We start from the raw sequence: 54,600 nt of genomic DNA, 5'->3' as shown, positions 1-54,600 counted from the left end.
ACCTCGCCCGGCGACGAGGTCGTGGCCCTGGAGCCCTTCTACGACTCCTACGCCGCCTGCGCCACCCTGGCCGGCGCCACCCTGGTGCCGGTCCGGCTGCGGGCACCCGACTTCACCCTGGACACCCGGGACCTGGCCGCCGCGATCACCGGGCGCACCCGGGTCCTGCTGCTCAACACGCCCCACAACCCGACCGGCGCGGTCCTCACCCCCGGGCAGCTCCACGAGGTGGCCGCGCTGGCCCGGGCCCACGACCTCCTGGTCATCTCCGACGAGGTCTACGAGCACCTGGTGTTCGACGGCGTCCACCAGCCCATCGCGGCCCTGCCCGGCATGTTCGAGCGCACCGTCACCCTCTCCTCCGCCGGCAAGTCCTTCTCCTTCACCGGCTGGAAGGTCGGCTGGGCGAGCGGCCCCGCCGATCTGGTCACCGCCGTCCGCGAGGTCAAGCAGCACCTCTCCTTCGCCGCCGGCACGCCCTTCCAGTACGCCGTGGCCGAGGCGCTGCGCCTCCCCGAGGAGTACTTCACCGCCGCCACGGACTCCCTGCGCCGACGCCGGGACCTGATGACCGACGGGCTGCGCGCGCTCGGCTTCGGCGTGCGGCCGCCGCAGGGCACGTACTTCATCACCGCCGACATCACCCCCCTCGGCGAGCGGGACGGGATGGAATTCTGCCGTGCGCTGCCCGGCCGCGCCGGCGTCGCCGCCATCCCCCAGCAGGTCTTCTACGCCGACCCGGACGCCGGGCGGCGCTACGTCCGCTTCGCGTTCTGCAAACGCGAGACCGTACTGCGCGAGGCGCTGGACCGGCTGAAGGAGGGCCTGGCATGACCCCCGCCCCCGTACCCCCCGTACCCGTACCCGCCCCCGATTCCGTCCCCGTTTCCGTCCCCCACAACGGGCCGCTCGTCACCGAGGACGACATCGCCGCCGTGACCGAGGCCCTGCGCTCCGGCTGGCTCGCCACCGGCCCCCGGACCGCGGCCCTCGAAGCGGCCTTCGCCGAGCGCTTCCACCCCCTGCACGCCTCCGCCGTCTCGTCGGGCACCGCGGGGCTGACGCTGGCGCTGCGCGGCGCCGGGCTCGGGGACAACGGCGCCACCGTCGCCGTCCCCACCTACGGCTGCTCCGCCCTGCTGGACGCCGTACTGGCCGCCGGCTGCACCCCGCTGGTCGTGGACGTCACCGAGCGGACCCTCGGCATCGATCCCGGACGGCTCGACCCGGCGCACCCCATCGACGCCGTCATCGCCGTACACACCCACGGCCACCCGGCGGATCTGGACGCCCTGCGCCCCAAGACCGCGCTGCTGGTGGAGGACTGCTGCCAGAGCCTCGGCGGCCGCGACGAGCGGGGCCGCCCCCTCGGCGCCATCGGGGACGCCTCGGTGTTCTCCTTCTACGCGACCAAGGTGATCGCCGCCGGTGAGGGCGGGATGCTGCTCCAGCGCGACCCCGCGGCCCGCGACCACGTCCGCGGCTACCAGGACCCGGGCGCCCGCGAGGTCTACGCGCCGAGGTTCAACCACCGCCTCTCCGATCCGGCGGCCGCCCTGGCGCTCAGCCAGTTCCGCCGCCTCGACGAGATCGCCGCGCACCGCCGCGCCGTCGCCGCCCGCTACACCGCGGCCCTGCCGCCGCACGTCGCGCCCCCGCCGGGGCTGGCCCCCGGCCAGGTGCCCTACCGCTACTGCCTGCGGGCCGCCGGCCGCGCCCAGCAGCAGCGGTGGATCGGCCACCTGCGCGCCGCGGGCATCGCGGCTGACCCCCTGATCCCCGCCCGGCACCTGCTGCACCGGCAGCTGGGCCTGGAGCCGCGGGAGTACCCGGTGGCCGAACGCGTCGTGGACAGCACCGTCTCGGTACCGCTGTTCGCCGCGCTGACCGAGGAACAGGCCGACCGGGTGGCCGAGGCCCTGACCGGCCTGCCCGACTAGCGAACGAGAAGGACCGACCGTGACGACACCCCTGCACCCCGCCCCCGGGCAATCCCGGGAGGACCGGGCGGACTTGGAGGCCCGGGGAGACCGGGAGGCCCGGGAGGCCCGGCGGGCGTTCCTGGCCGGGCGGCTGGCCGCCGTCCGCGAGCGGATAGCCGACGCCGCCCGGGCGGCCGGACGCGACCACACCGAAATCACCCTGATCACCGTCACCAAGACCTGGCCCGCCGAGGACGTCCGCCTGCTGGCCGGGCTCGGCGTGCGCGACGTGGGCGAGAACCAGGACCAGCAGGCGTCCGCCAAGGCAGCGGCCTGCGCCGGGCTCGCGCCGGCCCTGTCCTGGCACTTCATCGGGCAGCTCCAGAGCAACAAGGCTCTGTCGGTGGCCCGTTACGCCGACATGGTGCACTCCGTGGACCGTGCCTCCCTGGTGTCCGCCCTCGGCAAGGCCGCCGAGCGGGCCGGGCGGGCCGGGCGGGAGCTGCGCTGTCTGATCCAGGTGAGCCTGGACGGCACTGCGGGCCGCGGCGGCGCCCACCCCGACGAGGTGCTCCGGCTCGCCGCGCTCATCGCCGGCCGCCCCGGGCTCACGGTGGCCGGTGTGATGGCGGTGGCCCCGCCGCAGGAGCCGGCCGGCGAGGCGTTCGCCCGGCTGCGGCCGGTACGGGAGCGGCTGCTCGGCGAGCATCCGGGGGCCGTGGTGATGTCGGCCGGCATGAGCGGCGACCTGGAGGCCGCGATCGCCGCGGGCGCGACGCACGTCCGGGTGGGTTCGGCCATCCTCGGCCACCGCCCGCCCGCGCCCCTGCCACACTGAGGCCCCGCCGGGCCCCGGTCCGCCCGCCGATCACCCTGACGTCACGTCAGCACCCCTTGTTACACTGTCAGCTGTTTCGCGTCACCCCATAGGAGCCCCTCCGTGAGTCGTCTGCTGCCCACCGCTCCCTACCGAGGCACCAGGGATTTCCTCCCTGCCGAGATGTCCGTACGGCAGCAGGTGTTCGGCCATCTGTACGAGACGGTGGAGCGTTACGGCTACGGACGGTACGACGGCCCGATCCTGGAGTCCGCGGAGATCTACGAGGCCAAGTCCGGCCAGGAGATCGCGAACCAGCAGCTGTACTCCCTCACCGACCGGGGCGGCCGCCGGATCGCGCTGCGCCCGGAGATGACCCCCTCGGTCGCCCGTATGATCGCCGCCAACGCCGGCAGCCTCCAGTTCCCGGTGCGCTGGTACAGCCACGTCAACTGCCACCGCTACGAGCGTCCGCAGCGCGGCCGCACCCGTGAGCACTGGCAGCTCAACGTGGACATCTTCGGGTCCGACAGCCCGAACTGCGAGATCGAGATCTTCGACCTCATCCACGACGTGATGGGCTCGCTCGGCGCGACCCGCGACATGTGGGTGCTGCGGGTGGGCGACCGGGCCATCCTCAACAGCATCCTGCGCGATGTGGTGAAGGTGCCGGAGAGCGCGCACCAGCAGACCATGGCCCTCATCGACCGGTGGGAGAAGGTGCCGGCCGAGAAGCTGCGCGAGGACGCCGCGGAGTTCGGCGTCGACGGCCGGATGTTCGACCTCCTGGAGTCCACCCTGCGCTCCGGCGCAGAGGTGCTGCCCGACCTCCCCGACGAGGTCCGGGAAGCCTCCCCGCTGGCCCAGGTGATGAAGAGCGAGGCCAAGGACCTCTTCGTCTTCGACCCGTTCATCGTGCGCGGCCTCCAGTACTACACCTCCACCGTCTTCGAGGTGTTCGACCTCTCCCCGGAGAACAACCGCTCGCTCTTCGGCGGCGGCCGCTACGGCGACCTGGCCGGCCTCTTCACCAACCAGCGCATCCCCGGCATCGGCTTCGGCATGGGCGATGTCACCCTGCACGACTTCCTCGACACCCACGGCCTGCTGCCCGAGGCCAAGAACGAGGTCGACGTCGCCGTCATCCCCGTCGACGACGAGCTGATCCCGGCCTCCCGCGAGGTCGCCCGCACGCTCCGGCAGGCGGGGATCCGCACCTCGACCACCCTGGAGCCGCGCAAGCTGGGCAAGGAGCTCTCCCGCGCCGACCGCAGCGGCGCCGGGTTCGCGGTCATCGTCGGCCGCGACGAGTGGCAGCGCCAGGCCGTGGTCCTGCGGGACCTCAAGGGCGCCGCGCAGCACGAGATCGCCCTGGCCGATGTGGTCGCCCACCTCACGGAGCGCCTGGCGCCCGCGGGAGCCTGACCCCCGGCGTACGCGCGGGCCCCGCCCGGGGGGCGGGGCCCGCGTCTCCCGTGGGAGGAGAGGGCAGACTGCGGACATGGACAGCGAAACGCTCTATTCCATCGGTGAGTTGTCCCGGCGGTCGGGACTACCGGTGAAGACAATCCGGTTCACCGACCGCAGCCCGGCGGGATTCGCGGCCCTGATGCGGTCCGTCCTGCCCGAGCTGCCGGACGATCCGGCGCCCGAGCAGGTCGAGGCGTGGGTGGAGCTCGCGGAACTCTGCCGGAGCGCGGACTTCCGTACGGCGGTCCGGCGGACGGCCGACGCCCAGGCGGAGGAACTCGCACGGTGCGACGCCGGTACGCTCCAGGACGCCATCGACCGAGCGGTGCGCGAGCGCCTCGACGAGGCCGTGGCCGCCGGCGACGACCCGCTCGTGGAGCGCTACTGGCTGCTCCTGGCAACGGTCAACGGCTGGCCCGCGTCGTCCACGCTCGCCCCCGTCCACCCCTGGTTCACGGAGCTGGCGGCATGAGGCGGCGCAAGCTGACGTTCGGCCTGTACGCGGACGCCGAGGGCCTGGCCCGGGTCAGGTCCCTCGTCGAGGACGCCGTGGCCTCCCGCGGCGCCCGCATCACCACGATGAGCGAGCGGCCGGCCGCCGACGCGTACGACTTCCTGGCGGCGCAGTGGGCGGTGGAACACCCGGGGCAGAGCAGCGGCGCGCGACAGCCGATCGAGCTGCGGGTCCGCCTGCTGTGTTCCCTGCGCACACGGCGGTCCCTGCGCAAGGCGGTGATCGAGGCCCTGTGCCCGGAGGGGACGGCCCCCCACACCTGCCACGTCCCGTGGTCGGCGGCCTGAGGCGCCTGCCCCTCTCGGCGACCTAGCGGCGGACGCGGCCGGAGAGCCAGGGCGTGAGCATGCTGCCCGCGATGAGCTCCTTGTACGTCTCGTCGCCGGGCAGGGGGACGACGAGCCAGTACCCCGGCGGGAAGAACCGTCCCTTCACGAAGGCGAGTCCGCTGTAGAGGGCGGTCAGGAACGCAGGGACGGCATCCCGCGGGACGTCGTGGAACTCCACCCCGTCCACGGTGATCTTCGCGTCGTCCTCGGGGAAGACCCGCACACTGACCGCCGGGCTGCCCCCCAGCTCCACGAACGCCTCGTGCGGCAGCGACCCGCCGGGATCGACGGCGGTGAACAGCGCCGCGGAAGTCCTCCGCGACGTCTGGTCGGCGCCGATGTCGTCGGTGACCTCCACGGCCCGCCGGTACTCCGCCGCGACGGCCCGTATCGCGACGACGACCGACTCGGTGGTCGGCAGGGAAGGATGCGTCATGATCCACATCATGCCCCACCGAGTCCGTACGGACCGCAGGCCGGCGTCCGTTCAAGCCGTGAGCAGCCGCAGGCCCAGATCTGCCGCGTCGAGGTCGGCGAGGTCGCTGTTGCGCTCGGCCCACCGGCCGGAGTCGAGGTCGTCGCCGAGGCATCGCAGCGCCCGCTGCTCGGCCTCCGGCCCGACCCTCGTCCACACCGACACCGCACGGCGCACGTGATCCTCCAGATACGCCCCCGGTCGGCGCCAGTACGCCTCGAACAGGCCGTCAGCGCAGTCCCACGGGATGGGCACCGGCTCGGCGCGGCCGCCGATCGCACCGGCCATCCCCGCAAGCGAGGGAAATCCCGAGAGGACGGCGGCGAACTCGGGCAGGTAGTCGCGGGTGAGCCAGAACCGGTCCTGCCATCCCGGCTCGTCGGTGTCGAACGTGAGCACCACGACGCGGCGGGCCACACGCCGCATCTCGCGCAGCCCCGCCATCGGATCCCCCCAGTGGTGAACGGTGGAGACGGCCATCGCGACGTCGAAGGAGTGGTCCTCGAACGGCAGGCTCTCCGCGGCGGCGGCCACGCACGGCGCCGAACCGGCAGGCCGCTGCCCCCGCATGACCGCCGACGGCTCCACCGCGGTCACCTCGCGGTCCGCGGGCTCGTAGGAGCCGGTGCCGGCCCCGACGTTCAGCACCGTCCGCGCGTCCCCGAGCGCGTCCCAGATCTGGGCGGCGATCCGCGGTTCGGTGCGCCGTGTCGCGGTGTAGGCGCCGCCGATCGCGTCGTACAGCCGTGCACCGAGCATGTCCAGTTGCTCCTCCGGGGTCACCTTCAGTCCCTTCGCTCGCGCCACAAGTTCCCTGTCGATGGCGGCCACCATGGCGTCGGCGCGATCACGCCGCTCCACCAGCAGGCCGCGCAGCCGGCGCAGGTGCGCGACCGCGTCGGTGGACGGGTCGCCCACCAGTTCCGCGACCTCCCGCAGAGCGAAGCCCAGCCGCCGGTAGGCCAGCACCTCCCTGAGCCGCTCCACGTCGCCCGCCGAGTAGGCCCGGTACCCGGCCGCGGTCCGCGCCGACGGACGCACGAGCCCGATCTCGTCATAGTGATGCAGCGTGCGGACGCTCACGCCGGCGAGCTCGGCAACGCGTCCCACGGTCCAGTGATCTTCCACGGCACCGACTGTGCGGCCTGACGCCACGTGAGGGTCAAGGACCTCAACTCACGGCGGCAGCAATGCAACTCGGCGAGCTCGCCCCACCGCATCCCGTCCTGCGGCTCGTCAGCGACACGGCGCCGTCACTCTCACCGACACTGACTGTTCCGCTGGCCCCAAGGCCGCACCAAGACCGTGGAAGCGGCCCTGCTTCCCGCCCTCCTGGGCCCCTGAGGGATCGTTGCCCCGTGCTTACAGTGCAGATGAACGATGCGGCGGCGGCCCTCCTCGGCGCATGGGCAGGACTCACGCCCACACAGCCACCACAGGGACTGGCAGCCGGCCTCCGTGATCTCACGGCCAACGGCATCACCCTCCACGGGGACGCCGTGGTGCTGACCGATACCGTCCGTCACCTGCGCGACAGCGGACCCGGAGGCTTCATCGACCTCACCGCGTGGGAGTGCAGCGTCAACAGCTTCCACCTTGAGGACTTCGTGCCCGTGACCGTCGACCTCCTGGATGACGGTGAGCCCGTCATCGCCGAGGCCGATCAAAGGCTGCTGCTGGCCCAGGGCCTCGCTCTGGCCCTGCACATCTGCCGTCTCGGCCGTTCAGCCGAACCTCCACTTCAGATCCGATGCATCGTCAGCGCACATACCAGCAACGGCACTTTCCGTTTCCACCGCATCCGCGCAGGCCAGCAACAGCATCATCCGGACCTGGACAGGTACACGCTGGAGAAGGTGATCGTCATCGACACGGCCTCGCCGAGTGGATGACACAAGGGAGGCTGGCCGGCGTCAGTCGATTATCGGGCCGCCGGCCGACCAGCGCTGGCCGCGGGGCCTTTGATGTCCGGAATCCAGCCGAGTACCGCTCGCATCGACGACCACGTAGTCGCCAACGATCTTGTACGGGTCGCCGTCCTCATAGAGCCACACGGTGACGCAGCCCTTCGAGATGTAGGTGTCGAACCAGACATCGACGCCCTCCGCCTCAGAACGGACTGTGAGTGCCTCCCCTGGCTTCATCCAGTAGTCCTCGCAGTACGGCTCGATGAAGAGACAGAGCTCGGTGTCGCCCGAGTTCTCTATCGGCATGCTGCTGCGACCCACTGGTCCCCCAAGATCGGTACCCCTCGGCATGTTAGCCGCCGGCGCTGTCGCGCTACGGGACAAGCCTTGGCGAAGGGCCTGGCCTGAAGACGCCGAACGCAGACGGGCGCAGCGCGACCCGCCGGCCCGGGCACGTTGGTGCGGCCCCCGGCGGTGTGTGCGCCGGGGGCCGCTGGTGTGCCGGGGGTGGGGCGGCTACTTCGGGTCGCGGTTGAAGGTGGACTTCGACCAGGTGTAGCCGAGGGCGGAGAGGGCCAGGCACCAGGCGACGGCGAGCCAGCCGTTGTAGCCGATCTCGGTGCCGAGGAGCAGGCCGCGCAGGGTCTCGATGGCCGGGGTGAAGGGCTGGTACTCGGCGATCGGCTGGAACCAGCCCGGCATGGCCTCGACCGGGACGAAGGCGCTGGAGATGAGCGGCAGGACGACCAGGGGCAGCGCGTTGTTGCTGGCCGCCTCGGCGTTCGGGCTGATCATGCCCATGCCGACCGCGATCCAGGTGAGCGCCAGGGCGACCAGCGCCAGCAGCCCCAGCGCCGCCAGCCACTCCAGGGCGGTCGCGTCCGTGGAGCGGAAGCCGATGGCCACGGCGACGGCGCCCACGAGCACCACGCTGGCGATGCACTGCAGCACGCTGCCGACGACGTGCCCGATCAGTACGGACCCGCGGTGGATCGCCATCGTACGGAAGCGGGCGATGATGCCCTCTGTCATGTCGTTGGAGACGGAGACGGCGGTGCCGACCACGGTGCCGCCGATGGTCATCATCAGGATGCCCGGGACGACGTAGGCGATGTACGCGGAGCGGTCGGCGCCGCCCCCGCCGCCCATGCCGGCGCTCATCACGTCGCCGAAGACGTAGACGAAGAGCAGCAGCAGGACGATCGGCGTCAGCAGCAGGTTCAGGGTGAGGGACGGGTAGCGCCGTGCGTGGAGGAGGTTGCGGCGCAGCATCGTGTTCGAGTCGCGGACCGCGAGGGAGGGGCTCATCGGACGTTCTCCTTGGGCTGGTGGGGGACGGTGGCCGGGCCGCCGGTCAGGGCGAAGAAGACGTCGTCGAGGTCGGGGGTGTGGACGGTCAGTTCGTCCGCCTCGACGCCGGCGGAGTCGAGCCAGTCGAGGAGGGAGCGCAGCTCGCGCTGGCTGCCGGCGCTGGGGATCTGGAGGGCGAGGGCCTCGTCGTCGCGGGTGGCCTCGTTCAGGGCGGTGGCGGCGCGGTGGTAGGCGGCCGGGTCGGTGAAGCGGAGGCGGACGTGTCCGCCGGGGACGCGCCGTTTCAGTTCCTCGGGGGTGCCTTCGGCGGCGATCTTGCCGTCGTTGAGCACGGCGACGCGGTCGGCGAGTTCGTCGGCCTCTTCCAGGTACTGGGTGGTGAGGAAGACGGTGACGCCGTCGGTGACCAGCTCGCGGATGATCTGCCACATGGTGTGGCGGGAGCGCGGGTCGAGGCCGGTGGTGGGCTCGTCGAGGAAGATGATGCGCGGGTTCCCGACCAGGGTCATGGCGATGTCGAGGCGGCGCTTCATGCCGCCGGAGTAGGTGGACGCGGGCTTCTTCGCGGCCTCGGACAGGTCGAAGCGCTCCAGCAGGTCGGCTGCGATCCGGCGCCCCTCGGGCTTGGGGAGGTGGTGCAGGTCGGCCATCAGGAGCATGTTCTCCTCGCCGGTGATCAGTCCGTCGACGGCGGAGAACTGCCCGGTGACCCCGATCGCGGACCGCACGGCTTGCGGGTCGGCGGCGATGTCGTGGCCCGCGACGTGGGCCTGCCCGCCGCCGGCGGAGACGAGCGTGGAGAGGATCTTGACCACGGTGGTCTTGCCGGCGCCGTTCGGCCCGAGCAGCGCGAACACCGAACCCGCCGGGATACGCAGGTCGATGCCGTCCAGGACGGTCTTGTCGCCGTACGACTTGCGCAGACCGGTGGCGGACACGGCGATCTGATGTGACGTGGGCATGACAGAAGAAGGCATGGGTCCTCCCAGGTGAAGGGCGAGGCGGTGAAGTGGTGAGGTGGGTGACGTGTCGAGGAGGGGGCGCTCAGACCTTGGCGCGGAGGATGTCGATGTTGCCGTACCGGGTGCGGGCGCGGACCTTGACGGTGTCCTCGCTCTCCTGCGGGGTCTCGGACGCGGTGAGCGTGTTGCGCACCTGGCCCGAGCCCGAGCTGACGTCGAGCCAGGCCGCCGTACCCTCGCGGACGCCGACCTCGATGGAGCCGTACGAGGTCTCCAACTGGGCGGTTCCACGGGCCACTTCCCCCACGCGCAGGGCGCCGTGGGCGGTGGTGGCGGTGACCGAGCCCTCGGCTCGCGCGATGTCGATGTCGCCGTTGGCGCCGTTGACGCGCAGCTCGCCGGTGGCGGCGCCGACGGTCGTGGTGCCGTGCGAGTTCTTCAGGACGGCGGAGCCGTCGAGGAGGCCGACGCGCACGCTGCCGGAGCTGGTGGTGATCTCGGCCGCGCCCTCGACCCGGTCCACGGTGATCGAGCCGTGCGAGGCGGTCAGCTTCAGCGGACCGGTCGTGTCGAGGCGGATGTCGCCGGAGGAGGTCTTCACGCGGACCTCGCCGAGCCGGCCCTCGCCGAGCACCTGGGCCCAGGCGCCGGTGACGTCGATGCGCGAGCCCGTGGGCAGTTCGACGGTCACGTCGACGGTGCCGGTGCGGCCGAACATGTTGGGCTTGTGCGTCCTGACGGTCAGTGCGCCGCCCGCGTACGTGACCTGGGTCTGGTCGACGGCCCGTACGTCCTGGTCCTTCTTCGGGTCGCGGGGGCGCACCTCGACGACGGTGTCGGCGCGGTCGCCCGCGGTGAAGCGGATGGAGCCGGCCTCCACGTGCGCCGTGGCCGAGATCGGTTCGGGAGTGTCGAAAGAAGGCATGGCTGTCCCGTCCTCTTGGGTCTCTGGGGCGTCCCCGCTGGTGGGACGTGGTGTGTGGTGGGTGGTGAAGTGCTGTGTACGGGTGAACGAGCGGGTGCGGGCTAGCGCATCCAGCCGGTGATGCTCTGTCCGACGGTCTGGACCTTCTCGGCCGTACGGGGCCGGGTGCCGCCGCCGCCTTCGACCGCGGCCGACACGGCCCGCACCAGCCACGCGTTGACCGACAGGCCCTCGCGGCCCGCGGCCTCCTCGGCGCGCGCCTTGAGGTGGGCCGGCAGCCGCAGGTTGACGCGGGCGGTGGCACCGTCGTCGCCTTCGGCGGCGGGCGCCGGGGCGGAGGCGGGAGCGGGGGCGCCGAACGGCTCGACGGGCGCGGCCGGTTCCGCGGGGGCGCCGCGGTCGGTGGGCGGCAGCGTCACGACGAAATCGGGGTCCAGCCCGCGCAGCCGTACGTCGACCGAGCCGGGGGCGAGCTCGCGGGTGATCTCGTCCATCGCGGCGGAGAGGACGCCCAGCATGGTCAGGCGGGTCGCCGACTCCAGCGGAGCGGTGAGCCGATCGGCCAGCTTGCGGGCGTCTTCCCCGCCGGCTTCGGCGGCCACCGCGAGCTCGCGGCGGAGGGTGTCGACATAGGGCGTGAGGTCCATGACGCCATCATGGCACCACGGTGACACCATCCGCAAGCCCCTATGACGCCACACCGGCCCCGACCCGAGGCCGAGGCGGCCTGACCTGCGGAAACGCGGGTGCGCCAACCTGAGCCACCCTGGCGCGGCGCGCGCTCCCGCGCGAAGGCCGGACGGATTGGCGCCACGTGGCACCACATGGCACCACGTAGCACCACGGACACCGGCCCGGAGGCCGCCCCGACCTGGCTGCCGGGCGCCGTGGCCACGCCCGAGGCGGGGCGCCCGAAGCGAGGGCGCGTCCGGCCTTGGGCGCCGGGCGCAAGGGCCGCACCCAAGCCCGGGGCCACGCCCGGGGCCGGAGCCGCGCCCGGGACGGGGCGGCGCCCAAGGCGGGGCGGCGCCCAAGGCGGGGGTGCGGCCGGCCTGGCCGCCGGGCGCCAGAGCCGCGCCCAAGGCCGGGCCGCGCCCGGGGCGGAGCCGCGTGGCGCCCGGGACGGGGCCTGAGGCGGGGGCGCAGGCGGGGCGGCGCCCAAGGCCGGGGCCGCGCCTGAGGAGGGGCCCCGGCCTTGGGCGTGGCGCACACGAGGCGGAGCCGCGCCCGGGGCCGGGGTGCGGGCCGGGCGGGGCGCGCCGGCGGGGCGGGGCGCGCCGGCGGGTGGGGGAATGCTGGTGTACCCGGTGGCGGAGGGACACCCTGGGGCGCCGGGGCGGTGTGCGCCCGCGGTGGAAGGAGTCGGCGGTGGCACCAGCATCCGAGGGGCACCCGGAGCAGGCGCCCGGGACCCCGAGCACCCCGGGGCCGGGAGCCGGGCGGTACGGAGAGGCCCTCTTCCGGCCCGAGCATCCGGGAGAGGGCGACCGCATCGACCATGCCGCGCTCGTCTACGACCCGTTCACCCGGCAGCGGCTGCGTTCCCTCGGCGTCGGCCCCGGCTGGCGCTGCCTGGAGGTCGGCGCCGGTACGGGAACCATCGCGCGCTGGCTCGCCGAGGAGGCCGGCGCCGACGAGGTCGTCGCCCTGGACCGCGACACCAGCCGACTGGAGCCGCTCGCGGGGCCGAGGCTGCGGGTGCACACCGCCGACCTCACCCGGATCGCCGACGAGCCGGACCTCGGCACCTTCGACCTGGTCCACGCCCGGTTCGTCCTCATGCACCTTCCCGAACGCCGGGCCCTCGTCTCCCGGCTGGCGGAACGCCTCAACCCGGGCGGGTTCCTCGTCCTCAGCGACGCGGCGGACGTTCCCGACCCCGCCGACCCGCACTCGGCGTACCGCCAAACCCTGAACGCCATGTGGCGGACCCTCGCGCAGACCATCGGCACCGACATCGCGGCCGTCCGCGCGCACCCCCACGCGCTGCGCGCCGCCGGCCTGTCGGGTGTCGCCGCCGAGCTGGTCTGCCCGCCGCTGACCCCGGGCACCTCGCTCACCGCCTTCTGGAGCGAGACCTGGCGGCGGATGCGGCCCGACCTGCTCATCGCGGGCGGCCTCGAACCGGCGGCCCTCGACGAGGCGCTCGCCTACCTCGACTCCGCCGGCCTGGCCGAACTTGGCCCCGGCATGCTCACGGCCTGGGGCCACCGCCCGGGCAGGTCGGCGCGGCGGGGGGCGTAGGCAGCGGGGGGCGTGGGCAGCGGGGGCGCAGGCAGCGGCAGCCGCCTTACCGGCGTCGATCCGGTAACCGTCCAACGGCCGTTCGCCCAGGCTCCCCCGGTCGACACCTCCGGGCGGTCGGGGGAGGATGGGAGCAAGGGCTGCCCTGTCCCTCCGACGGGAGTTCCACGATGTCCCTCCCGACCCGACGCGCCCTGGTCACCTCGCTGCTCGTGTCCTCGTTCGCGCTGGTCGGCGCCGTCGTAACGGCGCCGACCGCCGGTGCGGCCACGACGGCGGTCCCCGCCGCCAGCTGTACGGTCACTCCGTCGCCGGACGGAACCACCGTCACCATCTCCGGTGAGGGCTTCACCCCGCCGCGCAAGCTCAACGACGGCGAATCCACCCAGGACCTGAACGTGGACGCGAGCGGGCACTTCCTGCTGAAGCGCTTCCAGAAGAACGCCGCCTACACCGTCCTCGCCGTGAGGGAGGACCAGCCCTTCGTCTTCGTGAACTGCAAGGTCGTCAAGTCCGGCACGGGTACGGGCACCACCACCCCGACCCCGCCGGGCAACGACCAAAGCGAACGCGGCGACCGAGGCGAACGCGACAAGGGCCGTACGGACGGACGCCAGGCCGGTCTCGCCGCGGCCGCCAAGAACTGCGACAACTCGCCCGTGGCGAAGAAGGACCAGAGCCACGGCAACGCCTACTGGCAGGCCTGGCAGCAGGCGGCTGACCACGCCTTCGACAACGCCTGCAACAAGGGCTGACTGGGGAGAGCGACGATGAAGCACGCACCGAACGGCGCCCGGGCCCGGGCAGGTTGGCTGGCCCTGGCAACACTCGTACTGGTCGGCACCGGGCCGGCGGCCGCGACGGCCGCGGCGGCGGCCGACCAGCAGGCTCCTCGGCACGCGCCCGCCGCGCAGTGCCAGGGCGGCCGCCTCTCGGCCAGTGCCGCGGGCGGGTACAACCAGGTCCGGGTCACCGTGGTCAACAAGGGCTCGAAGCCGTGCACGCTCTCGGGCTTCCCCACCGTGGCCCTCGCCGGCCAGGGCTCGCCCGACCGCAACAAGCCGCTGAGCGTGGCCCGGCAGGGCAGCGCGAAGCCGGTGCAACTCGCTCCCGGCGGGCGGGCGGTGACCACCATCACCTTCACCCCGGTGCTCGGCGAGGCGGACGGCTACTGTGCCTCCGGCGCGAAGCCGACCGTGGCCCCGACGATGGTGCTCGGCATCGCCGGCACCCGCACCCAGGTGGCGCCGAACGACGGCGGCGAGTTCGCCCTCTGCGGCGGTACGGTCACCGCCTCGGCGTTCCGCTCCGCCTGACGGCGCCGGCCGCGCGCAGACCGGCCGTCAGCCGAAGCGGACCGTCTTGAACGGCTTGTCGTGGCTCCCGCCGGGCGGGAGGGCGACCCCGTCGTCCTCGCAGTCGATGCTCATGTACAGCGTGGCGGGCCCGTCCGTGAGGTTCCTCGCGAAGGCGGCACGGCCCGAGGCGCCCACGCTGCCCGTGACGTCGAGGCACGCGCCGTCCGCCGGATCGCGCAGCGCCGCCGTCCGGGTGTGGCCCGCCACGTCGTACTGGAAGGTGAACTTCCCGTGGGCCGCGTGGGCGGTCTGGGGCACGGCCAGGACCAGCAGGGCCGCGAGGGGGAAGGCGCCACGGTGAAACAGCCGCATGGGAGGGAACCCGATCCGTATCCGTAGGGGTGCCCAGTTCAGCGCACGATCGCCCGCTGCGCCCACCGACTCGCCGCACGGGCACCTCCACCCCCACCGCGTTCGCTTCGCGATCGGGTGTACGGCTCAAGCGGCCAGGCTCCGAGCGATGGCCTCGGCCGCCAGCAGCGGCAGCGCGTGATGGGAGACCCCGGGGAGCATCTCGACCCTCGCCCCCGGCAGCGCGGCGCGCGCGGTCGCGGCCGCCCGGGCGGAGTCGTGGCAGCGCGCCTGCTCGGCGAAGAGGATGTGCAGGGGGAACCGGTCGAGCCCGGCCGGGCCGGGGCGCGGGCCGGTGACGGGGCGGACGGTGGGGAAGCGGGCCGTCTCGTCCCGCAGCCGCAGCCAGGCCGGGTCGAGGTCGGCCCCGCCGGTCTCCCATCTCAGGAAGCTCCGGATCCGAGCGGGCGTGGGCCGCGCCAGCATGGGCAGGGCGCGCAGCACGTAGCCGGGTAGGAGCCCGGCGAAGACCTGTGTCGGGTCGAGCAGCACGAGACGGGCGAGGCGCCGCGGGTGCCGGGTGGCGTAGTGGGCCGCGATCCAGGCGCCGTAGGAGTGGCCGGCGAGCGTGACGGGGCCGGGCGCGCCGAGGCCGTCGAGGCCGTCGAGGACCGCGTCGAGCCAGCCGGCCAGGTCCTCCGGGGTACGGATCGCCCTCCCCCCGGCCGGAACGCTGAGCCCGGGCTCCCCCACCAGGTCGACGGCATGCACCCGGTGGGTCCGCCCCGCTCCCGCGGCCACGACGGCCCCCCACACGGTGGAGGTGTCCCCGCCGCCGGGCAGGAGCACGAGGGGCGGAGCGCCGAGAGGGCCGCAGCTGTTGATGTGGGTGAGGCCGTGGGGAGTGGGAACCTCACGGCTCGTCACGGAGGCGGGCCACTCGGCGAGGACGGCGTCGTAGGCGGCGCAGAACTGTACGGACACGGCTGACGCGGCTGACGCGGCTGACATGCTGCACTCCAATACCTCGCCCGGCGATAATCTCGTTCAGCGAGAGATCCTAGGCGGAGGCGAAATGGACGACAACCTGAAAGACGACAACCTGCGACTGGTGCACCTGCTGCGGGCGGTGACGGTCGAGTTCGGCCTCCGGCAGGCGGAGTTCGCCGCGCGCAACGGCATGCACTCCACCGATGTACGGGCGCTGATCTGCCTCCTCGACGCCGCCCGCGCCGGGGAGGCGGCCACGGCGGGCCTGCTCGGCGCCCGGCTGGGCCTCAACTCGGCGGGGACGACTTCGGTGATCGACCGCCTGGAGCGGCTCGGCCATCTGACGCGGATCCGCGACGCGCACGACCGCCGCCGGGTGCTGCTGCGGGTCGAGCCGGAGGCGGTGCGGCTGGGCTGGGAGTTCTTCGGGCCGCTGATCGACGGCGTGGTGGGGGTGCTGGACGGGTTCGACGCCGGCGAACGGGAGACCGTCCGGCGGTTCCTGACGGGGGTACTGGCCGCGACGGACACGGCCACGGACACGGCGTGATCGGCACGCGTCGCCGGAGACGGCCGTCGCTGCCGTCGCGCCGCGCGCACCGCGCGGGCCGCCCCGCAGCTTTCGGCCACCTGCCCGAGCGTCTGACCGCGCGCCACGTCGAGCCGCCCGAACGAGGTCATTCCCGTCCTCCGCTTCCCTGACCCGGCGGCCGGCGAGCGGTCTCCTACCGAAGAGTAGGTGACACCTTCCCGGTGACGGACCATCAGCAACCTCCTGACCTGTTGTAACCCCATGAGAGACCACCTGAAAGGGGTGCCGTCCTGGGGTTTTGCCAGGGCTTTGCCGAACGCGCGCCAGGCCGGGCGGCCGGTACCACGCACCCCTCCGACGGCCGGGGTCTGCTTGCCCGCAGGCCCCGGAGCGTGCACACTGGCGCGAATTCCGGCCGGGCGCAACGTCGCACCCCCTGCACATCCGCCCGCACCCACGGTGCCGGGCACCAGCACGTCAACGGGAGCAAGGTTGAGCACATCGGGTACCGCCCGCCAGCAGGATCTCCACGACCTCAGCGACGCGCAGCTCTGCGCGCTGCTGCGCGAGCACGGCGCGGCGCCCGGCCCCGAAGTCAGCGACGTGATGGGCGAGGTGTTCGCCCGTCACCACTCGGCGGTGCTCGCCTACGCCCGTACCTGCTGCCGGGACGTCGCGACCGCGAAGGACCTCGCGTCGGAGGCCTTCGCCCGCACCTACCGGGCGGTCGCCTGGGGGGCGGGTCCCGAACACGCCTGGCGGCCCTATCTGCTGACCTGCGTGCGCCGGGTGGCGACCGACTGGATGCGCCGCAGCGCCCGGACCCAGCTGTCGGACGACTTCGAGAAGTGGGCCGGCGATCTTTGCGACGGCCAAGACGTGGAGGGCGCCGTCCTGTCGGCGGAGGAGGGGTCGCTGGTCCTGCGGGCGTACCGGTCGCTGCCGGAGCGCTGGCAGGCCGTGCTGTGGCACGCGGTCGTCGAGCACGAGCCCGCGACCGAGACCGCCCGCCGCCTCGGGATATCGGCGGGCGGCGTCGGCTCGCTGGCGGCGCGGGCCCGGGAAGGCCTGCGCGAGGCGTACTTGCGCGCCCACCTGGACCAGAGCGCGAGCGAGGAGTGCCGGCACTACGGCGGCCTGCTCGCCGCCGCTCTGCGCCGGCCCGCTACGCGCGTCACCCGGGACCTGCGCCACCACCTGCGGGCGTGCCCCGACTGCGCCCGGGCCGAGCGCGATCTGCGGCACGTCAACAGGAGCCTGGGCGCGCTGCTGCCGGCCGGGATCCTGCTGTGGAGCCCGGGCTCCTTCTTCGCGTCCGCCGGCGGACACGGCGCCGCGCAGCTGGCGGCGGCGGGGAAGCTGGGCGGTATCAAGGCGGGCGGGGCGAAGCTGGGCGGGATGAAGCTGGCGGCGGCGCGGTTCGGTTCCGCGAAGTGGACGGTGGCGGCGGCCGCGGTCGCGGGGACGATGACCGCCTTCGTCCTGCTGCCCGCGGAAGACGAACCCGGTGCGGCCGTGCCGCCCGCCCCGCTGGCGGCGAGCCCGAACCCGGATCCGGTGCCGATCCCCCGGCCGGAGGCCTCCGGGACTCCGTTCGTGTCCGTCGGCGTGGCCATGTCGGGGACGGCCTCGGCCGCGCCCTCGCCCGTCGCCGCCACCTCCGCCGCGGCCTCACCCGTACCCTCGGCCTCCGCCTCGGTCTCGCCCCCGCCCTCCACCGGTCCGGCCGGCTCCGCGCTGGTCAACACCGCCTCGGGGCTGTGCGTCGGGCTGGGCGGCAGCGGTTCGGGCGGGCCGCTGGAGCTCCAGCGGTGCACCAAGGCCCCCTCCCAGGGCTGGCAGCGCCTGCCGGCCGGGCAGGGCACGTACCAGCTCCGGAACACGGGCACCGGCACCTGCCTCGACGGAACCGGCGGCGGCGGGAACGTCGTCGGCGTCAGCCTCCGACCCTGCCGCTCCGACGCGGGCCGCGCGACACAGCTCTGGCGGTTCGACCCGGTCGCGCAACCGGGCGCGTACCGGATCTGGTTCGTGCCGAAGGTCCGGCAGACCGACTACGCCGACCACCTGCTGGGCCCGCGGAACTGGCCGAAGGCCGATCCCCCCTGCCCGGGTTCCTCCCTGGTGCACCTGCCCGACTACTACAACTCCGTCAACTTCCACTTCTCCCTGGGATGAGCGCGGCCCGCCGCCCCGCTCAGTCCCGGACGAGCAGGACGACGACGCCGGCCACGACTCCCAGCACCAGACCGAGTACGGAGTACCGGGGCCGCGACTCGCGCAGCACGGGCAGGAAGTGGTCGACGGAGAAGCGGCCCGGCCCGGTGAGGGTGAGGGCGACGATGCCGGCCAGCAGCGCCAGTTCGAGTTCCACGCCCTTGGGGGCGAAGAAGGGGCTCAGCCCGCGCACGTCGAGGATGTTGACGAAGACGCCGATCAGGGCCGCGCCGGCGAGCGGGGTGAGCAGGCCGAGGGCGAGGCCGAGGCCGCCGAGGGTCTCGGCGAGACCGGCGATGACGGCCATGGCGTCACCGGCGGGATAGCCGCTCATCGAGAAGCCCTTGCCGGTCGCGTCGAGACCGGGGCCGCCGAACCAGCCGAAGAGCTTCTGCGTGCCGTGGGCGGCCATGGTGAGGCCCAGGAAGAGCCGGAGCACGAGCAGGCCCACGTCGTGGGTGACGGTGGTAGCGGGGGCAGGGGTGGCGCGGTAGACCGCGCGGTCCCATCGTTCGTGCGCCATGGACGTCCGTTCTTCCGTCACGTGCGGGCGGCGGCCACCCTATGACGTCCGTCCGGTTCGTCCTGCCCGCAACGTCGTCGGCGCGGATCGTCGACCCTTTCGGCCGCAACCCGTCAGACCGTCGGACCGGCGCACCGGCGGGGCGGAGGGGCGTACGGGCCCTGGCCTGGGCGGGGTTGGCGGTGCGGACCGCCGCGACCGGCCGCCCGGCTCGTAGGATGCCCGTCATGCCCGACACCCCTCCCCGCCCCGAGCCGTTCCTCGCGCGGACCCCGCCCGCGCTGCTGGAGGACCTGCGGACGCGGCTGCGCGCGACGCGGTGGCCGGACGAGCCCGAGGACGCCGGCTGGTCGCTCGGCACCGACCTCGGCTACCTGCGCGAGCTCGTCGCCTACTGGGCCGACGGCTTCGACTGGCCCGCGCAGGAGGCGGCGCTCGCCCGGCTGCCCCGCTTCCGGGTCGCGGTCGGCGGCCTCGGGATCCACTTCGTCCACGCGCGGGCCGTCGCTCCCGCCGGGCCGGTGCTGCCGCTGGTGCTCAGCCACGGCTGGCCGGACTCCTTCTGGCGCTACACGAAGGTGATCCCGCTCCTCACCGACCCCGGCGCGCACGGCGCCGATCCCGCGGACGCGTTCGACGTGGTCGTGCCCGACATGCCGGGCTACGGGTACTCCGACCGGCCGGCCGGGCCGCCCCTCGACTCCATCGCCGTCGCCGGCCTGTGGGCCGAGCTCATGGACGTACTCGGTCACCGGCGGTTCGGGGCGGCGGGCGGGGACATCGGCAGCCACGTGAGCCGCTACCTCGGGCTCGACCACCCCGACCGGGTGGTGGCCGTCCACCGTACCGACGGGGGCGTGCCCGTGTACGGCGGCGATCCGGCGGACCTCGCCCCGGAGGAACGGGCCTGGTTCGACGGGGCCGCGGCCTGGGGCGCGGCCGAGGGCGCCTACGCCGCCCTGCACCGTACGAAGCCCCAGACCGCCGCGTTCGGGCTGAACGACTCGCCGGCGGGGCTCGCCGCGTGGATCGTGGAGAAGCTGCGGGCGTGGAGCGACTGCGACGGCGACGTCGAACGGAGCTTCACGAAGGACGAGATCCTCACGAACGTCACGCTGTACTGGCTCACCGGGACGATCGGCTCGTCGATGCGCATGTACCGCGCGAACGCAGCGATCCCGCCCGCCCAGCTCGCCCGCCGCGTCGAGGTGCCGTCCGGCTTCTCGCTGTTCCCCGGCGACATCGTCCGGCCGCCCCGTGCCTGGCTGGAGCGCACGGCGAACGTCGTACGGGTCACCGAACCCGCCCGCGGCGGCCACTTCGCCGCCTTCGAGGAACCCGAGCTCTACGCGAGGGAGCTCCGCGACTTCTTCCGCCCCTACCGCTCGGCGTTCGCCCGCTGAGGGCGGCGCCGGGCGCCAATCCGCGTGCCGGGGCCCGTACCCCGGTGGCAGGATGCCCCCGGGCCCGGCGGGGGTCCGTGGTGGGGGCGGGGGCGGGGCGTGCTGGACGGGCTGGACTCGGTGGACTGGCGGGGGCTGGAGGTGGCCGACCGGAACCGGTCGGGCGCCGAGGTGCCGAAGATGCTGCGCAGGATCGGGCGCGCGGACGCCACCACGCGGCAGCAGGCCGTGGACCAGGCGTACATCGGTCTGGGGGACCTGCTCCTTGCCGCCGAGGGGGTCGCCGAGGCGAGTACGGCCGCGCTGCCGTTCATGGTGGAACTGGCCCTGGACCCGGACACGGTGGCGCGGCCCGATCTGATCGACCTGTTGGCGCAGCTCGCCGGGGACGGCGCGGCCGGGGAAGGGGACCCCGGGTGGCCCGCGGCCTGGCAGCGGCAGTGGCCGCGCCTGCGGGGGCTGCTCGGTGACGGGGACCCGGCGACCCGGCGGGCCGCGCTGCGACTGGCCGCCGACCGGACCGCCGACCTGCTGGAGCGGTGGCACGCGGAGGAGGACCGCTCGGTCCGGCTGACGCTGCTGCCGGTGCTGGGCGAGGCCGCGGCGGCGGAGGACCCGGCGGGAGGGCTGGTCGCGGAGGTACGGGCGGTGCTGGAGGGCGTCCTCGGCGGCGAGGACCGGCCGCTGCGGGTGGCGACCGTGCTCGCGACCGCGCCCCTGGACCCGCAGGCGCCGCTCCGGGCCGTCCCGATGCTGCTGGAGCTGCTGACCGACCCCGCGTTCGCCCCGGAGCTCGACGCGCTCTCCTGGTGCGCCCTGGACCGCGAGTACCCGTACGACCGCGACGACGTCACGGACCGGATCGTCGGCGTGCTGGAGCACGACCCGGCGCTGGCGGCCTCGTTCGTGGCCGGGCTCGCCGCGGCCGGGGCCGGGGCCGGGGGCCGTACGCGGGACGCGGGGCTGCGGCGGTGCGCGCTGGACGAGGGGTGGCGGCTGCTGGTGGACCGGCCGGGGGCGGCCGCCCCGCTGCTGCCGGTCGCGGCCGGGATGCTGGCCGATCCCGATGACGACGTGCGCTACAAGGCGGTGCACCTGCTGGCGGTGCTCGGCCGGCGGGCGGCCCCGTACGCCGACAGGCTCGCCGCCCTCCTCGACGACCCGGGCGAGTCGGAGTTCTTCGACGGCACCGTCGGCGACCTCGCGTGCTGGGCACTGACCCGGATCGGGGACCCGCGCGCCCTGCCGGGCCTCGTGGAGCGGCTCGTCGCGCCCTACCGGGACATGCAGGGCCGGGGCTACTTCCCCAGTGACCCGCGGCGGCCGGACGTCGTGGACGTGCTCCGGCCGCTGCGCGCGCACGCCCCGCTGCTGCTGCCCGCGGTACGGGAGGCCCTGCGCGACGAGGTCGCCCGCAAGGGCTGGCTCGTCGGGGAACTGCGCGAGGTGCTCCGGGCCTGGGGCGAGGACCCGCTGCTCCCGGGGGAGGAGGCACCGTACCCGCCGGCGTGGCAGCCCCCGCCGCCGGACGCGGAGCAAGCGGAGGCCGCGGTACTGGCGTTCGCGGCGGGCGGCGATCGGTACGGGGAGTTCCGGTCGGCCCTCGCCTCGCTCACCGGCCACGGGCGGCGCCCCGCCCCGGCCGTGCGCGCGGCGCTGGCGGCCCTGCGGGACGCGGAGCGGCGGCTGTCGCCGTACCGCGACTACCGGGCGTTCCTCGACGACGAGGAGACCCGCCCGGCGATCGACGCGGTGCTGGCCCTGCCCTGACCGGCCTGTTCCGCGGGTGCCTCGCCGGGCCGGCGGGGGCAGACGTCATGGCGGCGGCGCGGGCGGGCGGGCGGGCGGGTCGGCGTCCGCCGGGAGATCAGTCGTGCGGCGAACCGGCGGCAGCCGGGCGACGGCCCCCGACGGAGGCGACCAACGCGTCCGCCACGATCGCCGCGTCCGCCTCCGCGATCTCCGCCGGGTACTCCGGCAGCAGGTCGTCCCAGACGGGCAGCCATGATCCGTACAGCTGGCTCTGTCCCTCGGGGCGGGCGAAGAACCAGATGTGCAGGTGCGCGCCGCCGTCGCCGATGCGGTAGACGTGGGCTCGCGAGATGTGCGGCAGGGCCTGCACGTGGCGGACGATGTGGGTGGACAGGACGCCCAGTTCGGCCGCCAGTTCGTCGGGCAGGTCGGCCATGTCGTGGTGCTCCAGCGGATGCAGCATCAGCACCAGCGGGACGCCCACTTCGGTGATCCGGGTGAGCCTCCAGCTGTCGTTGAACCAGATCCCGTCGGCCCGGTCCCGGCACGCCCCGCAGTCCGACGGGTCCTCGCCGTGCCGCGCGGGCTCGGGCAGGACCGGGGGGCGCAGGGGCGGCACGCGCAGTCCCTCCGGCTCGAACGGGCTGATGTCCCAGCCCGTCATGCGCGCGAGCGGGAGTCGGCCTTCACCGTCTGCGGCGGCGAGCGCGTGGTCGTAGAACTCGTCAGGTCTCAAAGCCATGATCCGAAGACTGGTTCGGCATCAACTCCCCGTGGAGTGGGGGGTGATGTGCCCCGGCGCCCCTTCCCCTCCGCTCCGGACGGGAGGGGGAGGGGACCCACCGGCAGGGCGGCGAGTACGGTCGGCACATGCATCAGCTCACGCCGGGGGACGGCGAGCCGGGACGGGCACGGGCGGCTGACCTCGGCGACGGGTCTGCCGGGACCGAAGCGGTGGTCTTCGTGTGCACGGCGTGCGCCACTCCTCTGACGACTCCGCTCACCCGGCTGCCCGCCGTTCCCGAGGCCCCTGACCACCCGTTCTGGGACGTCGAGGAGCCGGGCCCGTGGCCGCCGACCGTACCGTCGGGCCGCTTCGCGATCGAGACGGAACCGTACGGCGCGCCCCTGGTCGTCTCCGACGTGCCCGGGCCGGTCATGCCGCGCCAGGGAGTGTCCGTCAACGTGCACGGTCAGCACTTGGTGTCCGACGGCCCGCGGGGCAACATCGTCATCAACCCCGGGGACGCACGGCACCTTGAGCTGGAACACGCGTGCGCCGCGTGCTGCGGGGCCAGCCCGGAGGGCGGCATGAACCAGGTGTGCGTCTGCGGAACCCTGGTGGCGACCCTCTCCTCCGACTGCTGCCTGCCCCACGAACTCCACCTCTCCGCCGCCCACGTCCGCGCCGTTCGCACCGTCCGCCCCTGAACCTGCCCGGCAGCGGCGGGGATGCCACAACCGGGCGACCGCCGCCGCCGAGGGCGCATTTTCGCCCGATCACACCCCGTCATACTGATGGCCATGACGAACACCCCTGCCGCACCCGCCCCGTTCTCCAGGATCAAGATCCGGGCCGGGGCGCTGGTGTTCTGCGGCGACGAGGTCGCCCTCATCCGCCGCGACCGCGCCGGCTCCACGCACTACACCCCGCCCGGCGGCAACGTGGAAGACGGCGAAGACCTCTGCCGGGCCCTCGGCCGGGAACTTGCCGAAGAACTCGGCCTGGACACCGCGAAGGCCGAGGGCGGGGACCTGATGTGGGTGATCGACCAGCGCGTCAGCCGCCCCGGCCCCACCCCGCCCCCGCGCAAGCTCCACCTGGTCTACCGCTTCCACATCGGCGCCGACGTCCGCGCGACCCTCGCCGAGCAGGAGCTGGACGAGCTCCCCGACGGCAGCCACGAGGTCGGTGTGATCGAGTGGATCGACTACCGCGAGACCGCCGGCCTGCCGATCTTCCCGCCCATCGGCCCTGCCCTGGCCGCCCTCGCCGATCCGCGCGCGGGCATCACCGACGCGGCCCTGGACGCCGTGACCGACGCGAACTACACCTGGGTGTGACCTGCGGATCGCACCGGCCCGCCCTGGTCCCCCGGGGCCGCACGGGCACGCGCCCGCGCGCGCTGCCGGAGCGGGGCGGGCGGCGGGGCGTCAGCCGCCGTAGGTGGCCTCGGACTCGCCCAGGACCGCCGCGAAGTCGGCCGCGAGGCGCGGCGCGTCCGCCTCGTCCAGCGTGGCGCTGGTGATCCGGACCGCCGGGGGGCCCTCGATGCGGAAGCGGGTGCCCGCAGCGACCCACCAGCCGTGCGTGCGCAGCCCGTTGACCACCGCCGACTCGTCGCGCACCGGCACCCACACGTTCAGGCCGCTCTCGCCGTACGCGGTGATCCCGTGCCGCCCCAGCGCGCCGGTCAGCGCGAGGCGCCGGCGCGCGTAGGCCGCGCTGCCCTCGGCGACGAGGGCGTGGGTCGCGGGGTCGGCGAGCAGCCCGGCCGCGGTCTCCTGAAGGACGTGGCTGACCCAGCCGGAGGTCAGCAGCATCCGCCCGTCGTGCCGGGCCAGCGTGGTGGCGTCGCAGGCGAGCGCCGCCCAGCGCAGGTCGATGCCCAGGTGCTTGGAGGCCGTACGGACCTGGGCCCAGCGCGGCAGGGCTCCGGTGGTCAGCGAGTGCAGCGCGACGCCCGCGATGTCGGCGTTGTGGTCGTCCTCCACGACCAGCACCTCGGGGAATCCGGCCAGCACGGCGAGGAGTTCGGCCCGGCGCCCGGCGGTGAAGCGGGCGCCGCGCGGGCTCTGTGCGCGGGGGCTGCACAGCACGGCCCGCGCACCGGCGCGCAGTGCCCGGCCCAGTTCCCCGGGGCGCATCCCCTCGTCGTCCACGGCCACCGGCAGCATCCGCAGCCCGAGCGCGGGGACCAGGTCGAGGAGGTGGTGGAAGCCGGGGTCCTCGACGGCGACGGCGTCGCCCGGCCGCAGTTCGACCGACAGCAGCCGCGCGACGCAGTCCAGGGCGCCGTGGGCGAAGGACACGTGGGCGGACGGCACCCCGTCGCGGGCGAACCACGCGCGGGAGAGCTCCTCCAGGGCCGGCAGCCGCGGGTTCCCGCGGTGCGATCCGCGGGCCGGGAGGACCTCGGCGGGGGGCGTGAGCACCGGCAGGAACGCCGGGTCGGGATGGCCGCCCGCGAGGTCCCGGATGCCCGCGGGGACCTTCGGCGGGCGGCGCGAGCCGACGGCGGGGGTGGGCGCGACCACGGTGCCGCCGCGGCCGCGGGTGACCACGATGCCGCGCCCGCGCAGTTCCTTGTACGCGGTCGCGACGGTGCCCGGGCTCACGCCCAGGTCCTCGGCGAGCCGGCGCACGGGGGGCAGGGCGGCGCCCGGCCCGAGCCCGCCCTCGGCGACGGCCCGTTCGACGGACGCGGCGATCTCCCTGGCGGACGTCCCCTGAAACGCATATTGTGTTGCCACGTTGAACATTCTGTACTGATACATAAATCGCGTCAAGGGGGATACGTGAGAGACGTGGGTAACCCGGGATCACAGAAATCGGGCAGCGCACCGCGCGCCCACACCGCCGACGCCAGCGCCAGCGCCGGCGCTGCCCGCACCGCCCGCATACCCGGCGGCCCCGACGGCCGCCGCATGCTGTGGATCGCCCTCGTCGACAAGAGCGGCACCGGCCTGTGGGCGGGCGCCGCGGCCCTCTACTTCACGACCGTCTCGGGGCTCGGCATCGCCGAGGTCGGCCTGCTGCTCTCCCTCTCCGGCGCCGTCGGCATCGCCGGCTCACCGCTCGCCGGGCGCATCGCCGACCGGGTACCGCTGACCCGGCTGCTCGTCGCCCTCCAACTCGTCCGCGCGCTCGGCGCGCTGGCGCTGTTCACCACCGACGCGTACGGGCTGCTGCTGCTCTACGCCGCCGTCGGCAGCCTCGGCGACCGCGCGGCCAACGTCGTCACCAAGCTCTACGCGGCCCGGGTCACCGGTCCCGACCGGGTCCGCTACCAGGCCGTCAACCGGACCGTCTCCAACATCGGCTTCTCGCTCGGCGGGCTCGCCGCCGCCGCGGCCCTGGCCGTCGGCACCGCTGCCGCCTACCGCTCGCTGCTCCTCGGCGACGCGCTGTCCTACCTCGCCGTGGCCGCGCTCACCCTGCGCTGCGGCGAGCCGCCCGCGCCGTCCCGGGTCGTCGCCTCCTCGGACGGGGTGGTCCCGGCCGCGCCGGCGAGTCCGTGGCGCGACCGGACGTACCTCCTGTACACGGCGAGCGACGCGGTCCTCTCGCTGCACGACTCGGTCTTCCGCGTCGGCATCCCGCTCTGGATCGTCCACGCCACGGCGGCGCCCGAGGGGCTCGCGCCGCTGCTGATGGTCCTCAACAGCGGCCTGGTCGTCTTCTGCCAGGTCCCGCTGGCACGCTTCGGCGCCACGACCGCCGCCGCCCGGAACCTGCTTCGCCCGCTCGCCGGGACCTTCCTGGTCAGCACGCTGGCGCTGGCCGCCTCGGCGGCGGGCGGGCCCTGGGCCGCCGTCACCGCGCTGACCGTCGCCGCGGTCACCCTGACCCTCGCCGAGATGCTGCACTCCGTCGTCTCGTGGGAGTTCTCGGTCGCCCTCGCGCCCGGCGAGGCACAGGGCGCCTACCTCGGCGTCCACGGGCTCGCCCAGTCCGCGCAGCGCAGCGGGGGCCCGCTCGCCGTCACCGCCGCGGTCGCCGCGGGACCGGCGGCGTGGCTGGCCATGGGCGTACTCCTGGCGGCGACGTGCTGGGGTCAGCGCCGACTGGTCCGGGACCACCCCGCGACGCCGGAGCCGGTGGCAGAACCGGAGCCGGAGCCGGAGCCGAAGCTGGCGCCGGTGGCCGAACCGGCCTCGCCTACGCGGATCCGGCGTCCATGACGCGGCGGGCCGCCTCGGCCTCCGCCGCCGGCGGGGACAGTTCGTCCAGGGTGTCGAGCTCGGTGTCCGACGCCAGCTCCCGCTCCCAGGCCGCCGCGAGCCGCTCCTGCTCCGCGCGCGGCTCGGCGCCCACGGCTTCCCTGTGCTCGGGGTCCAGGGCCGCCAGGAATCGTCCGACCGGGTCCGGCATGCCGTGCTCCTTCGTCGCCGGGATGGGCTCCCGGCCCAGCATGGCGAACCGGGCCGGCGCCGGACGACCGACACGGCCCGGGGCCACCCGATTGCCGCGCGGCCCGCGCGCACGCGCACGCGCACGCACTGCTCAGCGGGACGCGCCCCCGGCCCCGTAGCGCACCCGCAGCTCCAGCAGCCCGCGGGCCCGCAGCGACGGGCGCCAGCGCGGGCCCTCCTCCGGTTCCGCGAGGGCGAGCGCGCCGAAGCGGTCGAGGAGCGCGGCCAGGGCGATCTCGGTCTCGGCCCGGGCCAGCGGCGCGCCCAGGCAGTAGTGGATGCCGTGGCCGAGCGCGAGGTGGCCGGCCGTATCGCGGAAGACGTCGAAGAGGTCCGGGCCGGAGAAGCGGTCCGGGTCGCGGTTGGCCGCGGCGAGGGACAGCAGGACCGTCTCGCCGGCGGGGACGGTGACGCCCGACAGGGTGACGTCCTCGGTGGCGAAGCGCCGGATGGCGAGGAGGGCAGGCCCGTCGTAACGGGCGGCCTCCTCGACGGCGGCGCGGAGCCGGGACGGGTCCTTCCTGACCACGGCGAGCTGGTACGGGTGGCGCAGCAGCGCCAGGACCGCGTTGCCGATGAGCTGCACCGTGTTCTCGTACCCGGCGACGAGGATGAGGAAGGCGAGGGAGAGCAGCTCGTCCTCGGTGAGGCGGTCGCCGTCCGAGTCGCGCACCGCGACGAGGTCGGAGAGCAGGTCGGCGCCGGGCCGCTCGCGCTTGTGCGCGACGAGTTCGAGGAAGAAGCCGAGCATGGCCGCGACCGCTTCCTTCGCGGCCGCCGGGCGGGCCGGGTCCGGGGCGATCAGGGCGTCGGTCCAGACGCGGAAGTCCCGGCGGTGCTCCTCGGGGACGCCGAGCAGGTCGCAGATGACGATGATCGGCAGCGGTGCGGCGTAGGAGGCCATCAGGTCGGTGGTTCCGTGCGGGCCCAGGGCGTCGAGGAGCCGGTCGGCGCTCTCGCGCATCGGGGCGCGCAGCTGCTCGACGCGGCGGGCGGTGAAAGCACGGGTGACGAAACCGCGGATGCGGGTGTGGTCCGGGGGGTCCATGTTGAGCAGGTTGGCGTCGAGGGCCGGCGGCAGGGTCAGCCCCCGGTAACCGCCCTCGGCCGCGTTCCTCTTGTCCAGCGAGAGCCTGGGGTCGGCGAGGGCCGCGCGGACGTCGTCGTAGCGCGTGACGAGCCAGGCCGGCCGGCCGTCGGTGCCCTCGATCCGCCGCACCGGCGCGGCCTCGCGCAGCCGCGCGTAGGCGGAGTGGGGGTCGTCGACGAGCTGTTCCCGGAGATCCATGCCCTCACCCTAGGCGGGGCGCCGCCGCCCCCCTGCCCCGGCCCGGGTCGGCCCGAACCGGGTTCAGGGGGGTGACTCCTGGAGGTGGGCGGCGATGAGGGCGAGGTCGTTCGCGATGGCCAGGATCCCGGCGGGGTCGGTGTTCGCCGTGGACGCGCCGGTGACACCCGCGTAGAAGGGGTCGAAGCGGCCGCCGCCCTTGTCGAGGTAGCCGGCGATGGTGATGGCCCCGACGGAGAACCGGTCGTTGAGCGCGTCCCCGCCGACGGCCGCGCCGGTCTTCGCGAACACCTTCCCGCGCGCCGGGCAGTCACGGCAGTTCTCGGCGAGCAGACCGTCGACGCCGAGGATGGGCAGGGCCTCCCGGAAACGCCTCGCGTCCGGCGTGCCCTGCCAGTACGCCAGCATCCGCACCACCGCCCGGGGCGTGGCCCGGTCCGCGGGGTTGCCGCCCCGGCCGTCCATGAGCTCGACCTGCCGGCGGTCGACGCCGGCCCGGTCCAGGAAGCCGGCGAGCACCGGGAACCCGTCGGCGCACTGGGGGCTGCCGGTGGTGACGGCCAGCAGGCAGATGTCCAGGTTGGCGCCCAGGTTGTGGCTGACCTTGAGGATCAGCTTGGCGTACTGCTCGTACGGCGGTGAGGTGTACGCGGCCACCCGCGGCCGCCCGTCGTAGTCGCGCGGCAGCCGGGCGGCCGGGTTGGGTCCCGTCGCGGGGGAGGTGACCTCCACCCCGGCCCGGGCGAGCGCCTCGATGAGCGCGGTCCGGCCGAAGGCGGCCGGGTCCGTGACGGGCGAGGTGCGCAGCAGCGGCGCGGCGCCGGCGGCGATCGTGCCGGACAGCCGGATCCGGGTGCCGCCATCGGTGGCGGTCACGGTGACGTCGGTGGGCCCGCCGGCCGCGACGGTCTTCACCGTGGAGGTGACCTCGTACGGCGCGACCTTGGGCCGCCAGTCCAGCCGGGCGGCGGCGCCCGCCCGGTCCCCGGGCGTGGTCAGCAGGTCGATGAGGTTGTCGTTGATGATCAGGGGGGTCGGGGTGGGGTCGAGGACGGGGTCGGGGGCGAAGAGCCGGCTGTCGACGATGACGTCGCCGTCTACGCCGGTGATGCCGGAGTCCCTTACCTGGCGGGCGAGTTGGTCGATGCCGGCCAGGGGGTTCTCGGGGGTGAGGGTGGCCCCGGGGAAGTCGTTGGCGTAGGTGTGGTCGAGGTCGGTGTACGCGACGGTGCCGTCGGGGCGCGTCCGGCCGCCCATGGTGAGGTCGCCCTGGGCGACGAGGTCGAGGTCGCCGATCAGCGTCTCCCCGCTGCGCTTGCCGACCTCGTAGAGGGGGGTGACGAAGCGGTGGCCGGCGCCGAGGGTCTGCCAGGTTCCGGACACGGGGAACAGCTTCGCGGTGGAGCCGGGGATGAAGAACTGCCCGGGGAAGAGGCTGTGCAGCACCCGGCCGTCGGCGCCCGGTTCGGTCTGGAGCAGGCCCCACTGGGCGTGGCGGTACTCGGGCTTGCGCATGATCTCCGTGATGCGCGGGTCGAGCCCGGAGGGCGGGGGCGGCGGCGAGGGCGAGGGTGCCGCGCGGGCCCCCGTACCGCAGACGAGCGCCACCAGCAGCAGGGCGGCGAAGGCACCGGCGGCCGCGCGGCGCCGCGGCGGAGGTTTCGTACGTCCCACAGCGCGCTCCGTTCGTCGCGGCTGTCACCTTCCCGGGCCCCCGGGCCCCGGCGTGTGAACAGGGTGGCACGGGAGGCTACGGAGCGCATTTCCCCTCGCCTCCGCCCCGTCTCACACCGGCACGACGGTGTCGTCGTCCCCGATGCGCACGAGCGCGAGGGTGATGTTGTCGGGGCCGCCGGCCTCGATGGCCGCCTTCCACAGCTCGAAGGCGGCCCGGCCGTCGTCGGCGGTGCGCAGCACGCTCCCGATGACGTCCTCGGGCACCGGGTCGGTCAGGCCGTCGCTGCACACCAGGTAGCGGTCCGCGCCGCCCGTCGGGAAGGCGGCCAGGTGCGGTACGACGGGGCTGGGGGCGCGGCTGCCGCCGAGGGTCTGGGTGACGACGGAGGTGGTGCGCCGTCCCGGGGGCAGCGGCGGGCTGTCGTCCACGCTGACCTGGCGCAGACCGCCCTCGGGGTCCACCTCGAACACCCTGCTGTCGCCCACGTTGAACGCCAGCAGGGAGTCCGCGAGGACGAGGACGCCGGCGACGGTGGTGCCCATGCCCGTGAGGTCGGGCCTGCCTTCGGCGGCCGCGTACACGGCGCGGTTGCCGGCTTCGAGCGCTTCGCGCAGGGCCTCCTCGCCGTCGAGGGCGTGTCCGAGCGCGGAGAGCCGGCGGACGACGAGTTCGCTGGCCACCTCCCCGGCGGGCTGCCCGCCGAGTCCGTCGGCCACGGCGACCACGAGCGGTCTGACGCGCGGGAAGAGGAGGGTCTGCGGGTTGTCGGTGGCGGTTCCGCACAGCGTCCACGGACCGACGGCGAGACTGTCCTCGTTGTGCTCGCGCACCAGCCCGACGTGGCTCAGGGCGGTTACGGCTATGTACGCCACCTCGGTCGCCTCCCCTCCCAGCGTGCGTCATGCCGTCGGCGGTCGCACGCTGGCCTGGGAAGGGGTTTCCAGGAAGGGTTTCGGCGATGTTCGCGAGGCTGAGCACGTACCAGGGGTCACCGGTTCCTCCGGAGGGAGACCTGTCCGTGCATTCGGAGGAGATCGTCAAGCAGGTGGAGGAGGTCGCGGGGTACCTGGGGGTCTACTACCTCGTCGACAGGGCCACGGGGAAGGCCGTGACGCTGACGCTGTGGGAGGACGAGGCGACGATGCGGGCGAGCGAGGAGGCCGCCGCGCGCATCCGCGAGGAGACCGCGCGGCGCCAGGGCCAGCGCGTCGTGTCGGTGGACGGCTACGAGGTGGGCTTCAGCAGCACGAAGCACTGAGGTGGCGCCGGGGCGGGGCCGGAGACGGCGGGGCCGGGGACGGCGGGGGCCCCGGGCTCAGACGCCGTACCGCGCCTCGATCCCGGCGATCACCAGGCGCACCCCTTCCTCGAAGCCTTCCTCGAAGCCCTGGAAGAGGTCGGCGCCCGCGGCCGCCGCGAGGGGGAAGCCGGCCATGCGGGCGGCGCGCTCCTCGACGTCGAAGCCCTCGCGGCGCTCGCCCGGGAGCGGCTGGACGCCCTGCTCCTCGGTGACGTGGCCGAGGGTGAAGAGGAAGGCCGTGGACAGGGCGCGTACGGCCTGCGAGAGCTCGAACCCGGCCTCGACGCAGGCCCGCAGGGTGGTCTCCATCGCCGCCGCGTGTTCGGTGCCGGTGAAGCGGGAGCCGCTGAACACCTTCGCGCCGTCGCGGTAGCCGAGCAGGGCCCGGCGCAGGTCCCGCTGCGCCGACAGGAGCCGCTCCTGCCAGGTGGCGCCCGGCGGGAGCTGCGCGCCCGCGATCATGCGCCGGTACATCTCGGTCGCCATCTCGTCGAGCAGGGCCTGCTTGTTCTTGAAGTGCCAGTACAGGGCGGGGGCCTGGACGTTCAGCTCCTTGGCGATCGCCCGGAGCGTGAGCCCGTCGAGACCGACCTCGTTGAGGAGCCTCAGGGCGGTCTCGACGACCAGTTTCTTGTCCAGCTTGGGGGATCTCCGGGTAGTCACGCTTGACAGTTTAACGCCGTTAAGTGCAAGCTCCGGCCCATGGAATTTAACAGCGTTAAGGAAACGGCGGACGTGACGGAGGTCCTCATCGTCGGGGCCGGCCCCACCGGGCTCGCCCTCGCCGTCGACCTCACCCGGCGCGGGGTGCGCGCCCTCGTCGTGGAGCGCGCCGACCGGCTCTTCCCCGGCTCGCGCGGCAAGGGGCTACAGCCCCGCACCCTGGAGATCTTCGAAGACCTCGGCGTGCTCGACGCGGTCCGCGCGTCGGCCGGCCCCTACCCGATCGGGGTGATCTGGCGGGACGGGCAGCGCAAGGGCGAGCAGCGGATGTCCGACGCGACCGAGGCGACGGAGGCGGCCCCGTACAACGAGCCGTGGATGCTGCCGCAGTGGCGCACGCAGGAGATCCTCCGCGCGCGGCTGGAGGAGCTCGGCGGCGAGGTCGTGTTCGGGCGGGAGCTGGTGGGCATCGCCCAGGACCCGGAGGGGGTGACCGCCTCCTTCGCGACGGGCGCGCCGGTGCGGGCCCGCTACGCCGTCGCCGGCGACGGCGGCCGCTCCACGGTGCGGCGCGCGCTCGGCATCGGCATGACCGGCGAGAGCGTGGACCCGAACCCGATGCTGGTGGCGGACGTACGCATCACCGGACTCGACCGCGACGTCATCCACATGTTCCCGCCCACCGAAACGGAGGGCTTCCTCGCGGTCTTCCCGCTGGCCGGGACGGAGGACTTCCAGGTGGCGGCCCAGTTCCCGGAGGGCACGGACGCCGACCTCACCCTCAACGGCATCCGCGAGGTCTTCGCCGCCCGTACGCACCTCTCCCCCGAGGCCGTCACCGAGGTGCGCTGGGCCTCGGACTTCCGGCCCCGGGCGGCGCTGGCCGACCGCTTCCGCGAGGGCCGCGTCTTCCTCGCGGGCGACGCCGCGCACATCCACTCCCCGGCGGGCGGCCAGGGCCTCAACACCAGCGTCCAGGACGCGTACAACCTGGGCTGGAAGCTGGGCGCGGTCCTGCGCGGCGGGGCCGACCCGTCCCTGCTCGACACCTACGAGGAGGAGCGCCTGCCCAACGCCGCCGCGATGCTGGGGCTGACCACACGGGTGCACCGCGGCGAGGTCCGCCGCGGCGCGGCCACCCACCAGCTCGGCCTGGGCTACCGCACCTCCTCGCTCACCGTGGAGACCCGCGAGGGCCTGCCGCAGGACGCACTCCACGCCGGCGACCGCGCCCCGGACGGCCCCCACGCCGGCCGCCGCCTCTTCGACGCCTTCCGCGGCCCGCACTGGACCCTCCTCACGGTCGGCACCGACACCCCCCTGCCGACCCTCGCCACGGTCCGCACGCTCCACATCCCCCCGTACGAGGCCTACGGCCGGGGCATCTTCCTCATCCGCCCCGACGGCTACACAGCCTGGGCCGGCACCACAACCACGGGCCTGACCACCCACGCCACAACCCTCGGCCTCGCCTGACCCCCTGCCAGGTCGCCGAGCCGGCCAGGACCTTCCGGACGCCGGGGAAGGGGCTGGCCGGAACCGGTCCCATCGGCCCCAAATGTCAGTGCGGACCGGTGATTCTTCTGACACGTTACGGAGATCATTGCCTCGACCTCAGGAACTCGTCACATGAGACTCGCTCGCTCACTGCCGATGGCGGCAGTGTCCTTGGCCCTCGGCCTCACGGCCGTGTCGCCCGCCACGGCCGCCACAGCCGCCGTTGCCCAGCCTCAGATACCCGGCGTCACGGCGCCGCAGACCTCCCCCGCACCCGGGTTCGCGGGCGAGGACCGCTACGCCGCCTGTGACACCGACCCGAACGCGGGAGCCGGTGCGGGCTGGATCGGCCTGAACGACCCCACTTTCCAGGTCACCACCGGATCACCGTCGGGCACTGCGCTCCAGACCACGTTCCAGCTGTGGGACACCTCGTACGGCGGCAAGCGCACCGAGTATCCGGCCTCCTGGAGCGTTTCCGGCAAGGCGCGCACCACCGTTCCCCGCCAACTCCTGAAGGACGGCGGCCAGTACGCCTGGCGGGCCCGGGCCACCGACGGCACGCTGACCAGCCCGTACACGGCCTGGTGCCACTTCCGCGTGGACCAGACCCAGCCGACCGCCGAAGTGACCACGGACGCCTCTCCCAAGGAGCAGGGCAAGGAAGCCTCCTTCACCCTGAAGGCGACCGACACCGGCTCGGGCATCGCGTGTGCCCGCTGGAGCACCAGCGGGACGCCGTCCGTCGGCTGGCGCTGCTCCGACGCGGCGACCGACTCCCACGTCGTACGCCTTACGGACGGGACCGCGACCGTCAAGGTCACGCCCGCCGGCTGGGGCACCCAGGCCATCTACCTCCAGACGATGGACAACGCGGGCAACGTCTCCCAGCTCGCCAACCTGTTCTACTCCGCACGGCGCCCGGCCGCCCCGGCGACCTTCGGCGACATCGACGCCGACGGCAGGCCGGACGTACTCGTACCGGACAGCGCGGGGGACCTCCGCAAGATGGGCTCCGATCCGCAGGGTCCCGCCCACGCCGACCGTGCGGCGGCCCCGGGCGGAGCCGACAGCTGGGCGAAGATCCAGTACACCCACCGCGGCAGCCTGAGCTACCAGCAGGTCGACGACCTGCTGGCCCACACTCCTGGAGGCGCGCGCCTGTACGCCTTCCAGAACGACGGTGCCGGCCGCTTCACCACCCAGAGCCCGAATCTGGTCGGCAAGCCGACCACCTGCCTGACCTCGGCCCGCGAGACCATCGCGTGCGGGGCCTACGGCCTCGGCTCCGACTGGTCGAAGGTCACGCAGATCGCCGCGTACGGCTCCGCCGTGGGCGACAGCCCGTCAGAGGACGGGATCCTGCCGTCGACCTCCGTGCTGTTCGTCGAGAACGGCCGCCTGTGGCTGACGCGGGCCGGCTCCTCCAACAACCTGGATAACCAGGCCGTCCTGCTGTCCGCGAACGACGAGCGCTGGGCCGGCTACGATCTGCTCAGCCCCGGCCGCGCCCAGGGCACCGACTTCCCCACCCTGTGGGCCCGTTCGCAAGCGGACGGCACCATCCGCGCCTTCACCATCGCGGGCAGGCCGGACGCCCCCAAGGCCCTGGATTCCTCCGCCTTCGCCGACCCCGCCGCAGGCCCGGTGCTGGGCACCCTCGCTCCTGCCGCGCACCCGCGCATCGGCTCTGACGGCGACCTCACGGGCGACGGCATTCCCGACCTGTGGTCCGCAGACGCCTCCGGCGAGGTCTGGCTCTTCCCTGGCACGGGCACCGCAGCACCGCACCCGACGGTCACCGGATTCGCCTCGATCGTCTGAGTGACGCGGCGGCCCGCCCGGGCGGGCGCCCCGGCCGGGCGGGCTGTCAAGCCCTGGGCGACGGGGGGGCTTCCGGGTCCGAAGGGCCCTGGAGGGTCCAGGCCGAGTCGTGGCGGGTGAAGCCGATGTGCGGGTAGTAGTCGACCGCGGCCGGGGCGGCGAGCAGGATCAGGGTCGCCTGCGGGGCGGCCTCCCCGGTGGCGCGTACGAGGTCGCGTCCCACGCCCCGGCCCTGGTGGGAGGCGTCCACGGCGAGGTCGGAGAGGTACGTCGCGTAGGCGCCGTCGGTGATCGCCCGCGAGATGCCGATGAGGCGGCCGTCCTCCTCGCGGGCGACGACGACCAGGTTGGCGCCGGCCAGCATGCGGGCGAACCGCTCCACGTCGGCGACGGGGCGGCGCTCGGCGAGGGTGGACGCCCGGTAGAGGGCGAGGACTTCTTCCACGTCCAGTTCGGCGCCGGCCACCCGTTCACACGTCCACATGCGCGAGCACTCCCCCGTATTCCGACTCACTTATGCACTAGTTCAAACTTTCTTTTTGTATATTACATTATGCCCACCACGGGGTCACGCGCCCTCGTCGTAGGTTCCCGCCTCCACTTCGAGGGCGAGCTGCTGGAGCACCTCGATCGAGGTGATGTCGTCGCGGCCGTCGTCGTGCGTGATCGCGAGGCTGGTGAAGGCCAGGCTGAATCCGGCGACCATCGCGTGCAGGGCCGGTCCGAGCGCCTCCGCGACGAGGCGGGCCACCTGCTGCGGGGAGGCGTCGGCCGGGACGCTGATCGAGGGCAGCATCTCGTTCAACAGCTGGGTGACGACGCCCGCTTCGGTGTCGGGACCGTCGTCGTCCTCGCCGGCCTCGGCTGCCCGGCGGATCTCCTGGGCCTCGGTGAGGATGCCGATGACTCGCTTGAGAACCTCTGCGCGTTCCATCCTGGGAGCGTAGCCCCCGCCCCTCGGGGGCGGGGGTGCCCGGCGGAGGCGGCCCGGGCCCGCGGCGGCCCGGCCTAGGCCGTCTGCGGGAGGGGCCGGTCGAGGAAGGCGAGTACGGCGCGCTTCTCGGGCAGGTAGACCTCGGGCAGGTCGATCTCCGGCAGGGTGATCTCCCCCTGGCGGACGAAGCCGAGACGGTTCAGCAGCGCGAGCGCCTTGGCGTTGCGGGCGTCCGGCTCGGCCACCGCGCGCAGGATCACCGGATCGCGGAAGGTGAAGCGGGTGAGCGACCCGACCAGAGTGCGGCTGAAGCCGGGAATGGGCCGGCCCTCGACCGGGGCCAGCATCAGGTGGATGCCGATGTCGCCCTCCCGGACCTCGTAGCACTCACTGACGCGGTCCTCGGCGGGCTGGTACGTCTGGAACAGCGCCACCGGCCTGTCGTCCAGCCGGACCATGTAGGCGTGATGGGTGTCGCGGCGCTCCACGTCCTCGTAGATCTCCTGGACCACTTCACGGCTCACGCCGTTCATGCCCCAGAACTCCGCGCGCTCCTCGACGACCCAGGCATGCAGCACGGCGGAGTCCGCCGCGGGGTCGACGGGGGTGAAGCGGACGGTGCCGAAGCCTTCGACGGTCTCGGCGTAGACGTCCGTGCGCGACGGTACGAGGGCGGTGGAGTCGGGTCTCATGCGGTGTTCGTTCCTTCGGGAGGGGCCGGCGAGCGCCGGCGGAGGCCGAATTTCATTAGGTAAGGCTGTCCTAATATAGAGCCTCCGGAGGCGCGACGGATCGTCACACATATGTCCGGATTGAGCAACACGCTCTGATTAAGTGGCTTTTGGTGGTGATGGGGGGTCAGAGTGTGGCTCCCCGGCAGGACGCCGGGACGTTCGTTGCAGTTGAAGTTGAAGGGGTCATCTCCATGTCTGCTTCTCTCACCACCCGTCGCGCCCTCGCCGCGGTCCTGGCCGCCGGCGCCCTGATCGGCGCCGCCGCGATGCCGGCCGCCGCCGACGGTCACGGCCACGGCCGCGACAACGGCCGCAACCACGGCCGCGACCACGTGCGCGACCACGACCACGGCCGCGACAACGGGCGCGACAACGGGCGCGACAACGGCCGCGATCAGGGGCGCGGGCGCGACCACGGCCGCGACCACGGCCGTGACAACGGGCGTGACAACGGGCGCGACCACCGGGCGCCCTCCTCGATCGCCATCGGCGAGGTCCAGAACGAGGACGGCATGCGCGGCGACCGCTTCGGCCGCGCCCTGAACCGGGAATGGGTCGAGGTGAAGAACACCGGCCGCCACGCCGTCAACCTGCGCGGCTACACCCTCACGGACGAGCAGGGCAACCGCTACCGCTTCCCGGACTTCCGCCTGGACGGCCGCTCCAGCGTCAAGGTCCACACCGGCCAGGGCCGCAACACCCGCCACGACCTGTACCAGGACCGCCGCCGGCAGGTGTGGGACGACAGCGACACCGCCACCCTCCGCGACGACCGCGGCAACATCATCGACACCGAGTCCTGGGGCCGCCGCGGCCACCACCACCGCAACGGCTGACCGGCACACCAACGGCGCGCCCCGGCCGGGAGGCCGGGGCGCGCCGTGTCGGCGGGGTCACGCGGACCGAAGGGACTGCCGGGCGCGGTAGCGCTTCATGAACGCGAACATCCGCTGGACGGCGAGGATCGGGACGATCCAGTTGCAGACGACCCCGAGCGCGGTGTTGCCCGGCGCCTGCGAGGCGACGAAGTGGGCGAGGGTCATCAGGGCGAACACGCCGCCCCAGACGGCGGAGAAGAGCCGGTTGGTCCTCTTGAACTGCGGGGAGTCCCAGACGATCCGGGGCGCCTGCTCGCGGGCGTACTGCTCGGTGAAGGGCATGAACGGCAGGGTCACCAGGATCAGGACGGCCAGGGCGCCGGTGGCGACGGTGCGGCCGTGGTCGGTGACGAAGGCCTGGACCCCGTGGCCGCCGGCGAAGGCGAGGACCGAGAGCACGGCGAAGGTCACCACGCCCATGGCGTCCAGCAGTTTGGGACGGCCGGCGCGTATCGAGGGGACCGCGGCGGCCAGGGCGACGAGGGCGGCCAGGGCGGCGGACCACTGGGCGGCGACGCCGTTGCCGGCGGCCAGGGTGAAGACGATCCACGGGGCCAGGCTGAGGAGGGGGTTCGACTTCATGTCTTCGCCGTCTCTTTCCGGAGGGGCGGGGTGTCCCTCGCCATGACATTCCAATGTTGACAGGTCGAACTTAGAACCTCCTTTCTCGACCTGTCAAGAGTGGAAGGTCAGGGGTAGGGTGGTGACCATGAGCCTTCGCCACGCACTCCTCGGGCTGCTGTCCGACCGGCCGTCCAGCGGCTACGACCTGATGAAGCTGTTCGACACCACGCTCGCCAACGTCTGGCGCGCCACCCAGAGTCAGGTCTACGGGGAACTGACCCGGATGACGGACGCCGGCCTCGTCGACGTCTCCGCCGAAGGCCCCCGGGGCCGCAAGGAGTACTCGCTCCGCCCCGAAGGGCGCGCCGAACTCCAGCGCTGGCTGACCACGCCCGCCCAGCCGCAGCCGCTGCGCAGCGAATGGATGCTGCGGGTGTTCTTCCTCGGCCTGCTGCCCTCCGCGCAGGCGCGCGAGCAGCTCGCGCGGATCGCGGAGGAGGAGGACGAGCAGATCGCGGAGCTGGAGAAGCTCCTCGGCTCGCGCGAGTGGACGGGTGACCGGCTGTCCGTCTCCGGGCGCCTGGTGCTGGAGTACGGCCTCCGGGGCAGCGCGATGAAGCGGGAGTGGGCCCGCTGGGCCCTGGACCAGATCCCGGCGGGCCGCGAGCCCTAGGGCCTGTCAGCGGGCCGTGCGGTGTTCGTACACCGAGAGGGACAGCGCCTTCATCGCCGAGTGGGCGCTCTCGGTGTCGTGGCCCTCGTCGATGGCCTCCAGCGCGGCCGCCGCGGAGACCCGTACCGGCAGGGGCAGGCCCTCGTGAGCGGCGATCCGGTAGGCGACGGTGCGACGGGCGTCGCGCTCCTCGTCGCTCACCCCGTCCGGGGTGAGCGGGAAGGCCGCCGCCTGGTAGGTCGCGATGCCGACGAGGACCGCGTCGGCGATGCCCTGCGCGTACCCGTCGCCGCGGTCGGCGGCGGTGGCGTCCGGCCGCAGGAAGGCCAGCACCTGCCGCCGGGCGAGGAACGAGCCGGCCCCCGCGCCCAGTCCGGCCGCGGCCGCGGCGACCAGGGCCGTGATCCAGCCGCCCCAGAGCGCGCCGAGGCAGCCGCCGCCCACCGTCCCGCACACCACCAGCACGAAGGTGATCATCAGGTGGATGCGCTGGGCGAGCGTGGACGTCATGTCCAGCAGTATGCACAGCGCCTAGCGCGGAGTGCTGTCGGTGGGCGTGAACGGGCCGCCGTGGCCAGGGACGATCAGGTCCGCGGCGGCGAGCACCCGCTCGCGGGAGGCGCGCAGGAGGTCGCGGTCGGGGGCGACGGGGTCGTCGGCCGGGCCGTCCGCGTGCCACCACAGGTCGCCGGCGAAGGCGACCACGCCCGAGTCCGTCCCGGCCAGCAGCGTGATGTCCTCCGGGCTGTGGCCCGGGGTGCGGATCAGCCGGAGCGACGGGGTGAGTTCGTACCCCTCGGCGTCCCGGTTGGTCCAGTGGTCGCCCGCGTACTCCACCCGGTGGTCGTGGACCCGGGCCCGTCCGAACAGGCCCGCGTTCATGGTGTTGTCCGGGTGGTGGTGGCTGAGCACCACGTCGGTGATGTCGTCGGGGCCCAGGCCCAGTTCCGCGAGCGGGCCGAGGATGTCGTCGTGGCTCGCCACCATGCCCGGGTCGAAGATCAGGTGCCGGCCGGCGTCGGACACGTAGGAGACGGTGGCGGCGACCCCGGGGCCGGTGGAGCCCGTGTAGCCGGTGGTCAGGATGGTGTAGGCGGCGCTGCGGCCGGCCGGTGCGTCTGTCATGCCCTCAATTCTGGTGAGGGGAGCGGCACTTCACGAGTGGCACATCTGCCCCTGATCGCAGGATTCGTGCCGTCCCGTGCCAGACTGCTGCGATGTCCGCCCCGATACCCGACCTGCTGCCTGCCGCGACGGCCGCTCCGATTCCCGCCGCCGCCCCGCCCTTCGCGTCCGTCGCCGCGTACGTCCCGGCCGGCGCCGGCATGCTCGCCGTCGGCATCGTCGCCGAGGTGTTCGGGCCCCACGGGGCGGAGGTGCCCGGGTTCGACTTCGCCCTGTGCGCCGACCGGCCCGGCCCCGTGCCCACGGACTGCGGGGTGCCGCTCGCCATCACCCACGGGCTGGACCGGCTCGCCTCCGCCGACCTGCTGATCGCCCTGCCGGGGGCCGGTTTCCGCACACCGCCCGCCCCCGCCGTCCTCGACGCGCTGAGGGCCGCGCACGCGCGCGGCGCCGTCGTCGCCGCGCACTGCGTCGGTACGTTCGCGCTCGCCGCCGCCGGCCTGCTCTCCGGCCGGCGCGCCACGACCCACTGGCGGTTCGCGGAGCTGCTGGCCGGCCGCCACCCGGACGTCACGGTCGAACCCGACGCCCTCTACGTCGACGAGGGGAGCGTCGTCACGGGCGCGGGGGCCGCCGCGGGCTTCGACCTGTGCCTGCACCTGCTGCGGCGGGAGCACGGCGCCGCGCTGGCCAACGCCGTCGCCCGGGACATGGTGCTGCCGTCCCACCGCGAGGGCGGGCAGGCCCAGTACCTGTCCGCGCCGGTCCCCGAGGACGGCCGGGACGACCGGCTGGCCGAGGTCCTGGACTGGGCGCGCGAGCACCTCCACGAGCCGCTGCCCGTCACGGAGCTGGCCCGGCGCGCCATGATGAGCAAACGTTCCTTCGCCCGTCGTTTCACCGCCGCGACCGGCACCACCCCGCACGCCTGGCTGCGGAGCCTGCGGCTGAGCCGGGCCGAGGAGCTGCTGGAGACCACGGGGCTCCCGGTCGAGGAGATCGCCCGCCTGGTCGGGTACGGGAGCGCGGCCGTGCTGCGCGAGCAGTTCGTACGGCGGCGGGGGGTGCCGCCCCGCTCGTACCGGCGCGCCTTCGCCCGTACGTCCTCGTGAGGGACATGAGGGATCGGAAGGTCCCCGGCAGCCCCTTCGGCGGACCGGGCACGAGCCCCGCGAGCCGAACCTGCCACTTTCGCCCGGGTATGGGGTAATACAGGCGGTGGCGGGCGCTGCGGAAGGCCCGCCGCGGATCCGAGCGGCAAGGGTGGTTCCGGTGGCCCAGAGCGAGCCGACCGCGCCCCTGGACGGGCCAGGGGCCGCGATGCTGGACGCCCTGTTCAGCCAGTCCCTCGTGGGCCTGCACCTGCTGGACACCGACCTGCGGGTCGTCCGCGTCAACACCGCCACCCCCGCCATGCGGGACGTACCGGTCGAGGACGTCGTCGGACACCGTGTGGACGAGGTGTACGGACTGCTCGACGCCGACGAGGTGATGGCGCTCGTCCGGGGAGTGCTGGACAGCGGCGTGCCCTTGGTGGCACACATCGTACGGGCGCACCGCCGCGGCGATCCCGGCCACCAGTACTTCCACGAGATCTCCGTCTTCCGTCTGGAGACGCCGTCCGGGGACGTGCTCGGCCTCGCGGTGGCCGTGGTCGAGGTCACCGAGCGGGAGGAGAGCCGGGCCCGCGAGGTGGTGCTGGAGATGACCCGCGAGCACGTGGGGCGCACGCTCGACGTGCTGGAGACCTGCCAGGAGCTCGTGGACGTCCTGGTGCCGCGCGTGGCCGACATCGCGGTCGTCGAGGTGGTCGACGCCGTGCTGCGGGGTGACCATCCTCCGCTCGCTCCCCTGCCGCGGGACGTTCCGCTGCGCCGCGCGGCCTTCCGCAGCGCGGCGGGCGGCGGCACCGACGCCGATGCCCCGCAGGCGCATCCGCTGGGCGACGTACGGGCGCTGCCCGGTCCCACCCCGTACACGCAGGCGCTCTCCGACCTGCGGCCCCGGGCGGTCGCGTCCCTGGACGAGGACCTGCCGTGGCTGGCGGCGGACCCGGCCCGCGCGCGGGCGATCCGCGCGGCGGGGGCCCACACCCTGATCACGGCGCCGCTGACCGTGCGGGACACCGTGCTGGGCCTGATCAGCCTCTACCGGACGCGGCAGGGCGAACCGTACGACGAGGACGACGTCAGCCTGCTGCTCCAGGTGGCCGACCACACGGCGCTGTCCATCGACAACGCCCGCCGCTACACGCGCGAGCACACCATCGCGGCGACCGTCCAGCGCCAGCTGCTCCCCCGGCGTCCCAGCTCGCACCCCGCGCTGGAGACGACGCCCCTGCTGCTGCCCCCCGACAGCGGCGGGCAGTGGTACGACACCATCCCGCTGTCCGGGGCCCGGACGGGCCTGGCGGTGGGCGGGGTCGTCGGCCGGGGGCTGCACGCCGCCGCCGTGATGGGGCAGTTGCGTACGGTCGTCCGTTCGCTGGCGGCGTTCGACGTGGAGCCCGACGAGCTCCTCGCGCGGCTGAACGACACGGCGACGTTCCTGGCGGCCGAGCGGGCCACCCTGCCGACCGCCGACCCCCTGCACCGGCAGGCGCTCGCCGCGCGCTTCGCGTACGCCGTCTACGATCCGCTGACCCTCACCTGCACGGTCGCGGGGGCCGGCTCCCCGAGCCTGGTCGTCGTCCACGCCGACGGGAGCACCGAGGTCCGCAACGTGCCGGCCGGGTCCCTGCTGGGCAGCGAGGACAAGACGCCCTTCGCCGCGACGGCCTTCACGGTCCCCGAGGACAGTCTGCTGATCCTCTCCGACACCCCGCTGCCGGCCCTGGTCGCGTCCGGCGACGCGGACGCGCTGCGGCGGCTGGCCGAGCAGCACCGCGGCCGCCCGCTGGAGGACCTGCGCGACGACGTCCTGTACGCGCTCGCCGGCTCCGCGGAGCCCGGCCCGACCGCGCTGCTGCTCGTCCGGACCCACCCCTTCCCCGCCGACCGGGTGGGCGTCTGGCAGCTCCCGGACACCCCGACGGTCGTCGCCACCGCCCGGCGCCTGGTCCGCGACCGGCTGGCCGACTGGGGGGTGGAGCGGGAGACGGCCCACGACACCGAACTCATCGTCAGCGAGCTGGTCACCAACGCGGTGCGCTACGGGAGCCCGCCGCTGGAGCTGCGCGTCATCAACGACCGGGCGCTCACCTGCGAGGTCCGGGACGGCAGCGCGTCCACCCCGCGGCTGCGCCACGCGAGCGTCGCCGACGAGGGCGGCCGCGGGCTGTTCATCGTCGCCCAGCTCGCCCAGGCCTGGGGCACCCGTTACACCCCCGAAGGCAAGATCATCTGGACGGAACAGAACCCGCCCCCGGGCTGATTGCGGGCTGACCCCGGGCGGCGCCCGCCGGACGGCCCGGCGCCGGGGGTGGGAGGGGCGCGTGTGACCATGGCCCCTTTGGCAGATCCGCATCACATGGGGGGACCATGCGCACCCGTACCCGTACCCGTACCACCACCGCCGCGGCCGGCCGGGGCGTCGCCGTGGCGCTCGCGGCCGCGCTCGCGCTGGCCGGCTGCACCGCCTCGTCCGGCGACGGGCCGCAGGGGAAGGGCAGCGGCTCCCCCGCCTCCGCCCCGGCGGCGCCCGCGCGGGGTGGCGGCTCCGGGTACGAGGGGCCCCGGCCGCAGGACCAGAACCTGCTGGCGTGGACGGGCGACCCGAACGACGCGGGGCACGTCACCGCCCAGTCCGCCGCAGGGGTCGGGGGCCGCGTCACCCTGGTGCGGATCGTGCTGCGCGAGCAGATCACCTGGTCCAACATCTGGCTGGGGCTGGCCGGCGTCGACCCGAACGCCAAGCTCGCCGACTGCCAACTCGGCGTCTACGACGCCCAGGGCACCCTGCGCGCCTCGACGGCGGACGTCTCGCCGCAGCTGATGACCGAGGCGGTCGCCAAGCCGCTGCCGCTCGCCAAGCCGTTCACCGCCGCCCCCGGCACCTACTTCGTGGCCCTCCTCCTCAACGGCGAATGGACCACCAACGCCCTCACCCTCAAGGCCACCGGCGCCGGGATCTCGGTCAACGCGGGCCTGACCCCGCCGAACCTCCGCTACAGCACGATCCTGACGGGCCAGACCTCCCTGCCGGCCACCGTGAACCTCGCGGAGCAGTCGACGAGCACGATCAACACCGGCTGGGCCAGCCAGTGGTACGGAGTCTCCTGACCCGTTCCGGCCAGCTGGGACCCGCTTTGACCTGGGGTTTCCCCTCCATGATGGGTAGAATCGAGGCACCGGGACCAAGGGGGGACCACATGGACGACGCGGACGGCGCGGGTCACATCGAGGTGCCGGCGGCAGCCGCGTGGCGCAACACGACGCACGACTGGGCGGCCGGCGTCGACACCGGCCACCTCTCCCGCATCCGCGACGACGCCGCGGCGTTCGCCCCCGGCGGGCTGCGGCACCTGGTCCTCGAAGTCGTCGCCTACGCGGCCGACGAGGCGGAGTCGAGGGGCGGGGGGCGCTGTACCGTCACCCTCCACGCCGACGGCTCGGTGTCGGTCGCGGACGACGGCCGGGGCACCGACACCCGCTTCGACGACGCCGGCCGGGCGGTGAGGAAGCCGGTGATGGCGACGAAGGACCTCCGGTTCTTCGACCACCCCGAGCCACCGCCGCTCCCCGACGGCCACCCGCGCCGCGGCATGTCCGTCGTCGCCGCGCTCAGCGCCTGGCTCGTCCACACCAACCGCCGCGCGGGCGGGGCCTGGACCCAGCGCTACGAGTACGGGGTGCCCGTGACCGGCCTGACACCGGTCGCCGACGACGGCACGACCGGGACGCTCGTCCACTTCCGCCCCGCGGAGCCCCTGCCCGCGCCGGACGGACCGGCCGGGCCGGGCGCACCGGCCGCCGCCGGGACGACGGCGGCGTGGGCCGGGAGCTGGCCGCACCTGTCCGTCGAGGTGGTCGACCGCCGGACCGGGGTCAGCCGGCCCCGGCCCCGGCCGCCGCGCGCGGGTCGATCGGGGTGAGGACCCCGAGCCGGTCCTCGACGGCCCGGGCCGCCGCCAGGCACAGGTCCTCGCGGAACGCGCGCCCCACGATCTGGACCCCGGACGGCAGCCCGCCGGCCACCCCGGTCGGGACGGCCACCGAGGGCACGCCGACGAAGCTGGTCACCGTGCACAGGCGCATGGCCGTGGCGACCCGGTCGCGCCCCGCCCGGTCGCGGGACTCCAGACCCGGTTCGACCGGGGGTTCGGTGAAGACCGGGCCGAGCAGCAGGGGGTACGCGTCGAGGAACTCGGCCCACGAGCGGCGGATGTTCAGCCAGGTGCCCATCAGCTTCACGAGCTCGTCGGCGTTCGCGGGCGGGGTGCGCTCCATGGCCATCGCGATGTAGCGGTCCCCGCCCTCGCCGAGCAGGCCGCGCACCACCGGCCAGGTCGGGGCGAACTCGGTCACGGTGATCCGGCCGTACGCCTCCAGGGCCTCGTCCAGTCGCGGGACGTCGGGCACCTCCCGTACGTCGTACCCGGCGTCCCGCAGCGCCTCGGCGGCGGCCTCGACGGCCGCGCGGATCGCGGGGTGGACGCCGTGCCCGCCGGGGTCCGCCACGACGGCGACCTTGACCGGCCCGGGGAGCGGCTCCCCGTAGGCGGGCACCGGTACGGCCCGGGGGTCCCGCGGGTCGGTGCCCACCAGGACCTCGTACGCGAGGCGGAGGTCGGCGACGGTACGGGCCAGCGGGCCGTCGGTGACGAGGAACTGGGACGCGGGGCCGGGGTCGTCCGGGCCGAGGACGCGGTGGTCCGCCGGGAACCGCCCGCTGGTCGGCTTCAGCCCGGCCACGCCGCAGAACTGGGCGGGGATGCGCACCGATCCGCCGGAGTCGTTGCCGAGCCCGAGCGCGGCCATGCCGGTGGCGACGGCGGCCCCGTCGCCGCCGCTGGAGCCGCCGGGGGTGCGGCCCGGGTCCCACGGGTTGACGGTGTCGCCGAACAGTTCGCTGCGCGTGTGCATCCCGGCGAGGATCAGGGTGGGGATGTTGCTGTGCCCGATGGGCACGGCTCCGGCCGCGCGCAGCCGGGCCACCGGGGGCGCGTCGGCCGGTGCGAGGAGGCCGCGGAAGCGCTCCACGCCCAAGGTGGTCGCCGTGCCTTCGACGGCGGTGCTCTCCTTCACCGTGAACGGCACGCCCGCGAGCGGCCCGAGGGGCTGCCCGGCGGCGCGCCGGCGGTCCGTCAGCGCCGCGGCCCCGCGCGCCCGGTCGGCGAAGAGCTGGGTGACCGCGTTGATCCGCGGGTTGACCTCGTCGATGCGCTCCAGGTGACTTTCGACCAGCTCGACGGCGGACACCTCCCCCGCGCGCACCGCTTCCGCCTGCGCGGTGGCCGGCATCCTCCACAGGTCGTCCCGCATGACGCCCCTCCTTCTCCCGTACGCGTGTCCGTTCCGGACCCCGTTCCGATGCGAGCGCATCGGAACGTCCAGACCGTACCCCAAGAACCGATACGAGCGCATCGGATAAAGTGCGTGACCCAGGACTCCGACGAGAGGCGGCCGGGCATGCCCCGACAGGTGGACCACGCGGAGCGGCGCCGCCGGATCGCCGACGCCGTCTGCGAACTCGCCGACGAGCGCGGGCTGGAGGGCGTGACCCTGCGCGATGTCGCCGCCCGCGCCGAGGTGTCGATGGGCGCCGTCCAGCGCTGCTTCCGCACCAAGGAGGAGATGCTGGTGTTCGCCCTCGGGCACATCGGCGAGCGGATCGGCGCGCGCGTACGGGCCCGCCTGGTCAGGAGCCCGGCCCAGTCGGCCGGCACCGCCCTGGGGCACGCGGCCACGGAGGTCGCGCTGCTGCGGGAGGAGCACCGCGCCGAGGCCAGGGTCTGGCTCGCCTTCGTGGCGCAGGCGGCCGTCAGCGAGGTGCTGGCCCGCACCGTCCAGGCCAACTACGCCGTCCTGCAGGAGTCGTTCGCCCGCCTCATCGAGGAGGCCTGCGCGGACACCGGCGCCGCCGCCGGGGCCCGCGCGGACACCGGCCGCGCCGCGCCCCTCGACCCGCGGCGCGAGGCCCGCGCCCTGCTCGCCCTCGCCGACGGCCTCACCACGCACGTCCTCATCGGCCACCTCACCCCCCGGGAAGCCGAGGACGTCCTCCACACCCACCTGGCGCGCCTCCTCCCGCAGTAGCCGGCGGGGCCCGGCATTCGTCGGAAGAGAGCCCGGCGTACGCGGGCGCGGGAGGGCGCGCGGGGAGCCGGATGCGCCCGATGCCCGAGATTGTCGTGGGTGGGCGTGCACATTCGGGGGGTCCGGGGGCTTGGCTGGTGTGTGTGGGTCCTTCGGTTTCTCCTGCCGAAGGGCCGGGGGACAGGCCCACATTCGGCTACCGCACACAACACCGGAAGGATTCGCGCCGACGTGAATCGTGTCGAGAACGCCGCCTCCGTCCTGATAGCGCCCGCGACGCGTGGCCGCCGTGACGAAGATGCAGGCCGCCCCTCGGGGGCGGCGACGCCGATGACCAGCCGTGGGTGAACGCATGTGTGAAGGCGAGTTCGACTCGTCCGGGGACCGGGCGGTCTCCAGTGAGCTGGCCGGAGTCCTGCCCGTGGAGTACGTGGCCTTCCACTCCCAGCACCACAGCGCGTACCTGCGCTACGCGCACCTCCAGCTGGGCGGCCGGCAGGGGGCGGTCGCCGTCGTGGACGACGTGTTCACCTTCCTGCTGAAGGTCTGGCCGCAGGCGCTGCGCGAGGAGAACCTGCACGCCTTCGCGTGGGCCGTGCTGCGCGAGCACGTCGAGCGGTGGCTCGCGGTGCTGGACCGGCCGGTGGCCATGGTGGAGACGGCCTGGTTCGCGGCGCTGCGCCGCACCTCGCGCAAGCGGCTGGAGCTCCTGGAGTCCAAGCTCGGGCTGTACGCGGCGATCGCCGAGCTGCCGGAGCGGCATTACGACGTCGTCCTGCTGACGTTCCTGGAGGGACTGGAGGGCGAGACGGTCGCGCAGCTGATGGGGATCTCCCCGGCGACCGTCCGCTCCCACATCCGGGGCGCCCGCCGGACCCTGGCCCGAAAGATCGGGCTGGACGTGGCTCCCGGAGAGGAGAAGGACCAGTGACCGACAGCCCCCGCGACCGTGACGCCGTGCTGTGGGAGGTGGCGGAGGCCCTGCGTGACGCGGAGGTCCTCGGCGACGAGTACGCCGGCTACGACGAGGACGCGGCCCGGCGCAGGGTCGCGCGCCGGGTCGTGGCCGACCGGATCCGCGCCCTCGCCGCGCGCCGCCGCACCCGCAGTACGCGGACCCGCCGGCAGCTGCCGGCGCCCCCGCGGTCCCCCCTCTCGGCCGCCGCCGACCGGCAGCTGTTGCTGGACGCGGCCTGCCACGTACGCGCCGTACGGGCCCTGGACGCGCTGACCCGGGCGCTCGTCGACAGCGACCGGTTCACCGAGCACGCGCTCCAGGCGCGGGACTGGCCGCACAGCCAGGAGTCCGCGCTGCTGTTCGGCTGCCTGCTGCACCTGGTCGGCCGGATGGAGGGCGCGCAGTTCTGGTTCCAGTACGCGGCCGGCGCCGGCTCCCGTACCGCCGCCGTCGCCCTGTACCTGCTGCACCTCTCGCGCGCCGAGGTCTCCACGGCCCGGCACTGGAAGCGGCAGGCCGGCGAACTGCCCCTGGACGAGGGGCTTCCGGTGCTGCCGGCGTTCCCGAGCGAGCTGGAGGCTCCGCTGGGGGCCTCGGTCATCTGGACCTCTCCGCCCATCACCACGCAGGACCTCACCGCCGTCGGCCCGCCGCCGCCCGCCGACTCCCGCTCGGCGCGGCAGCTGCCGGTGATGCTGCGGCGGGCGGTCACCGCGCTGGTCCCTGAGGAGGACCCGGACCTCGGCGAGGTCTTCACCACCAGCGCCCAGCTGGCCATCGCCCTGGCCCGGTGCGCGCGGCTCAATCCGTTCCGGCTGACGCAGGAGGCGAACCCGTGGGCGTCGCTGCGGCCCGCGCACCTGACGCACGCCCGGCGGCGCGTGCTGGGCGGGCGGGCCCCGACCGCGCTGGCCTCCGTACACCAGGCGCTGCGCGTGCTGGAGGTCGTCAACCGCCATACGGGCGGCGTCAGCCTGGCGCAGATCGCCCGGGAGACCAAGCTCCCGCAGCTGATGCTGGCGCGGGTCATGGAGCATCTCGTACGGACGAACCTGGCGACCCCCGTCGGCCCCGGGGCGTACGTCGCGGGGGCGGCGCTCGTGCTCACGGGGGTCTCGGGCGCGGGCGGGCCGGGGCAGTTGCCGCAGACGCTGGCCTTCGTGCGCGACGCCGTCGGCGCGGCGGTGTACGTGGGGCGCTACTGCGACGGCGAGGTGTCCATCACCCAGTACGCCGACGGGCCCACCGCGCCGGTGGTGGAGGAGTGGGTCGACTTCCGCGCGGCCGCGCACGCCTCGGCGGTCGGCAAGGCGCTGCTGACCCAGCTGGACCACGACGGCCGCAAGGACCACCTGGCGCGGCACCGGGCGGACCGCCTCACCGAGCACACCCTGGCCAGCGAGCAGGCGCTGTTCCGCCAGCTCGACGACCGGCGGCCCAACGCCCCGCTGCTGGACCTCCAGGAGTACGCCATCGGCACGGTGTGCGCGGCGGTCCCGCTGACCTCCGGCCCGAACGCGGAGTGCGTGGCGCTGTCCCTGCCGGGCCCGGACCCGCGCCGGCTGCGCCAGGCGGCCCGGGTCCTGCAGAACGAGGCGGCGGCGGTCCTCCTCGCCCTCCTGGTCAGCGGCACCGCCCCGGCCCCGCTGACGACGGCGGGCTAGCCGCTTCCCGTCCGGGCGCCGGTGCCGGGCCGTCGTGGGGGCGGCCCGGTACCGTCCGCCGGGCGGGCGCGTTCCACCAGGAGGACGCAGGCGGCCGCGCCCAGGGAGACGAGCCCGCCGACGTACAGCGCGCTGCGCGCTCCGTGGTGCACGGCGAGCCAGCCGACGGCGAGGGCGCCCAGCGGGGTGGAGCCCTGGAGGATCAGGGTGTAGAGGGCGAGCACCCGCCCCCGGTAGCGCGGGTCGCTGCCCAGCTGGATCCGGTGGTTGGCGGCCTGCGCGAAGTAGATCGTCGCGAAACCGGTCAGCCCGGTCAGGGCGACCGCCGCGCCGTACGTCGGGGCCCAGCCGGCCAGCGTCTCCAGCGCCCCGAAGGCGAGCGCGGATCCGGTGACGACACGGCTGGAGGGGCGTCCCCGGCGGCCGGTGGTGGCGAGGGCGGCGAGCAGCGAGCCGGCCGCGAAGGCGGTGGTGAGCAGGCCGAACGAGGCGGCGTCGGCGTGGAAGACGGTCTTGGCGAGCAGCGGCAGGGTGAGCTGGAAGTTGAACCCGAACATCCCGAGGGCCAGTACGAGGCCCAGCGACAGCATCAGGTCGGGGCGGGTCCGGACGTAGCGCAGTCCGTCGCCGACGCTCCCCCGCCCGGCCCGGGGCGCCCGGCGCAGCTCCGCCGGGCGCATCATGCGCAGGGCGACGACGGTGGCCAGGTAGCTGACGGCGTTGAGGACCATGACCGGGCCGGTGTCGAAGGCCGCGATGAGCGCGCCCGCGAGCGCCGGGCCGAGGACGCGGGCCACGTTGAAGTAGACGCCGCTCAGCGCGGAGGCGTTGGGCAGCAGGTCGGCGCCGACCATCTCGCTGACGAAGGCCATCCGCGTCGGCACCTCGGCGGCGTTGACGGTGCCCAGGCACAGCGCGAACAGCAGGACGTGCCACAGCCTGACCGCCCCGGCCAGGACCAGGGCGGCGAGGACGAGGGCGCAGACCCCGGACAGCAGGTTGCAGACCGTCAGCAGCATGCGTTTGTCGTACCGGTCGGCGAGCCGGCCCCCGTACAGGGTGAGCAGGAGCACGGGGGTGAACTGCAGGGCGGTGACCGCGCCCAGGGCGGCGGCGGAGTCCCCGGTGAGGGCGAGGACGAGCCAGTCCTGGGCGACGACCATCATCCAGGTCCCGCCGACCGACAGCACCTGTCCGGCCGCGAAGAGCCGGAAGTTGCGGACGGACAGCGAGCGGAAGGTGCCCGCGAGCGTGGTGCGCATGGTCCTCCGTGGGGGGCGGTTGCCTGGTGGCTACCGGCCAAGGACACCACGTCCCGCTGGAGTCTCAGTCGATCAGGTGCGGCGCGAAGGCACGGGCGGCGTCCGTGCCGTACGTCTGCTCGATGCTCATGAGGAGGTCGGCGGGGGCGAGTTTGTACGTCTGGGTGCCGACGACCTGGAGCACGACGGTCGCGAGCGCGCAGCCGAGCCGGGCCGCCTGCTCGTGGTCCAGGCCCCAGGCGACGGCGGCGAGGAATCCGGAGCGGAAGGCGTCGCCGACTCCGGTGGGGTCGGCAACGGATTCGGCCGGTACGGCGGGTACGTGCAGCCACGGTTCGCCGGAGCGGCCGATGTCGGCGCCCGCCGCGCCTCGGGTGATCACCCAGACGCCGGTGCGCTCCAGGACCTGCTCGATGCTCCAGCCGGTGCGTTCCTGGAGGAGGGCGGCCTCGTACTCGTTGGTGAACAGGAAGCGGGCGCCTTCGACCAGCAGGCGCGTCTGCGGTCCGTCGAGGCGGGCCAGCTGCTGGGAGGGGTCGGCGGCGAAGGGGATGCCCAGGCGCCGGCTCTCCTCGGTGAGGCTGAGCATGGCCCCCGGGTCGTTGGGGGCGATCACGGCCAGGCCCAGGTCCCCGGTCCGCTCCCGGACCGAGGCCAGGGTGATCCGGCCGGCCTCGGCCATGGCGCCCGCGTAGAAGGTGGCGATCTGGTTGAGGTCGAGGTCGGTGGTGCACACGAAGCGCGCCGTGTGCAGGGTTTCGCTCCGGTGCACGCTGGAGGTGTCGACCCCGTTGTCCTCCAGCCAGGTTCCGTACTCGCCGAAGTCCTTGCCGGCCGCTCCGGCGAGTACGGAGGTGATCCCGAGGCGGGAGAGGCCGAGGGCGATGTTCGCCGCCACTCCCCCGTAGCGCACCTCCAGGTCGTCCGCGAGGAAGGACAGCGAGACCCGGTCCAGCTGATCGGCGATCAGCTGGTCGACGAACCGGCCCGGGTAGGCCATCAGATGGTCGGTGGCGATCGATCCGGTCACTGCGATGCGCACGGGGAACTCCTGTGAGTACGGCGGGCGGGTGTCAGAGACCGGCGGCCTGGCGCAGGGCGTCCACGCGGTCGGTGCGCTCCCAGGTGAAGTCCGGCAGCTCGCGGCCGAAGTGGCCGTAGGCGGCGGTCTGGGCGTAGATCGGGCGCAGCAGGTCCAGGTCGCGGATGATCGCGGCCGGGCGGAGGTCGAAGACCTGGCCGATGGCGTCCTCGATCTTCTGGACCTGGACCTTGGCGGTGCCGAAGGTCTCGACGAACAGGCCCACCGGCTCGGCCTTGCCGATCGCGTAGGCGACCTGGACCTCGCAGCGCGAGGCGAGACCGGCGGCGACCACGTTCTTGGCGACCCAGCGCATCGCGTAGGCGGCGCTGCGGTCCACCTTGGACGGGTCCTTGCCGGAGAAGGCGCCGCCACCGTGACGGGCCATGCCGCCGTAGGTGTCGATGATGATCTTGCGGCCGGTCAGACCCGCGTCACCCATCGGGCCGCCGATCTCGAAACGCCCGGTCGGGTTGACGAGGAGGCGGTAGCCCTCGGTGTCGAGCTTGATGCCGTCCTTCGCAAGCTCCTTGAGCACGTGCTCGACGACGAGTTCGCGGACGTCCGGGGTGAGGAGCTTCTCCAGGTCGACGTCCGCCGCGTGCTGCGAGGAGACGACGACCGTGTCGAGGCGGACGGCCTTGTCGCCCTCGTAGGCGATGGTGACCTGCGTCTTGCCGTCGGGGCGCAGGTAGGGGACGGCCCCGCTCTTGCGGACCTCGGACAGCCGGCGCGAGAGCCGGTGCGCCAGGTGGATGGGCAGCGGCATCAGCTCGGGGGTCTCGTCGGTCGCGTACCCGAACATCAGGCCCTGGTCGCCCGCGCCCTGCTTGTCGAGCTCGTCCTCATCGCCCTCGACCCGGGTCTCGTAGGCGGTGTCGACGCCCTGCGCGATGTCCGGGGACTGCGCGCCGATGGAGATGGACACGCCGCAGGAGGCGCCGTCGAAGCCCTTGGCGGACGAGTCGTAGCCGATTTCGAGGATCTTGTCGCGGACGAGCTGCGCGATCGGGGCGTACGCCGTGGTCGTCACCTCGCCCGCGATGTGCACCTGGCCGGTGGTGATGAGGGTCTCCACGGCCACACGGGAGGTCGGGTCCTGGGCGAGGAGGGCGTCGAGGATGGTGTCGCTGATCTGGTCGGCGATCTTGTCGGGGTGCCCCTCGGTCACGGACTCCGAGGTGAAAAGGCGGGTGGACATGGAACTCCTCAGGTGGGCAACGGTGTACGGACGCCCGGGCGGCGGGCCCGGGCACACACGATCCCCGCACCGGTGCGGAGGGGAAGGGGTGGAACCGGTGCGGGGAAGTCTGTGAGGGGAACGCGGTCAGCGTACGGAGACGATGGACCGGTTTTCGTCAGGCGCCTTCACGGGATTGTCAATTCGATGTCAGGGATTGCTGACGTTCCCGGGACGCAGGCGCCGTCGGTGACGGTGACGGTCACCGAGACGGCGCTGCCGCGCAGTTCGTCGGCGTAGGCCCGCCGCGCCTGCCCGGCCCGGGTCCCGCCGGGAGCGCCCGGCGGGCGGGCGCTCCCGGCGTGGTTGACCAGGACGTGCAGCCGCCCCACCTCGGCGTCCAGGCGCATGGCGGCGAACTCGGCCGACGCCTCGTCGGTGACGTCGAGGTGCAGGAAGCGTACGTCCGCTCCCCGGGCGCGCAGTTCGCTCGCGGCGGCGCGGCCGCGCTCGGTGTCCGGGGCGCCGAGGTAGACGACCAGGCCGTGCCCGGCGAGCTGCCGGGCGATCTCGCGGCCGGTCGCCTCGTCAGCTCCGGCGACGACGGCGACGCGGGCGGTGTCCGAGGACATGGGCTGGCTTCCTTCTCCGTGGTGGGCGGCCAACGCGCGGTCAGTAGCGGTAGTGGTCCGGCTTGTAGGGGCCTGCGACGTCCACGCCGATGTAGGAGGCCTGCTCCGGGCGGAGGGTGGTGAGCTTGACGCCGAGGGCGTCCAGGTGGAGACGCGCGACCTTCTCGTCGAGGTGCTTGGGCAGCACGTAGACATCGGTCGGGTACTCCGCCGGCTTCGTGAACAGCTCGATCTGGGCCAGCGTCTGGTCCGCGAACGAGTTCGACATCACGAACGACGGGTGACCGGTCGCATTGCCCAGGTTCAGCAGGCGACCCTCCGACAGCACGATCAGGACCTTGCCGTCGGGGAACTTCCACGTGTGGACCTGCGGCTTGACCTCGTCCTTCAC

The 54,600-nt window shown here is 74.0% G+C and carries 58 protein-coding genes (1 of these 58 only partly in view); 29 read left to right on the top strand and 29 right to left on the bottom strand.

Annotated features, from left to right (window positions below):
- The 6 genes from IE248_RS24405 to IE248_RS24380 all read left to right on the top strand — a co-directional run.
- Positions 1-834, top strand: partial view of a pyridoxal phosphate-dependent aminotransferase gene (locus IE248_RS24405; RefSeq protein WP_268254102.1) — the 3' portion only. The gene continues 414 nt to the left of window position 1, outside the view; the window shows 834 of its 1,248 coding nt (coding positions 415-1,248); the start codon falls outside the window, past its left edge; it ends in the stop codon at positions 832-834.
- Positions 831-1,940, top strand: a complete 1,110-nt coding sequence (locus tag IE248_RS24400; RefSeq protein WP_190031672.1) for a DegT/DnrJ/EryC1/StrS family aminotransferase — start codon at positions 831-833, stop codon at positions 1,938-1,940. Before IE248_RS24405 ends, IE248_RS24400 begins: the two co-directional genes overlap by 4 nt.
- Positions 1,941-2,013: 73 nt before the next feature.
- Positions 2,014-2,760, top strand: a complete 747-nt coding sequence (locus tag IE248_RS24395; RefSeq protein ID WP_373301612.1) for a YggS family pyridoxal phosphate-dependent enzyme — start codon at positions 2,014-2,016, stop codon at positions 2,758-2,760.
- Positions 2,761-2,862: 102 nt separating this feature from the next.
- Complete coding sequence (gene hisS / locus IE248_RS24390) at positions 2,863-4,164, top strand: histidine--tRNA ligase (protein ID WP_008740639.1); 1,302 nt, start codon at positions 2,863-2,865, stop codon at positions 4,162-4,164.
- Positions 4,165-4,240: 76 nt separating this feature from the next.
- Entirely contained in the window at positions 4,241-4,681 is a 441-nt protein-coding gene (locus IE248_RS24385) for a MerR family transcriptional regulator (protein ID WP_190031671.1), read from the top strand.
- Positions 4,678-5,010: a hypothetical protein gene (locus tag IE248_RS24380; protein ID WP_073794792.1), complete on the top strand. Its 333-nt coding sequence runs from the start codon at positions 4,678-4,680 to the stop codon at positions 5,008-5,010. Before IE248_RS24385 ends, IE248_RS24380 begins: the two co-directional genes overlap by 4 nt.
- 22 nt (positions 5,011-5,032) lie before the next feature.
- Here the strand turns inward: IE248_RS24380 and IE248_RS24375 are convergent, their stop codons facing one another.
- Both IE248_RS24375 and IE248_RS24370 read right to left on the bottom strand, forming a co-directional pair.
- Positions 5,033-5,488, bottom strand: coding sequence for a hypothetical protein (locus IE248_RS24375; RefSeq protein ID WP_190031670.1), 456 nt, complete (start codon positions 5,486-5,488; stop codon positions 5,033-5,035).
- A 51-nt stretch (positions 5,489-5,539) separates the two neighbouring features.
- Entirely contained in the window at positions 5,540-6,637 is a 1,098-nt protein-coding gene (locus IE248_RS24370) for a MerR family transcriptional regulator (protein WP_190031810.1), read from the bottom strand.
- Between the two features lie 248 nt (positions 6,638-6,885).
- On the opposite strand from IE248_RS24370, the gene IE248_RS24365 reads away from it, so the two are divergent.
- A complete protein-coding gene (locus IE248_RS24365; RefSeq protein ID WP_190031669.1) occupies positions 6,886-7,419 on the top strand; it encodes a PM0498 family protein in 534 nt (177 codons plus the stop codon).
- A gap of 21 nt (positions 7,420-7,440) precedes the next feature.
- On the opposite strand, the gene IE248_RS24360 is transcribed toward IE248_RS24365, so the two are convergent.
- The 5 genes from IE248_RS24360 to IE248_RS24340 all read right to left on the bottom strand — a co-directional run bounded on the left by IE248_RS24360 (position 7,441) and on the right by IE248_RS24340 (position 11,279).
- Positions 7,441-7,740, bottom strand: a complete 300-nt coding sequence (locus IE248_RS24360; RefSeq protein ID WP_229895486.1) for a hypothetical protein — start codon at positions 7,738-7,740, stop codon at positions 7,441-7,443.
- 210 nt (positions 7,741-7,950) lie between these two features.
- Complete coding sequence (locus IE248_RS24355) at positions 7,951-8,742, bottom strand: ABC transporter permease (protein WP_190031668.1); 792 nt, start codon at positions 8,740-8,742, stop codon at positions 7,951-7,953.
- Positions 8,739-9,707 (bottom strand): ATP-binding cassette domain-containing protein, encoded by a 969-nt coding sequence (locus tag IE248_RS24350; RefSeq protein ID WP_073794805.1) that lies wholly within the window; start codon positions 9,705-9,707, stop codon positions 8,739-8,741. Before IE248_RS24350 ends, IE248_RS24355 begins: the two co-directional genes overlap by 4 nt.
- Before the next feature lie 82 nt (positions 9,708-9,789).
- Entirely contained in the window at positions 9,790-10,632 is an 843-nt protein-coding gene (locus IE248_RS24345) for a DUF4097 family beta strand repeat-containing protein (protein ID WP_008740629.1), read from the bottom strand.
- A 101-nt stretch (positions 10,633-10,733) separates the two neighbouring features.
- Entirely contained in the window at positions 10,734-11,279 is a 546-nt protein-coding gene (locus tag IE248_RS24340; protein WP_073794807.1) for a hypothetical protein, read from the bottom strand.
- Between the two features lie 721 nt (positions 11,280-12,000).
- Here IE248_RS24340 and IE248_RS24335 point away from each other — a divergent pair.
- The 3 genes from IE248_RS24335 (at position 12,001) to IE248_RS24325 (ending at position 14,192) form a co-directional block, all read left to right on the top strand.
- On the top strand, positions 12,001-12,876 hold the full coding sequence (locus IE248_RS24335; protein ID WP_190031667.1) for a class I SAM-dependent methyltransferase: 876 nt from the start codon (positions 12,001-12,003) through the stop codon (positions 12,874-12,876).
- A 170-nt stretch (positions 12,877-13,046) separates the two neighbouring features.
- Positions 13,047-13,631, top strand: coding sequence for a hypothetical protein (locus IE248_RS24330; protein WP_190031666.1), 585 nt, complete (start codon positions 13,047-13,049; stop codon positions 13,629-13,631).
- A 15-nt stretch (positions 13,632-13,646) separates the two neighbouring features.
- On the top strand, positions 13,647-14,192 hold the full coding sequence (locus IE248_RS24325) for a DUF4232 domain-containing protein (RefSeq protein WP_190031665.1): 546 nt from the start codon (positions 13,647-13,649) through the stop codon (positions 14,190-14,192).
- A 27-nt stretch (positions 14,193-14,219) separates the two neighbouring features.
- Here IE248_RS24325 and IE248_RS24320 read toward each other — a convergent pair whose 3' ends face one another.
- Positions 14,220-14,546 (bottom strand): hypothetical protein, encoded by a 327-nt coding sequence (locus IE248_RS24320; protein WP_073794812.1) that lies wholly within the window; start codon positions 14,544-14,546, stop codon positions 14,220-14,222.
- Between the two features lie 126 nt (positions 14,547-14,672).
- Complete coding sequence (locus tag IE248_RS24315; RefSeq protein ID WP_190031664.1) at positions 14,673-15,536, bottom strand: alpha/beta fold hydrolase; 864 nt, start codon at positions 15,534-15,536, stop codon at positions 14,673-14,675.
- A 64-nt stretch (positions 15,537-15,600) separates the two neighbouring features.
- Here IE248_RS24315 and IE248_RS24310 point away from each other — a divergent pair, with 64 nt between their 5' ends.
- Together IE248_RS24310 and IE248_RS24305 are read left to right on the top strand one after the other, a co-directional pair.
- Positions 15,601-16,065, top strand: a complete 465-nt coding sequence (locus IE248_RS24310) for a MarR family winged helix-turn-helix transcriptional regulator (RefSeq protein WP_190031663.1) — start codon at positions 15,601-15,603, stop codon at positions 16,063-16,065.
- Between the two features lie 474 nt (positions 16,066-16,539).
- Complete coding sequence (locus tag IE248_RS24305; RefSeq protein WP_190031662.1) at positions 16,540-18,225, top strand: sigma-70 family RNA polymerase sigma factor; 1,686 nt, start codon at positions 16,540-16,542, stop codon at positions 18,223-18,225.
- 19 nt (positions 18,226-18,244) lie between these two features.
- On the opposite strand, the gene IE248_RS24300 is transcribed toward IE248_RS24305, so the two are convergent.
- Positions 18,245-18,787, bottom strand: coding sequence for a DoxX family protein (locus IE248_RS24300; protein ID WP_073776790.1), 543 nt, complete (start codon positions 18,785-18,787; stop codon positions 18,245-18,247).
- 227 nt (positions 18,788-19,014) lie between these two features.
- On the opposite strand from IE248_RS24300, the gene IE248_RS24295 reads away from it, so the two are divergent.
- A complete protein-coding gene (locus IE248_RS24295; RefSeq protein WP_190031661.1) occupies positions 19,015-20,190 on the top strand; it encodes an epoxide hydrolase family protein in 1,176 nt (391 codons plus the stop codon).
- 99 nt (positions 20,191-20,289) lie between these two features.
- A complete protein-coding gene (locus tag IE248_RS24290; RefSeq protein WP_190031660.1) occupies positions 20,290-21,960 on the top strand; it encodes a HEAT repeat domain-containing protein in 1,671 nt (556 codons plus the stop codon).
- Positions 21,961-22,057: 97 nt separating this feature from the next.
- On the opposite strand, the gene IE248_RS24285 is transcribed toward IE248_RS24290, so the two are convergent.
- Positions 22,058-22,684, bottom strand: a complete 627-nt coding sequence (locus IE248_RS24285) for a hypothetical protein (RefSeq protein WP_073794832.1) — start codon at positions 22,682-22,684, stop codon at positions 22,058-22,060.
- A gap of 128 nt (positions 22,685-22,812) precedes the next feature.
- On the opposite strand from IE248_RS24285, the gene IE248_RS24280 reads away from it, so the two are divergent.
- Complete coding sequence (locus IE248_RS24280) at positions 22,813-23,373, top strand: hypothetical protein (protein WP_190031659.1); 561 nt, start codon at positions 22,813-22,815, stop codon at positions 23,371-23,373.
- A gap of 93 nt (positions 23,374-23,466) precedes the next feature.
- On the top strand, positions 23,467-24,006 hold the full coding sequence (locus IE248_RS24275) for an NUDIX domain-containing protein (RefSeq protein ID WP_190031658.1): 540 nt from the start codon (positions 23,467-23,469) through the stop codon (positions 24,004-24,006).
- Positions 24,007-24,096: 90 nt separating this feature from the next.
- Here IE248_RS24275 and IE248_RS24270 read toward each other — a convergent pair whose 3' ends face one another.
- Positions 24,097-25,416, bottom strand: coding sequence for an aminotransferase class I/II-fold pyridoxal phosphate-dependent enzyme (locus IE248_RS24270; RefSeq protein ID WP_073794995.1), 1,320 nt, complete (start codon positions 25,414-25,416; stop codon positions 24,097-24,099).
- Between the two features lie 45 nt (positions 25,417-25,461).
- On the opposite strand from IE248_RS24270, the gene IE248_RS24265 reads away from it, so the two are divergent.
- Complete coding sequence (locus IE248_RS24265) at positions 25,462-26,847, top strand: MFS transporter (RefSeq protein WP_308438178.1); 1,386 nt, start codon at positions 25,462-25,464, stop codon at positions 26,845-26,847.
- On the opposite strand, the gene IE248_RS24260 is transcribed toward IE248_RS24265, so the two are convergent.
- The 4 genes from IE248_RS24260 to IE248_RS24245 all read right to left on the bottom strand — a co-directional run bounded on the left by IE248_RS24260 (position 26,825) and on the right by IE248_RS24245 (position 30,916).
- On the bottom strand, positions 26,825-27,037 hold the full coding sequence (locus IE248_RS24260) for a hypothetical protein (RefSeq protein ID WP_190031657.1): 213 nt from the start codon (positions 27,035-27,037) through the stop codon (positions 26,825-26,827). The two genes, IE248_RS24265 and IE248_RS24260, sit on opposite strands and share 23 nt — an antisense overlap.
- A 132-nt stretch (positions 27,038-27,169) precedes the next feature.
- On the bottom strand, positions 27,170-28,366 hold the full coding sequence (locus IE248_RS24255; protein WP_190031656.1) for a cytochrome P450 family protein: 1,197 nt from the start codon (positions 28,364-28,366) through the stop codon (positions 27,170-27,172).
- Positions 28,367-28,429: 63 nt separating this feature from the next.
- Positions 28,430-30,040, bottom strand: a complete 1,611-nt coding sequence (gene dacB, locus IE248_RS24250; protein ID WP_190031655.1) for a D-alanyl-D-alanine carboxypeptidase/D-alanyl-D-alanine endopeptidase — start codon at positions 30,038-30,040, stop codon at positions 28,430-28,432.
- A gap of 111 nt (positions 30,041-30,151) precedes the next feature.
- Positions 30,152-30,916: a PP2C family protein-serine/threonine phosphatase gene (locus tag IE248_RS24245; RefSeq protein ID WP_190031654.1), complete on the bottom strand. Its 765-nt coding sequence runs from the start codon at positions 30,914-30,916 to the stop codon at positions 30,152-30,154.
- Positions 30,917-31,062: 146 nt separating this feature from the next.
- On the opposite strand from IE248_RS24245, the gene IE248_RS24240 reads away from it, so the two are divergent.
- Positions 31,063-31,302, top strand: a complete 240-nt coding sequence (locus tag IE248_RS24240; protein ID WP_229895485.1) for a hypothetical protein — start codon at positions 31,063-31,065, stop codon at positions 31,300-31,302.
- A 57-nt stretch (positions 31,303-31,359) separates the two neighbouring features.
- On the opposite strand, the gene IE248_RS24235 is transcribed toward IE248_RS24240, so the two are convergent.
- Positions 31,360-32,007: a TetR/AcrR family transcriptional regulator C-terminal domain-containing protein gene (locus tag IE248_RS24235; RefSeq protein WP_100582214.1), complete on the bottom strand. Its 648-nt coding sequence runs from the start codon at positions 32,005-32,007 to the stop codon at positions 31,360-31,362.
- Positions 32,008-32,046: 39 nt separating this feature from the next.
- Here IE248_RS24235 and IE248_RS24230 point away from each other — a divergent pair, with 39 nt between their 5' ends.
- Positions 32,047-33,483, top strand: coding sequence for an FAD-dependent monooxygenase (locus tag IE248_RS24230; RefSeq protein WP_190031653.1), 1,437 nt, complete (start codon positions 32,047-32,049; stop codon positions 33,481-33,483).
- Between the two features lie 153 nt (positions 33,484-33,636).
- Positions 33,637-35,328: a VCBS repeat-containing protein gene (locus IE248_RS24225; RefSeq protein WP_190031652.1), complete on the top strand. Its 1,692-nt coding sequence runs from the start codon at positions 33,637-33,639 to the stop codon at positions 35,326-35,328.
- A gap of 46 nt (positions 35,329-35,374) precedes the next feature.
- On the opposite strand, the gene IE248_RS24220 is transcribed toward IE248_RS24225, so the two are convergent.
- From IE248_RS24220 to IE248_RS24210, 3 genes are all read right to left on the bottom strand, one after another.
- Entirely contained in the window at positions 35,375-35,812 is a 438-nt protein-coding gene (locus IE248_RS24220) for a GNAT family N-acetyltransferase (RefSeq protein WP_190031651.1), read from the bottom strand.
- Between the two features lie 84 nt (positions 35,813-35,896).
- Positions 35,897-36,262: a hypothetical protein gene (locus IE248_RS24215; RefSeq protein ID WP_008740584.1), complete on the bottom strand. Its 366-nt coding sequence runs from the start codon at positions 36,260-36,262 to the stop codon at positions 35,897-35,899.
- Between the two features lie 74 nt (positions 36,263-36,336).
- Positions 36,337-36,954 carry a GNAT family N-acetyltransferase gene (locus tag IE248_RS24210; protein WP_190031650.1) on the bottom strand — a complete coding sequence of 206 codons (618 nt, stop codon included), beginning with the start codon at positions 36,952-36,954 and terminating at the stop codon, positions 36,337-36,339.
- Positions 36,955-37,187: 233 nt separating this feature from the next.
- Between IE248_RS24210 and IE248_RS24200 the strand changes: the two genes are divergently transcribed.
- Complete coding sequence (locus IE248_RS24200; protein ID WP_229895484.1) at positions 37,188-37,832, top strand: lamin tail domain-containing protein; 645 nt, start codon at positions 37,188-37,190, stop codon at positions 37,830-37,832.
- Between the two features lie 57 nt (positions 37,833-37,889).
- Here IE248_RS24200 and IE248_RS24195 read toward each other — a convergent pair whose 3' ends face one another.
- Positions 37,890-38,456: a DUF3159 domain-containing protein gene (locus IE248_RS24195; protein ID WP_073794848.1), complete on the bottom strand. Its 567-nt coding sequence runs from the start codon at positions 38,454-38,456 to the stop codon at positions 37,890-37,892.
- A 127-nt stretch (positions 38,457-38,583) separates the two neighbouring features.
- On the opposite strand from IE248_RS24195, the gene IE248_RS24190 reads away from it, so the two are divergent.
- Positions 38,584-39,111, top strand: coding sequence for a PadR family transcriptional regulator (locus IE248_RS24190; RefSeq protein WP_008740580.1), 528 nt, complete (start codon positions 38,584-38,586; stop codon positions 39,109-39,111).
- 6 nt (positions 39,112-39,117) lie between these two features.
- On the opposite strand, the gene IE248_RS24185 is transcribed toward IE248_RS24190, so the two are convergent.
- Together IE248_RS24185 and IE248_RS24180 are read right to left on the bottom strand one after the other, a co-directional pair.
- A complete protein-coding gene (locus IE248_RS24185) occupies positions 39,118-39,621 on the bottom strand; it encodes a hypothetical protein (protein WP_073776752.1) in 504 nt (167 codons plus the stop codon).
- A gap of 21 nt (positions 39,622-39,642) precedes the next feature.
- Complete coding sequence (locus IE248_RS24180) at positions 39,643-40,236, bottom strand: MBL fold metallo-hydrolase (RefSeq protein ID WP_008740578.1); 594 nt, start codon at positions 40,234-40,236, stop codon at positions 39,643-39,645.
- Positions 40,237-40,436: 200 nt separating this feature from the next.
- On the opposite strand from IE248_RS24180, the gene IE248_RS24175 reads away from it, so the two are divergent.
- The 4 genes from IE248_RS24175 to IE248_RS24160 all read left to right on the top strand — a co-directional run bounded on the left by IE248_RS24175 (position 40,437) and on the right by IE248_RS24160 (position 45,268).
- The gene (locus tag IE248_RS24175) at positions 40,437-41,348 is read left to right on the top strand and encodes a GlxA family transcriptional regulator (protein WP_047961287.1); all 912 of its coding nucleotides are present in this window, start codon (positions 40,437-40,439) and stop codon (positions 41,346-41,348) included.
- A gap of 160 nt (positions 41,349-41,508) precedes the next feature.
- Positions 41,509-43,608: a SpoIIE family protein phosphatase gene (locus IE248_RS24170; RefSeq protein ID WP_308438177.1), complete on the top strand. Its 2,100-nt coding sequence runs from the start codon at positions 41,509-41,511 to the stop codon at positions 43,606-43,608.
- Positions 43,609-43,715: 107 nt separating this feature from the next.
- A complete protein-coding gene (locus tag IE248_RS24165) occupies positions 43,716-44,456 on the top strand; it encodes a hypothetical protein (protein ID WP_190031648.1) in 741 nt (246 codons plus the stop codon).
- Between the two features lie 89 nt (positions 44,457-44,545).
- Positions 44,546-45,268 (top strand): ATP-binding protein, encoded by a 723-nt coding sequence (locus IE248_RS24160; RefSeq protein WP_190031647.1) that lies wholly within the window; start codon positions 44,546-44,548, stop codon positions 45,266-45,268.
- Here IE248_RS24160 and IE248_RS24155 read toward each other — a convergent pair.
- Positions 45,222-46,658, bottom strand: a complete 1,437-nt coding sequence (locus tag IE248_RS24155) for an amidase (protein WP_190031646.1) — start codon at positions 46,656-46,658, stop codon at positions 45,222-45,224. The genes IE248_RS24160 and IE248_RS24155 overlap by 47 nt on opposite strands.
- 147 nt (positions 46,659-46,805) lie before the next feature.
- Here IE248_RS24155 and IE248_RS24150 point away from each other — a divergent pair, with 147 nt between their 5' ends.
- The 3 genes from IE248_RS24150 (at position 46,806) to IE248_RS24140 (ending at position 50,054) form a co-directional block, all read left to right on the top strand.
- Positions 46,806-47,432 (top strand): TetR/AcrR family transcriptional regulator, encoded by a 627-nt coding sequence (locus tag IE248_RS24150; protein ID WP_100582317.1) that lies wholly within the window; start codon positions 46,806-46,808, stop codon positions 47,430-47,432.
- Positions 47,433-47,784: 352 nt separating this feature from the next.
- Positions 47,785-48,363 (top strand): RNA polymerase sigma factor, encoded by a 579-nt coding sequence (locus IE248_RS24145; RefSeq protein ID WP_229895483.1) that lies wholly within the window; start codon positions 47,785-47,787, stop codon positions 48,361-48,363.
- A gap of 887 nt (positions 48,364-49,250) precedes the next feature.
- Complete coding sequence (locus tag IE248_RS24140; RefSeq protein ID WP_373301610.1) at positions 49,251-50,054, top strand: IclR family transcriptional regulator domain-containing protein; 804 nt, start codon at positions 49,251-49,253, stop codon at positions 50,052-50,054.
- Here IE248_RS24140 and IE248_RS24135 read toward each other — a convergent pair.
- The 5 genes from IE248_RS24135 to IE248_RS24115 form a co-directional block, all read right to left on the bottom strand.
- Positions 50,051-51,316 (bottom strand): MFS transporter, encoded by a 1,266-nt coding sequence (locus IE248_RS24135; RefSeq protein WP_124291070.1) that lies wholly within the window; start codon positions 51,314-51,316, stop codon positions 50,051-50,053. The genes IE248_RS24140 and IE248_RS24135 overlap by 4 nt on opposite strands.
- 64 nt (positions 51,317-51,380) lie before the next feature.
- A complete protein-coding gene (locus IE248_RS24130) occupies positions 51,381-52,358 on the bottom strand; it encodes a carbohydrate kinase family protein (RefSeq protein WP_073794859.1) in 978 nt (325 codons plus the stop codon).
- A gap of 31 nt (positions 52,359-52,389) precedes the next feature.
- Positions 52,390-53,598, bottom strand: a complete 1,209-nt coding sequence (gene metK / locus IE248_RS24125; protein ID WP_190031645.1) for a methionine adenosyltransferase — start codon at positions 53,596-53,598, stop codon at positions 52,390-52,392.
- Between the two features lie 167 nt (positions 53,599-53,765).
- Positions 53,766-54,209, bottom strand: coding sequence for an SDR family NAD(P)-dependent oxidoreductase (locus IE248_RS24120; protein WP_190031644.1), 444 nt, complete (start codon positions 54,207-54,209; stop codon positions 53,766-53,768).
- Positions 54,210-54,249: 40 nt separating this feature from the next.
- A partial coding sequence (locus IE248_RS24115) for an adenosylhomocysteinase (RefSeq protein WP_190031643.1) occupies positions 54,250-54,600 on the bottom strand: 351 nt, incomplete at its 5' end.

Source organism: Streptomyces goshikiensis, from assembly GCF_014650555.1.
Lineage (GTDB): Bacteria > Actinomycetota > Actinomycetes > Streptomycetales > Streptomycetaceae > Streptomyces > Streptomyces goshikiensis.
The sequence above is the reverse complement of the archived record's forward strand: the minus strand, read 5'-3'. Positions and strand labels throughout refer to the sequence as shown.

Bases quoted from the DNA above. Each gene is read 5' to 3' on its own strand.
- IE248_RS24355 (WP_190031668.1), bottom strand. From the start codon at position 8,742: ATGAGCCCCTCCCTCGCGGTCCGCGACTCGAACACGATGCTGCGCCGC.
- IE248_RS24255 (WP_190031656.1), bottom strand. From the start codon at position 28,366: ATGGATCTCCGGGAACAGCTCGTCGACGACCCCCACTCCGCCTACGCG.
- IE248_RS24215 (WP_008740584.1), bottom strand. From the start codon at position 36,262: ATGGAACGCGCAGAGGTTCTCAAGCGAGTCATCGGCATCCTCACCGAG.
- IE248_RS24340 (WP_073794807.1), bottom strand. From the start codon at position 11,279: ATGGACCTCACGCCCTATGTCGACACCCTCCGCCGCGAGCTCGCGGTG.
- IE248_RS24360 (WP_229895486.1), bottom strand. From the start codon at position 7,740: ATGCCGATAGAGAACTCGGGCGACACCGAGCTCTGTCTCTTCATCGAG.
- IE248_RS24175 (WP_047961287.1), top strand. From the start codon at position 40,437: ATGCTCGCCGTCGGCATCGTCGCCGAGGTGTTCGGGCCCCACGGGGCG.
- IE248_RS24220 (WP_190031651.1), bottom strand. From the start codon at position 35,812: ATGTGGACGTGTGAACGGGTGGCCGGCGCCGAACTGGACGTGGAAGAA.
- IE248_RS24310 (WP_190031663.1), top strand. From the start codon at position 15,601: ATGGACGACAACCTGAAAGACGACAACCTGCGACTGGTGCACCTGCTG.
- IE248_RS24195 (WP_073794848.1), bottom strand. From the start codon at position 38,456: ATGAAGTCGAACCCCCTCCTCAGCCTGGCCCCGTGGATCGTCTTCACC.
- IE248_RS24315 (WP_190031664.1), bottom strand. From the start codon at position 15,536: ATGTCAGCCGCGTCAGCCGCGTCAGCCGTGTCCGTACAGTTCTGCGCC.
- IE248_RS24345 (WP_008740629.1), bottom strand. From the start codon at position 10,632: ATGCCTTCTTTCGACACTCCCGAACCGATCTCGGCCACGGCGCACGTG.
- IE248_RS24155 (WP_190031646.1), bottom strand. From the start codon at position 46,658: ATGCGGGACGACCTGTGGAGGATGCCGGCCACCGCGCAGGCGGAAGCG.
- IE248_RS24375 (WP_190031670.1), bottom strand. From the start codon at position 5,488: ATGACGCATCCTTCCCTGCCGACCACCGAGTCGGTCGTCGTCGCGATA.
- IE248_RS24300 (WP_073776790.1), bottom strand. From the start codon at position 18,787: ATGGCGCACGAACGATGGGACCGCGCGGTCTACCGCGCCACCCCTGCC.
- IE248_RS24135 (WP_124291070.1), bottom strand. From the start codon at position 51,316: ATGCGCACCACGCTCGCGGGCACCTTCCGCTCGCTGTCCGTCCGCAAC.
- IE248_RS24230 (WP_190031653.1), top strand. From the start codon at position 32,047: ATGGAATTTAACAGCGTTAAGGAAACGGCGGACGTGACGGAGGTCCTC.
- IE248_RS24165 (WP_190031648.1), top strand. From the start codon at position 43,716: ATGCGCACCCGTACCCGTACCCGTACCACCACCGCCGCGGCCGGCCGG.
- IE248_RS24225 (WP_190031652.1), top strand. From the start codon at position 33,637: ATGAGACTCGCTCGCTCACTGCCGATGGCGGCAGTGTCCTTGGCCCTC.
- IE248_RS24160 (WP_190031647.1), top strand. From the start codon at position 44,546: ATGGACGACGCGGACGGCGCGGGTCACATCGAGGTGCCGGCGGCAGCC.
- IE248_RS24190 (WP_008740580.1), top strand. From the start codon at position 38,584: ATGAGCCTTCGCCACGCACTCCTCGGGCTGCTGTCCGACCGGCCGTCC.
- IE248_RS24350 (WP_073794805.1), bottom strand. From the start codon at position 9,707: ATGCCCACGTCACATCAGATCGCCGTGTCCGCCACCGGTCTGCGCAAG.
- IE248_RS24330 (WP_190031666.1), top strand. From the start codon at position 13,047: ATGTCCCTCCCGACCCGACGCGCCCTGGTCACCTCGCTGCTCGTGTCC.
- IE248_RS24400 (WP_190031672.1), top strand. From the start codon at position 831: ATGACCCCCGCCCCCGTACCCCCCGTACCCGTACCCGCCCCCGATTCC.
- IE248_RS24295 (WP_190031661.1), top strand. From the start codon at position 19,015: ATGCCCGACACCCCTCCCCGCCCCGAGCCGTTCCTCGCGCGGACCCCG.
- IE248_RS24325 (WP_190031665.1), top strand. From the start codon at position 13,647: ATGAAGCACGCACCGAACGGCGCCCGGGCCCGGGCAGGTTGGCTGGCC.
- IE248_RS24260 (WP_190031657.1), bottom strand. From the start codon at position 27,037: ATGCCGGACCCGGTCGGACGATTCCTGGCGGCCCTGGACCCCGAGCAC.
- IE248_RS24285 (WP_073794832.1), bottom strand. From the start codon at position 22,684: ATGGCTTTGAGACCTGACGAGTTCTACGACCACGCGCTCGCCGCCGCA.
- IE248_RS24380 (WP_073794792.1), top strand. From the start codon at position 4,678: ATGAGGCGGCGCAAGCTGACGTTCGGCCTGTACGCGGACGCCGAGGGC.
- IE248_RS24385 (WP_190031671.1), top strand. From the start codon at position 4,241: ATGGACAGCGAAACGCTCTATTCCATCGGTGAGTTGTCCCGGCGGTCG.
- IE248_RS24200 (WP_229895484.1), top strand. From the start codon at position 37,188: ATGTCTGCTTCTCTCACCACCCGTCGCGCCCTCGCCGCGGTCCTGGCC.
- IE248_RS24150 (WP_100582317.1), top strand. From the start codon at position 46,806: ATGCCCCGACAGGTGGACCACGCGGAGCGGCGCCGCCGGATCGCCGAC.
- IE248_RS24145 (WP_229895483.1), top strand. From the start codon at position 47,785: ATGTGTGAAGGCGAGTTCGACTCGTCCGGGGACCGGGCGGTCTCCAGT.
- IE248_RS24320 (WP_073794812.1), bottom strand. From the start codon at position 14,546: ATGCGGCTGTTTCACCGTGGCGCCTTCCCCCTCGCGGCCCTGCTGGTC.
- IE248_RS24180 (WP_008740578.1), bottom strand. From the start codon at position 40,236: ATGACAGACGCACCGGCCGGCCGCAGCGCCGCCTACACCATCCTGACC.
- IE248_RS24120 (WP_190031644.1), bottom strand. From the start codon at position 54,209: ATGTCCTCGGACACCGCCCGCGTCGCCGTCGTCGCCGGAGCTGACGAG.
- IE248_RS24275 (WP_190031658.1), top strand. From the start codon at position 23,467: ATGACGAACACCCCTGCCGCACCCGCCCCGTTCTCCAGGATCAAGATC.
- IE248_RS24210 (WP_190031650.1), bottom strand. From the start codon at position 36,954: ATGAGACCCGACTCCACCGCCCTCGTACCGTCGCGCACGGACGTCTAC.
- metK (WP_190031645.1), bottom strand. From the start codon at position 53,598: ATGTCCACCCGCCTTTTCACCTCGGAGTCCGTGACCGAGGGGCACCCC.
- IE248_RS24280 (WP_190031659.1), top strand. From the start codon at position 22,813: ATGCATCAGCTCACGCCGGGGGACGGCGAGCCGGGACGGGCACGGGCG.
- IE248_RS24185 (WP_073776752.1), bottom strand. From the start codon at position 39,621: ATGACGTCCACGCTCGCCCAGCGCATCCACCTGATGATCACCTTCGTG.